Source organism: Actinoplanes aureus (assembly GCF_015704865.1).
Classification (GTDB): domain Bacteria; phylum Actinomycetota; class Actinomycetes; order Mycobacteriales; family Micromonosporaceae; genus Actinoplanes; species Actinoplanes aureus.
In genome coordinates, this window is record NZ_JADQTO010000044.1 from 1 (window position 1) to 53,338 (window position 53,338).

The 53,338-nt window shown below is 71.2% G+C and carries 41 protein-coding genes, 2 rRNA genes and 2 pseudogenes; 13 read left to right on the top strand and 32 right to left on the bottom strand.

Annotated elements, in window-relative coordinates:
• A pseudogene (locus tag I4J89_RS45745) lies at positions 1-132 on the top strand (IS481 family transposase); the annotation flags it as partial.
• Between the two features lie 185 nt (positions 133-317).
• On the opposite strand, the gene I4J89_RS45750 reads toward I4J89_RS45745, so the two are convergent.
• Entirely contained in the window at positions 318-854 is a 537-nt protein-coding gene (locus I4J89_RS45750; protein ID WP_196420513.1) for a DUF4240 domain-containing protein, read from the bottom strand.
• Positions 855-908: 54 nt separating this feature from the next.
• On the opposite strand from I4J89_RS45750, the gene I4J89_RS45755 reads away from it, so the two are divergent.
• Complete coding sequence (locus tag I4J89_RS45755) at positions 909-1,904, top strand: phosphotransferase (protein WP_196420514.1); 996 nt, start codon at positions 909-911, stop codon at positions 1,902-1,904.
• A gap of 173 nt (positions 1,905-2,077) precedes the next feature.
• Positions 2,078-2,344: a 30S ribosomal protein S20 gene (gene rpsT / locus I4J89_RS45760; RefSeq protein WP_196420515.1), complete on the top strand. Its 267-nt coding sequence runs from the start codon at positions 2,078-2,080 to the stop codon at positions 2,342-2,344.
• A 1,233-nt stretch (positions 2,345-3,577) separates the two neighbouring features.
• Here the strand turns inward: rpsT and I4J89_RS45765 are convergent.
• The 4 genes and pseudogenes from I4J89_RS45765 to I4J89_RS45780 form a co-directional block, all read right to left on the bottom strand.
• A pseudogene (locus tag I4J89_RS45765) lies at positions 3,578-3,832 on the bottom strand (hypothetical protein); the annotation flags it as partial.
• On the bottom strand, positions 3,829-4,812 hold the full coding sequence (gene holA, locus I4J89_RS45770; protein ID WP_196420516.1) for a DNA polymerase III subunit delta: 984 nt from the start codon (positions 4,810-4,812) through the stop codon (positions 3,829-3,831). The gene holA and the pseudogene I4J89_RS45765, both read right to left, overlap by 4 nt.
• Positions 4,813-5,073: 261 nt before the next feature.
• Positions 5,074-7,506, bottom strand: a complete 2,433-nt coding sequence (locus tag I4J89_RS45775) for a ComEC/Rec2 family competence protein (protein ID WP_196420517.1) — start codon at positions 7,504-7,506, stop codon at positions 5,074-5,076.
• Positions 7,506-8,189: a ComEA family DNA-binding protein gene (locus I4J89_RS45780; RefSeq protein ID WP_196420551.1), complete on the bottom strand. Its 684-nt coding sequence runs from the start codon at positions 8,187-8,189 to the stop codon at positions 7,506-7,508. Before I4J89_RS45780 ends, I4J89_RS45775 begins: the two co-directional genes overlap by 1 nt.
• Positions 8,190-8,820: 631 nt before the next feature.
• Between I4J89_RS45780 and I4J89_RS45785 the strand changes: the two genes are divergently transcribed.
• Together I4J89_RS45785 and I4J89_RS45790 are read left to right on the top strand one after the other, a co-directional pair.
• On the top strand, positions 8,821-9,606 hold the full coding sequence (locus I4J89_RS45785; RefSeq protein WP_309238776.1) for a putative protein N(5)-glutamine methyltransferase: 786 nt from the start codon (positions 8,821-8,823) through the stop codon (positions 9,604-9,606).
• Positions 9,607-9,653: 47 nt separating this feature from the next.
• Positions 9,654-10,712 (top strand): hypothetical protein, encoded by a 1,059-nt coding sequence (locus I4J89_RS45790; RefSeq protein WP_196420519.1) that lies wholly within the window; start codon positions 9,654-9,656, stop codon positions 10,710-10,712.
• Here the strand turns inward: I4J89_RS45790 and I4J89_RS45795 are convergent.
• Genes I4J89_RS45795 through pepN form a run of 7 tightly spaced genes read right to left on the bottom strand, consistent with a single transcriptional unit; the run spans position 10,709 to position 17,748 of the window.
• Positions 10,709-11,554 carry a DegV family protein gene (locus I4J89_RS45795; protein ID WP_196420520.1) on the bottom strand — a complete coding sequence of 282 codons (846 nt, stop codon included), beginning with the start codon at positions 11,552-11,554 and terminating at the stop codon, positions 10,709-10,711. The genes I4J89_RS45790 and I4J89_RS45795 overlap by 4 nt on opposite strands.
• A 33-nt stretch (positions 11,555-11,587) precedes the next feature.
• Positions 11,588-11,959: a hypothetical protein gene (locus I4J89_RS45800; protein WP_196420521.1), complete on the bottom strand. Its 372-nt coding sequence runs from the start codon at positions 11,957-11,959 to the stop codon at positions 11,588-11,590.
• A gap of 34 nt (positions 11,960-11,993) precedes the next feature.
• Positions 11,994-12,623 (bottom strand): histidine phosphatase family protein, encoded by a 630-nt coding sequence (locus I4J89_RS45805; protein WP_196420522.1) that lies wholly within the window; start codon positions 12,621-12,623, stop codon positions 11,994-11,996.
• A complete protein-coding gene (rsfS, locus tag I4J89_RS45810; RefSeq protein ID WP_196420523.1) occupies positions 12,620-13,024 on the bottom strand; it encodes a ribosome silencing factor in 405 nt (134 codons plus the stop codon). The genes I4J89_RS45805 and rsfS overlap by 4 nt, the downstream gene beginning before the upstream one ends.
• A gap of 39 nt (positions 13,025-13,063) precedes the next feature.
• A complete protein-coding gene (gene nadD, locus I4J89_RS45815) occupies positions 13,064-13,672 on the bottom strand; it encodes a nicotinate-nucleotide adenylyltransferase (RefSeq protein WP_196420524.1) in 609 nt (202 codons plus the stop codon).
• A 21-nt stretch (positions 13,673-13,693) separates the two neighbouring features.
• Complete coding sequence (locus tag I4J89_RS45820) at positions 13,694-15,196, bottom strand: PAS domain-containing hybrid sensor histidine kinase/response regulator (protein WP_196420525.1); 1,503 nt, start codon at positions 15,194-15,196, stop codon at positions 13,694-13,696.
• 59 nt (positions 15,197-15,255) lie between these two features.
• Positions 15,256-17,748: an aminopeptidase N gene (gene pepN, locus I4J89_RS45825; protein WP_196420526.1), complete on the bottom strand. Its 2,493-nt coding sequence runs from the start codon at positions 17,746-17,748 to the stop codon at positions 15,256-15,258.
• 228 nt (positions 17,749-17,976) lie between these two features.
• On the opposite strand from pepN, the gene trpS reads away from it, so the two are divergent.
• The gene (gene trpS / locus I4J89_RS45830) at positions 17,977-18,942 is read left to right on the top strand and encodes a tryptophan--tRNA ligase (RefSeq protein ID WP_196420527.1); all 966 of its coding nucleotides are present in this window, start codon (positions 17,977-17,979) and stop codon (positions 18,940-18,942) included.
• Here the strand turns inward: trpS and I4J89_RS45835 are convergent.
• From I4J89_RS45835 to I4J89_RS45885, 11 genes are all read right to left on the bottom strand, one after another.
• Positions 18,931-19,383: a GNAT family N-acetyltransferase gene (locus I4J89_RS45835; RefSeq protein ID WP_196420528.1), complete on the bottom strand. Its 453-nt coding sequence runs from the start codon at positions 19,381-19,383 to the stop codon at positions 18,931-18,933. The genes trpS and I4J89_RS45835 overlap by 12 nt on opposite strands.
• Before the next feature lie 56 nt (positions 19,384-19,439).
• The gene (obgE, locus tag I4J89_RS45840; protein ID WP_196420529.1) at positions 19,440-20,936 is read right to left on the bottom strand and encodes a GTPase ObgE; all 1,497 of its coding nucleotides are present in this window, start codon (positions 20,934-20,936) and stop codon (positions 19,440-19,442) included.
• 76 nt (positions 20,937-21,012) lie between these two features.
• Positions 21,013-21,270 (bottom strand): 50S ribosomal protein L27, encoded by a 258-nt coding sequence (rpmA, locus tag I4J89_RS45845; RefSeq protein ID WP_196420530.1) that lies wholly within the window; start codon positions 21,268-21,270, stop codon positions 21,013-21,015.
• A gap of 8 nt (positions 21,271-21,278) precedes the next feature.
• Positions 21,279-21,593 (bottom strand): 50S ribosomal protein L21, encoded by a 315-nt coding sequence (gene rplU / locus I4J89_RS45850; RefSeq protein ID WP_196420531.1) that lies wholly within the window; start codon positions 21,591-21,593, stop codon positions 21,279-21,281.
• 169 nt (positions 21,594-21,762) lie between these two features.
• The gene (locus I4J89_RS45855; protein ID WP_196420532.1) at positions 21,763-22,302 is read right to left on the bottom strand and encodes a hypothetical protein; all 540 of its coding nucleotides are present in this window, start codon (positions 22,300-22,302) and stop codon (positions 21,763-21,765) included.
• A 123-nt stretch (positions 22,303-22,425) separates the two neighbouring features.
• Positions 22,426-25,722 (bottom strand): Rne/Rng family ribonuclease, encoded by a 3,297-nt coding sequence (locus tag I4J89_RS45860; protein ID WP_196420533.1) that lies wholly within the window; start codon positions 25,720-25,722, stop codon positions 22,426-22,428.
• Positions 25,723-25,946: 224 nt separating this feature from the next.
• A complete protein-coding gene (locus I4J89_RS45865; RefSeq protein WP_196420534.1) occupies positions 25,947-26,687 on the bottom strand; it encodes a TIGR03936 family radical SAM-associated protein in 741 nt (246 codons plus the stop codon).
• A 52-nt stretch (positions 26,688-26,739) separates the two neighbouring features.
• Positions 26,740-28,677, bottom strand: coding sequence for a TIGR03960 family B12-binding radical SAM protein (locus tag I4J89_RS45870; RefSeq protein ID WP_196420535.1), 1,938 nt, complete (start codon positions 28,675-28,677; stop codon positions 26,740-26,742).
• Positions 28,678-28,697: 20 nt separating this feature from the next.
• Positions 28,698-29,042 carry an STAS domain-containing protein gene (locus tag I4J89_RS45875; protein ID WP_196420536.1) on the bottom strand — a complete coding sequence of 115 codons (345 nt, stop codon included), beginning with the start codon at positions 29,040-29,042 and terminating at the stop codon, positions 28,698-28,700.
• Entirely contained in the window at positions 29,039-31,537 is a 2,499-nt protein-coding gene (locus I4J89_RS45880) for a SpoIIE family protein phosphatase (protein WP_309238777.1), read from the bottom strand. Before I4J89_RS45880 ends, I4J89_RS45875 begins: the two co-directional genes overlap by 4 nt.
• A gap of 29 nt (positions 31,538-31,566) precedes the next feature.
• On the bottom strand, positions 31,567-32,364 hold the full coding sequence (locus tag I4J89_RS45885; protein WP_196420537.1) for an alpha/beta fold hydrolase: 798 nt from the start codon (positions 32,362-32,364) through the stop codon (positions 31,567-31,569).
• A gap of 252 nt (positions 32,365-32,616) precedes the next feature.
• On the opposite strand from I4J89_RS45885, the gene I4J89_RS45890 reads away from it, so the two are divergent.
• Complete coding sequence (locus tag I4J89_RS45890; protein ID WP_196420538.1) at positions 32,617-34,152, top strand: hypothetical protein; 1,536 nt, start codon at positions 32,617-32,619, stop codon at positions 34,150-34,152.
• Positions 34,153-34,282: 130 nt separating this feature from the next.
• Here the strand turns inward: I4J89_RS45890 and I4J89_RS45895 are convergent, their stop codons facing one another.
• From I4J89_RS45895 to I4J89_RS45905, 3 genes are all read right to left on the bottom strand, one after another.
• Complete coding sequence (locus tag I4J89_RS45895) at positions 34,283-34,954, bottom strand: lysophospholipid acyltransferase family protein (protein ID WP_196420539.1); 672 nt, start codon at positions 34,952-34,954, stop codon at positions 34,283-34,285.
• A 144-nt stretch (positions 34,955-35,098) separates the two neighbouring features.
• Positions 35,099-38,248 carry an isoleucine--tRNA ligase gene (gene ileS, locus I4J89_RS45900; RefSeq protein WP_196420540.1) on the bottom strand — a complete coding sequence of 1,050 codons (3,150 nt, stop codon included), beginning with the start codon at positions 38,246-38,248 and terminating at the stop codon, positions 35,099-35,101.
• Positions 38,249-38,598: 350 nt separating this feature from the next.
• The gene (locus I4J89_RS45905) at positions 38,599-40,119 is read right to left on the bottom strand and encodes an alkaline phosphatase D family protein (protein WP_196420541.1); all 1,521 of its coding nucleotides are present in this window, start codon (positions 40,117-40,119) and stop codon (positions 38,599-38,601) included.
• 58 nt (positions 40,120-40,177) lie between these two features.
• Between I4J89_RS45905 and I4J89_RS45910 the strand changes: the two genes are divergently transcribed.
• The 4 genes from I4J89_RS45910 (at position 40,178) to I4J89_RS45925 (ending at position 43,845) form a co-directional block, all read left to right on the top strand.
• A complete protein-coding gene (locus tag I4J89_RS45910; protein WP_196420542.1) occupies positions 40,178-41,197 on the top strand; it encodes an ArsR/SmtB family transcription factor in 1,020 nt (339 codons plus the stop codon).
• 130 nt (positions 41,198-41,327) lie between these two features.
• Positions 41,328-42,305 (top strand): ABC transporter ATP-binding protein, encoded by a 978-nt coding sequence (locus I4J89_RS45915; protein WP_196420543.1) that lies wholly within the window; start codon positions 41,328-41,330, stop codon positions 42,303-42,305.
• Positions 42,302-43,063: an ABC transporter permease gene (locus I4J89_RS45920; RefSeq protein WP_196420544.1), complete on the top strand. Its 762-nt coding sequence runs from the start codon at positions 42,302-42,304 to the stop codon at positions 43,061-43,063. The genes I4J89_RS45915 and I4J89_RS45920 overlap by 4 nt, the downstream gene beginning before the upstream one ends.
• A complete protein-coding gene (locus I4J89_RS45925; RefSeq protein ID WP_196420545.1) occupies positions 43,060-43,845 on the top strand; it encodes an ABC transporter permease in 786 nt (261 codons plus the stop codon). Before I4J89_RS45920 ends, I4J89_RS45925 begins: the two co-directional genes overlap by 4 nt.
• A gap of 2 nt (positions 43,846-43,847) precedes the next feature.
• On the opposite strand, the gene ndk is transcribed toward I4J89_RS45925, so the two are convergent.
• Entirely contained in the window at positions 43,848-44,264 is a 417-nt protein-coding gene (gene ndk, locus I4J89_RS45930) for a nucleoside-diphosphate kinase (RefSeq protein WP_196420546.1), read from the bottom strand.
• 151 nt (positions 44,265-44,415) lie between these two features.
• Here ndk and I4J89_RS52145 point away from each other — a divergent pair, with 151 nt between their 5' ends.
• Complete coding sequence (locus tag I4J89_RS52145) at positions 44,416-47,787, top strand: VOC family protein (RefSeq protein ID WP_373688214.1); 3,372 nt, start codon at positions 44,416-44,418, stop codon at positions 47,785-47,787.
• Positions 47,788-47,814: 27 nt separating this feature from the next.
• Here I4J89_RS52145 and I4J89_RS45940 read toward each other — a convergent pair whose 3' ends face one another.
• From I4J89_RS45940 to I4J89_RS45950, 3 genes are read right to left on the bottom strand one after another with little or no spacing between them, the layout of a single operon-like run.
• Positions 47,815-48,210 carry a DUF4233 domain-containing protein gene (locus I4J89_RS45940; RefSeq protein WP_196420547.1) on the bottom strand — a complete coding sequence of 132 codons (396 nt, stop codon included), beginning with the start codon at positions 48,208-48,210 and terminating at the stop codon, positions 47,815-47,817.
• Positions 48,207-49,532, bottom strand: coding sequence for a bifunctional folylpolyglutamate synthase/dihydrofolate synthase (locus I4J89_RS45945; protein WP_196420548.1), 1,326 nt, complete (start codon positions 49,530-49,532; stop codon positions 48,207-48,209). Before I4J89_RS45945 ends, I4J89_RS45940 begins: the two co-directional genes overlap by 4 nt.
• The gene (locus I4J89_RS45950) at positions 49,529-52,159 is read right to left on the bottom strand and encodes a valine--tRNA ligase (protein ID WP_196420549.1); all 2,631 of its coding nucleotides are present in this window, start codon (positions 52,157-52,159) and stop codon (positions 49,529-49,531) included. The genes I4J89_RS45945 and I4J89_RS45950 overlap by 4 nt, the downstream gene beginning before the upstream one ends.
• A 74-nt stretch (positions 52,160-52,233) precedes the next feature.
• Here I4J89_RS45950 and I4J89_RS45955 point away from each other — a divergent pair, with 74 nt between their 5' ends.
• Complete coding sequence (locus tag I4J89_RS45955) at positions 52,234-52,929, top strand: hypothetical protein (protein WP_196420550.1); 696 nt, start codon at positions 52,234-52,236, stop codon at positions 52,927-52,929.
• A 53-nt stretch (positions 52,930-52,982) separates the two neighbouring features.
• Here I4J89_RS45955 and rrf read toward each other — a convergent pair.
• Together rrf and I4J89_RS45965 are read right to left on the bottom strand one after the other, a co-directional pair.
• Positions 52,983-53,099 (bottom strand): 5S ribosomal RNA (gene rrf, locus I4J89_RS45960).
• 111 nt (positions 53,100-53,210) lie between these two features.
• Positions 53,211-53,338: ribosomal RNA gene (locus I4J89_RS45965) — 23S ribosomal RNA — on the bottom strand; the annotation flags it as partial.

A 53,338-nucleotide genomic window follows, 5' to 3' on the forward strand; every position in this document is an offset into this window, starting at 1 on the left:
ACCAGCAACCAGGACCGCGCCGACGCCCTACCCGGCTGGCTCCACACCTACAACTACCATCGAGCCCACACCGCGCTCGGAGGCCAGCCACCCATCAACCGCGTCAACAACGGTCCTGGTCACTACACCTAGATCCCGCAGCCTCCCAACGACGGCCCCAGATCCCCGCGATGTCGCCCGACGTGCCGGTATCACAGGCAGATGGACCGGCTCGACGACCGCAACCGCGCCCACAGCAAGGGCCCCCGACAAGCCGGATCAACCTCGCCTCGGAGGTCGACCTCGCACGCCCAGGACATGCCGGACCGCATCCGCGATCACTCCGGCGGCTCCAGGAAGAGAGCGGAGAGCCGCGGCAGCCGGCGGCGCATCTCGTCCTCGTTGTCGAAGTCCCAGAGGTCGCCGACCTCCGGACGAGTCCGTGGTCGGTCGCCAGCCGCCGGTAGCGGCTCCCCGGTCGCCTTCTCGTAGGCCCGCGCGGCGATGGAGAGCACCTCCTCGGCCTCGAAGACCGCACCGTTCTCCGACGCGGCCTGCACGGCGGGCAACCCGGCCAGCACATCCGGCGACTGGACCGAGGTCGAGACGGCCTTGCGCCCGTGCGCGACGAGCCAGCCGCGGAAGCTGTCGAAGCCCTCCTCGGTGCAGCCGCCGTTGATCAGGTAGGCCGCCGCCCACAGGTCCTCCGTGCCGGACGCGGCGAGCACCTTGTCGAGGTGGCGGCCCCAGGCGACGATCTCCTCCGGATCGCGCGTGGCCAGGTCGGCGACGGCCCGGTCGGCCACCTCGGCGGGCGAGGCCGGCCGGTCCGCGGTCGCACGGTCGATGACCGCCCAGAAATCGTCGGTTCTCATGGCTGCGATCCTCCCAGTGGGGTACGACAATTCCGCCGGCGACAGGATGAGGACATGCGGCCGATCTCGTTGCCCGACGTACCGTACGACGCCACCGCCGTACGTCCCTCCTGGTCTGATCTTCCGACGCCCGTGCGGGAGGCAATCTCTGCGCGCCTCGGCGCGCCCGTCACCGCCGCGCGCAGCGCAGGCGGCGGCTTCACCCGCGCTTTCGCCGCGGTGCTGAGCACCGCGGCGGGCGAGAGCGCCTTCGTCAAGGCAGCGGCGCTGCGGGATCCGACCTCTGAGTGGTACGCCCGAGAGCACGCGATCACCTCCGCCCTGCCCCCTGAGGTCAGCGCCGCCCGGCCCAGCTGGACGCTCGCCGAGGCGGGATGGTTCGTCCTGTGCCTGGAGACGATCGACGGCCGTATCCCGTCACTGCCCTGGTCCCCATCCGACCTGGACGCGGCCCTGTACGCCTGGTCGGAGGCCGCCTGGGCACTGGCCGACCCCACGCCCGAGCTGCTCGCGGTCGGTCTGCCCAGGCTGCCGGACATCCTGCGCGCCGAGATGTCCTGGTGGTCACTGATCGAGTCGGGCCGCGAACCGATGCCGGCGACCGCACACGGCACCGTCGCGCCGGAACGGCTGCGCGAGCTCGCCGGACTCGAACGCCGGCTGCCGTCGAAGACCGGCGGCTCCGGGATGTGCCACGGTGACCTGCGCGTCGACAACGTGCTCATCGACGGGTCCGGCAAGGCCTGGCTCTGCGACTGGACCTGGCCGTGCCTCGGCGCGCCCTGGTACGACGTCGTGACGCTGCTGATCAGCGCCTACGCCAGCGGCCTCGACGCCGACGCCTACATCAAGAAGTGGCACCCGCCGGTCGACGGGGTGGACGGCGCGCTGGCGGCGCTCGCCGGGTACTGGCTGGTGCGCGCGGCGGACGGCCCCAGCAGTGCTTCGCCACACAGTCGGCAGCATCAGCTGTTCAGCGGCCGGCAGGCGCTGGCCTGGCTGGCACAACGCCGGGGCTGGAGCCACACCGCCACGCCGGGGAGCCGGTGAACGCTCGCCCTTCCCCGGAGCCGTTTTGGCGGCTCGCAGGGGTGCTGGTAGTCTGGCTCATCGCGTGTGGTGACGCGTTTATGTCGGCTGTACTGGCTTCCAGTCAGAGCGGGCGACCGTGGTGACCACCGCTTGAGACCGTTTTCCGAACCTAGTCAGGACAAGGCTGTCGCGTGGCGAACATCAAGTCCCAGATCAAGCGCAACCGGCAGAACGAGAAGGCCCGTCTGCGCAACAAGTCGGTCAAGTCGTCGCTGAAGACCGTGATTCGCAAGCTTCACGAGGCGAGCGACGCCGGCAACACCGAGACGGCCACCGCGCTGCTGCGTGACGCTTCGCGTCAGCTGGACAAGGCTGTCAGCAAGGGCGTCATCCACAAGAACCAGGCGGCCAACCGCAAGTCGGCCATCGCCAAGAAGATCGCCTCGCTGTCTGCCTGATCCGTTGCGGATCAGGTCACGGTCGCACGGACGCGGCCGCTGACATCGTTCGCCATACCCGGCGAACCAGGCTTCCGTGAGACGGGCATCGCCGGACCTTCGGGTCCATGGCGGTGCCCGTTTCCGTGTTTCCCTGATGGCCCCGCCGTTCCCAGGCGGCCGCCACGGCCGGTGCCCGCTTCCCGCTGATGGCCCGCCGTTCCAAGGCGGCCGACCTGGATCGGTGCCTGCATTTCGCTTCCTCGCTGGTGGTCCTGCCGTTCCAAGGCGGCCGACCACGGCCGCTGCCCGCTTCCATTTCCGCGCTGATGGCCCGACGTCCCAGGCGGCGGGCCGCGGCCGGTGCCCGCTTCTTTCTCCGACGACGCCGCCGGTGGAGGCAGCGGCGGCAGGCCGGAAGCGGAACCGCCTAGCCACCGGCAAACCGGCTCAGAGCGGCCGGATCCGACCCGGCTCTCGAGCTGCGGTTTCCTACTCGTAGCGGCGCACGGCCGACTGGCGGGCCATCTGCTGACGCACGTCATGGTCAGCCCAGGCTCGCTGCCCAGGCCCTGTACCTGCGGACGACGCCCGGGTCGCCGCGTCCTCGCCCTGCGCCTGCCCGTAGGACGCCCGCGCTAAATCAGCGACCGGCATGGCACCCGGCCTGTTGGTGAACGGAGGCCCGGCGACCGGCTCGTCGCCGTTACCCACCGACTCTTCCCGGCCCCCGATCATCGGGTGAGCCGGCTGGAACCCCGCATTTTCGTACCCGGCACTGTTCCGATCGGAAACGACGCCGGCGCCCGGCGCGCTGCCCGCAGGGAATGGCTCAGCGAATCCGGGCGTGGCCACGCTATTCGGGCTTCCGAGATGCGGCTGGGGCACCGCAGGCATCGTGTCGGAATACGGCCCCGCCGGAGGCACCGCACCGGGATACGAGCCGGTCAAGGGGGCGTCGGAGTACGAGCCAGCCAGCGACGCCGCACCAGGATGCAAGCCAGCCGGAGGCACCGCATCGGAATAGGAGCCGTTCAGGGGGCTGGCGTCGGAATACGAGCCAGCCGAAGGCGCCGCACCGGAATAAGGGCCGCTCAAAGGGCCGCTCAAAGGGCTGGCGTCGGAATACGAGCCAGCCGAGGGCGCCGCGCCGGGATAGGGGCCGGTCGAGGGCGTCGCGCTGGGGTACAACCCGGTCGCCGGCATCGCGGCCGGCCGCAGCACGGACGCGCGGGCGACCCCTGGCCGGGACGCGGCCGGAGGCTGAACGAAGGTGCCGGCGACCAGGTCGTTGAACTTGACCATCAGAGCCACCGTGACCGGAAGCACCAGGACGCCCCACCAGCTGACCAGCTCCGCCAGGGCCAGCAGGATCCCGAGCACGACCGCGCCCTCGAGAAAGACGAAACAGAGCAGTCCACTCGGCGCGAGGTGCCGTAACCGCAGCACCCGGGCGTAGAGGGGCGGAGCGGCCGTCTCCGCACGGCGGGACCGAATCGTACGGGTCAACGGGCACCGCCGTCTCGCCGCGCCGCCGCCACCGCGAACACGGCCTGCTCGAGCGCGTAGCCACGGTCCTCGGCGCCGCCCTTGACGGCCGCGTTGCAGTCCGCCGCCGCTCGCATCGCGTCGACCAGACCCTCCGGCGTCCAGCCCCGGCTCCGCTCCTGGGCCCGCTGGATCTTCCAGGCCGGCATGCCCAGGGTGCTCGCCAGCTGATACGGGTTACCGCGTCCGGCGGAGGCGACCCGAGCAACCGTCCGCACACCGTCGGCGAGCGCGTCCGCGATCGGCACCGGGTCGACGCCGACGTGGAGCGCCCAGCGCAGGGCCTCCAACGCGCCCGGCAGGTCACCCACCATCGCCGCGTCGGCCACGGTGAAACCGCTGACCTCGGCCCGCCCCCGGTAGTAGCGAGCCACGGTCGCCTCGGTGATCTTGCCGTCAGTGTCGGCGAGCAGCTGCGAGCAGGCCGCGGCGATCTCCCGCAGATCGTTCCCGACCGAGGCCAGCAGGGCGGACGCGGCGGCCTCGTCACACCGGGCGCCATTTCGGCGGAACTCGTCCCGGACGAACGCGATGCGCTCGCGATCGCTCTTCAGTTTCGCGGCGGGCACGACGGTGGCACCGGCAGCACGCAGACCGTCGGCGAACGCCTTGCCCTTCGCGCCGCCCGGATGCGTGACGATCAAGGTCACGTCGGGGTCGGGACTCTTCGCATACGCCAGCAGGGCGGCACTGAGGTCTTTCCGTGCATCCTGACCGCTCCGGACCACCAGCACCCGCCGGCCGCCGAAGAGCGACGGGCTCAGCATCTCGGCCACCTCGCCGGCCACCAGCGCCCCCGCCTCATACTCCCGGACGTCGGCGCCGGGGTCGGTGGCCCGCGCGGCTTCCACGGCCGCGGCGACGGCGCGGGCGACGAGCAACTCCTCATCGCCTTGGACGAGCAGCAACGAGGCGGGTGGCACAGAATTCACGTGCAACATCGTCGCACGGTGCACCGACAAGTCCGCGAGCCTCACTCCTTAGCGCATGGACGCCGATCACCGAATGCGAAACCCGACATATTGTCCGACGAAGATGCCTCCTTGGTCGTAGAGTCGCTTGCTCAGGCCCGACGCCGCCCAGGCAGACCACATCCGTTTCGTCCCATATTGAGGCTAATCGTCCAAAACGGATCGCTCACCGGATCCCTCCGCCGGGCGTGTCGCTACAAGGATCTGCGTAACAAGAACTACCAAGAGCCCTCACTCCGCCGGCGGATCGCCGCGGGCCGCGACCGCAAGCCCATCCCCCGCCAGCACCGCGGCCACATCTCCCGACTCATCGGTACGCAGAATCCGCGCCCCACCCCGCGCCAACCGAGCCAGCACCGGCGCATTCGGATGCCCGTAGTCGTTGCCCAAGCCCACCGACACCAGCGCGACAGCCGGGTCCACCGCGTCCAACAACTCCGGCGCCTGCAACGCGCTGCCGTGGTGGGCCACCTTGAGCACATCCGCGCGCAGCCCACCCGCACCGAGCTTGCCGACGAGGTCCTCCTGCTGCTCGATCTCCGCGTCACCCGGCAGCAGCACACTCCGGCCGCTGATCGTCGCGCGCAGGATCAGCGAGTTGTTGTTCGGGTCGGAGTTGGTGCCGCGCAGTTCGTCGATCGGCCCGAGCACCTCCACCCGGAGTCCGCCGGTGTCGTACGCCCATCCGGGCCCCACCGCCCGCACCGGTATCCCGGCCCGGGCGGCCGCGGCCTCGACGTCAGCCCGGCCGCCCGCCGGTTCCGGCCAGTCAGGCCCGATCACCGCGGCCACCTGGCGGCCGCGGAACACCCCGGTGACGCCGCCGACGTGATCGGCGTGGAAGTGGCTGACCGCCAGCAGCACCACCTGGCTGATGTCGAGCCGGCGAAGGCAATGGTCGACCCCGTTCGGTTCCGGGCCGGCGTCGACCACGATCGCCCGTCCCGCTCCGGCCGGAAGCACGACGGCGTCACCCTGGCCCACCGCGCAGGCGACCACCAGCCAGCCGGGCGGCGGCCAGCCGGAGGCCAGGATCCGCACCGGCAACGCTCCGAGGATCGCGCCGAGAGCGACGACGGCCGCCAACCGGCGTACGAGAGCCCGTCGCGCCGCGACCAGGAACGCGACGGTGAGCGCGGCGAGCAGCAGCCCACCGGCCGCCCCGCCCGGCCAGGGCAGCGCACCGGCCGGCACCCGCGCACCAGCATGGGCGATGAGCACCAGCCACTCGGTCGGCCAGTGCCCGAGCCAAGCGAGGAACCCGGCGCCGGCCGGCCACACCGGCGACAGCACGGCGGCACCGACACCGAGCAGGGTGGCCGGAGCGATCGCCGGCACCGCGACCAGGTTGGCGGGCACCGAGACGAGGCTGACCGTGCCGGAGAGCGCGGCGACCACCGGGCCGCAGGCCACCTGAGCCGCGGCCGGGACCGCCAGCGCCTCGGCGACGCCGGCCGGGCATCCCCGCCGCCGCAGGCCGTCACGCCAGGCCGGTGCGAGCAGCAGCAGGCCGGACGTCGCCAGCACGGACAGGGCGAAGCCGGGATCGGCAGCCAGTTCCGGGTCCGCGACGACGAGGACGGCAGCACCCGCGGCCAGCGCCGGAACCGCGGCCCGGGGACGGCCGGTGGCCAGGCCCAGCAGCCCGATGGCGCCCATCGCGGCCGCCCGCACCACACTGGGCGACGGCCGGGCCAGGATGACGAAGCCGGTCAGCGCGACGACGCACACGCAGGCGGCGAGCACCGGACCGGCCCGGGCCCGGCGCACCACGAACAGCACGACACCCAGGACGATCGCGACGTTGGTGCCGGAGACCGCCGTCAAGTGGGTCATGCCGGTGGTCCGGAAGTCCTCCTCCAACGCCGGGTCCAGCCGGCTGGTGTCACCGACCACGAGGCCGGGCAGGAGGCCGCCGGACTCGTCCGGCAACGGCTCGCAGGCCAGTTGAAGTCCCGCACGCAGCACGCCCGCGCCTCGCTGCGCCCACGATGGCTGACCGATCAGTGCCGGTGGCTTGCGCGCCGAGATCACCGCCGCTCTGAGGTCGCCGGGGCGCGGCGAGGTGAGGCGCCCGGTGGTGGTCAGCCGCTGCCCGGGCAGGAGTCCGCGCCATCCCGGGTCGGCTCCGAGCACCAGCGCCCGCGCCGACAGCCGCACCGGCTGCTGTTCGTCGGCCCGCACCGTACGCAGTTCGACCGCGACCAGATAGGTCGGCGGCCCGGCCGAGCGGGCCAATAGCCGCGGATCGTCCCGGACGATCACCTCCACCTCCACCGGTCCGCCCGCCTTCACGAGGGCGACAAGCGCGTCCGCCTCCCGAACCGACATCCGAGCCGCGGTGGCGATCGCCCCGCATCCGGCACCCAGGACCACCGCCACCGCGATCCAGCGCAGCGCCACCGCGCGAAGCCAGTCCGGCAGACAGGCGCGGCGCCGGTCCGGCAGACCGGCACGAAGCCCGTCCGGCAGACCGGCGGGAAGGCCCCGCCGAGCACCAGCAGCGGAGCGTCGCCGGCAAAGCAGAAGCATCGCCGCGACGGCCAGGGCCACCAGACCCAGGGCGAGCCCGAAAACAGCCGAGAGGTGCAGTGCGACCAGCGCGGAAAGCCAGGTCCCCACGGTGAAACCGGCGAGCCGTAGGTCCGGCACGTCCCCGCTCATCAGACCGTCACCAGGTCCTTGAGCTGCTCAAACCGGGCGTCGCCGATGCCGTCCACCTTGCGCAGGTCACCGACGGCGCGGAAGCCACCCTGGGCATCGCGGGCGTCCAGGATGCGCTGCGCCAGCACCGGTCCGACACCGGGCAGCGCGTCGAGGTCCGCGAGGGTCGCCGTGTTGAGGTTGACCAGCGCACCGGGTGCTCCGGGCGCGGCCCCGGAGACGCCGGAGCCCGGCACGGGAGCGCCTGGAGCGGCGGCGACGCCCACCATGATCAGTTCGCCGTCGGTCACCCGTCGGGCCAGGTTCAGCATCGCCACGTCGACGCCGGGCTCGGCGCCGCCCGCGGCGGTCAGCGCGTCGGCGACCCGGGCGCCCGGTGCCAGGCGGACCAGGCCCGGCTTACGCACCTTGCCACCCACGGCGACCACCACCTCGCCTGGTACGCCGGCGGGCGCGGAGGAGGAGGCGCTCGCGGTTCCCTCGAAGGAGGGTGCGACGTGATCAACCCGCGGCCGGGCCCGCCAGGCCAGGAAGGCCGCGATCAGCACGACGGCCACGGCGACCGCGGCCAGCGCCCGCACTCCCGGCCGGCCGGGATCGAAGGCGTGCAGCCAGGCACGCCGTTCGCCGCCGAAGGCGCCGTCCCCGGTCAGCTGGGCCGGCTCAGCCGGAGAGGAGCCCAGAGCGCCGGAAGCGCCGGACCGACCGGGACCCGAGCCCGAAGAACCGGAAACCCCGGACCGACCGAGAGCCGAGCCGGAAGAACCGGAAAGGCCGGAAGGACCAGAAGAAGCGGAAAGGCCAGAAGAACCAGGACCACCATCCCCGCCCGCAGAACTGGAACCACCCGGCGATCCTGAAGAAAGGCCTGACGAGAGAACGGCCTCTGTAACGCCAGACCACCCCTCAACGCTGTAAGGGCTGGAAGGACCTGGCCCGGCCGCACCCGGACCGGGCCAGAAATCAGCGAACCCGGGAGCCGAAGATGATGCGGAAGCGCCGCCGCCCCGCCCATCCCCCGCACCACCGGCGGACCGCCTCACTAAAGGGTGACCCGTCTCCTCCTCCGACCACGCCGGAATGATCTCCGCCCAGTCGAGCCGGCCACCCTCCTCTGCCAGGTCAGCCCGCTCCTCGGCGGGAAGCCGGTCGAGCACCGCCCGCAGCCGCGCTTCGACGACGTCACCGCTATCCTTCGCCTCTCGCACGCTCCAGAAAGTAGGTAGTTCGCCGCCCCACCGCCCGCGCCCCTGTGGACGGTCCGGCACTGTGGACAGCCCCCACGACCCTCGCCCCCGTGCTAAGGACTGCCTTGTGACAACGACCGAAGCCCTCGCGGCGGCCGCCCGGAGGCTGCGTGCCGCCGGCTGCGTGTTCGCCGAGGAGGAGGCGGCGGTGCTCAGCGAGGCGGCCGAACACGACAGCGGCGCGCTGGCCGTGCTGGTGGAGCGCCGCGCCGCCGGTGAGCCCCTCGAACAGGTCACCGGTTATGCCGATTTCTGCGGCGTACGGGTCCGGTTGCGACCCGGCGTCTTCGTGCCCCGGGTGCGCAGCGGCCTGCTGGTCCGGCTCGGCGCCGAGGCCGCACCGCCGGACGGCCTGGTCGTGGATCTCTGTTGCGGCTCCGGTGCGCTCGGCCTGGCCGTCCGGCACCGGGTGCCCGGAATCGCCCTGCATGCCGCCGACATCGACCCGGTCGCGGTCGCCTGCGCACGGGAGAACCTGGGCGAGAACGTGTACCTCGGTGATCTCTTCGAAGCGCTTCCGGCCGCCCTTCGTGGCCGGGTCGACGTGCTGCTGGCGAACGTCCCCTACGTGGCGACCAGGCACATCGACCTGCTGCCGGCGGAGGCTCGGGAGCACGAGCCGCGCACCGCTCTGGACGGCGGCGACGACGGGCTGGCCGTGTTCCGGGCGGTCGCGGCGGGAGCGGCCGAATGGCTCGCACCTCGGGGTGTGCTGCTCTCGGAGATCACTGAGGCGCAGGCGGAGACCGCGCGAGAGATCGCCGCCGGGAACGGATTGACGGCAACCATCACGACTGACGATGATCTCGACTCCCTAGCGATCATCGTCCGTAAGCCCCTGCAAAGACCATAAGCAAGCCCCTGCAATAGACCATAAGAAGGCGCGAGAGGACAGGCGTCGTGGGCCTCATTCGGAGGATCGCCCGGGCCCGGCTGGCAGCCCGGGTGATCCGGCGGCTGCGTCAGGCGGGTGTGACCGACACGCGCTACCACGCCGCGGCGTTCGAGATCCGGTTCACCGCTCCGGGCGACACCGAGCCGACAATCCTGCAGCTCGAGCCGCTGCTGGCGGAACGGCACCGGCGCAAGGCGGCCGACGACTACGTGGCCGGGCTGATCCGTACCCCCGGCCTGCCGGCCGATTGGTCCGCGGCCGCGCCGATGTTGCGACCGGTGCTGCGCGGCTTCGCGCCGGGCGCGCCGCTGCGCCGCCCGGCCTGGCCATTTCTGTCCGAGTTCGTGGTGGTCGATCAACCAGACACCATGACGTACGTGACCCCGGCTCAATTGACGACCTGGGACGTCACGGCCGACCTGGTCTTCGCGAGAGCCCGCGCCAACCTGCCGGGCGCCGTGCTGAAGGGCGTGGCGACCGGCCCGATCGTGGTGCGGTTCGTCGACGACGGGGACGCGTACTGGACCTCGCACCTGCTGCTCGAGGGCTGGCTGGGCCGGCTCGCCGAGCAGGTCGGCGGCGTCCCGGTGGCGTTCGCCCCGGAGCGCGGCACCCTGCTGGTCACCGCGGACGGCGGCGAGCACCTGCCCGGGCTCTTCGTCCAGGCCGAGGAGCTGTTCCTGAGCTCGGCGCGAGGATTGACCCCGATGGCGTACGTGAGCGACGACGACGGCTGCACCGTCCCCTACTCCGCACCGCCCGGCCACCCGCTGCGTCCCCTGGTCCAGCGGGCCGAACGGGTGCTGGCGGTACGCGAGTACGCCCGGCAGGCCGCCGACTCGGCCGACCCGCTCGCCGCACTCACCCTCGCCGGCTCCGTGACGGACGGCTGGCGTACCCGCGCGGTGTGGGACCGGGACGCTCCCGCCCTGCTTCCGGAGGCGGACGAGGTGCAGGTCGGCGACCGTACGCTGCCGTGGTCCGCACTGGCGCCGCACCTAACCCGGGTGGAGGACTCGCATCCGCCCCGCTGGTCCGCGACCGGATGGCCGGAGGACCTCTAGCGGCGGTGCACGACGACGCCGGCCAGCCCGGGACCGGTGTGGGCGGCCACCACCGCGCCGACCTCGGTGAGGTAGCAGTCGCGCAGCTGGTCACCGAGCCGCACGCTGATCGCGTCGACCAGCGCCGAGGCCCGGTCCGGGGTGCCCAGGTGATGCACGGCCACGTCGGCCTCGCCGTCACCGGCCGCTTCCACCGCCAGGTCGACCAGGCGGGTGAGGGCGCGCCCGGCGGTGCGGACCTTGTCGCGGACCACCACGGCACCGTCCCTCACGTGCAGGATCGGCTTGACCGACAGGGCGGTGCCGACCAGCGCGGAGGCCGCCCCGATCCGGCCACCGCGGCGCAGGAACTCCAGCGTGTCGACGTAGAAGAAGGTGCTCACCCGCTGCGAATGATCGGCCGCGGTACGGCGTACCGTCTCCAGGTCTTGCCCTTGGGCTGCGGCCGTGGCCGCGGCAAGCGCCGGAAAGCCCAGTCCCATCGCGGCCGTTCCGCTGTCTACGACCTGGACTCGCGGGCCGACCTCGGCCGCTGCCAGCTGGGCGGCCTCGTAGGTGCCGGAGAGCTTGGCCGACAGGTGCACGGAGACCACGCCGTCGGCGCCGGCGTCGAGCAGCCGGCGGTATTCCGCGGCGAACTGGGACGGCGCGGGCCGGGACGTGCTCACGGCGGCACGGCGGGTGCCGAGTGCCCGGGCGACCTCGGCCGGCGAGATCTCCAGGCCCTCCAGCCCGTCCCAGCCGTTGATGACGACGGTGAGCGGCACGATTGTCAGGTCATACGTGCCGCTCAGCTCACCCGGCAGGTACGCGGTGGAGTCGGTCACGACCGCGATGGTCATGCACGCAAGGTACTTGATGTAGGCCCGGTTTACTCAGTTGGCGGCCACCGAGGAGACCACGAACGGCTCACCCTGCATGCAGGTGGTCATCATGCCGGTCTCGGCCTTGCCGACGACCGTGACCTCGCTGCCGACCTTGACGGACTTCTCCATCGCGTCGTCCTTGAAGATCAGCAGATGATCGCCGCTGCCGTCCTTGAGCAGCAGGCAGCCGGGTTCCACGCCGGCGGTGACCGTGCCGGTGAGAGTGGTTCCGTCGGCGGGGGCCGAGGACGGAGCCGCGGAGGGGATGGTGGAGGAGGTGGCCGGCGCGGGGGCTCCGGCGTCGATGTTGTTGTTGTTCGCGCAGCCGGCGGCGAAGGCCAGGAACAGCGCGGCGGGGACAACGCTTCGACGGATCAGCATGGTGGTTGGACGTTACCGGACCGGCCCCGGTTCCTCAGACGGCGGGCGGGACCGGCCGGTCGATGAAGACCCCGACGTTGTATCCGGCGAGCTGCCAGCCCCGTTCGCCGTCCGAGGTCAGCTCCACCCAATGGCAGTTCTGCAGCGCCCGCAGCGTGCGGACCTGCTCCAACGGCCAGCCGAGCAGGTGTGCGACGCCCTGCCGTGCGGCCGCGCCGTGAGTGGCGACCACCACGAGACCACCGGGTACGAGGCGAGCCGCGTCCTGCAGCCCGTCAGCGACCCGTTTACCCAGGTCGTCGAGGGTCTCCACGTCGCCACCGACGACGTCGTTGCCGGCTTTCCAGCGGGCGAACTCGGCCGGCCGCTGGGCCGCCACCTCGGCGGTGGTCAAACCCTGCCATGCGCCGAAGTACCGCTCGCGAAGCCGCTCGTCGTAGCTGACGGTGTGCCCGGTGCGGGCCGCCAGCGCGGCGGCGGTGTCCGCGGCCCGGCGCAGGTCACTGGCGACGATCGCGTCCGGCCGCAGCACGGCCAGCAGCGCCGCCGCCTCCACCGCCTGCTTGCGCCCGACGTCGTTGAGCGGCACGTCGGTCTGCCCCTGGACGCGGCCTCCGGCGTTCCAGTCGGTGTTGCCGTGCCGCCAGACGATCAGGCGGGTCACGACGCTTCGGTGCCGGCCGCCCCGGCATCGACCATGTCACGGTCGACGAACGGGATGATCGGGCAGTCCTTCCAGAGCTTGTCCAGAGCGTAGAACTCGCGCTCCTCGGTGTGCTGCACGTGCACCACGATGTCGACGTAGTCCAGCAGCACCCACCGGCCCTGCCGTTCACCCTCGCGACGCACCGGCTTCGCCTTCTCCGGCAGGTTGACGAGAGCTTCCTCGATGGCGTCCACGACCGCGACCACCTGACGCTCGTTCGACGCCGAGGCGATGACGAACGCGTCGGTGATGTAGAGCTGGTCGGCGACGTCGATGACGGAGATGTCCTGCGCCTTCTTGTCGGCAGCGGCCTGGGCGGCCGTCAGCGCGAGTTCCAGAGCGCGTTCGGTGACGGGCAAAAGAGTCCCCTCGAGTCGACTATCAGGACTTCAAGCGTCTCACACCGGCGGCGCAATACCCGAGTCCAGATAGAGGCCCCGCTTGTTGATGTATTGCACGACACCATCGGGTACCAGGTACCAGACCGGCAGACCGGCCGCCACCCGGTTACGGCAGTCACTGGACGAGATCGCCATCGCGGGTACCTCCACCAGTGTGACGCTGTCCGACGGCAGGTGCGCCTTGGAGAGCTCGAAGCCGGGCCGGGTGACGCCGATGAAGTGCGCCAGCCGGAGCATGGTCAGCGCGTCCTTCCACGACAGGATCCGGCCGAGCGCGTCCGCGCCGGTGATGAAGTACAACTCCGCCGACTGCCCGTAGACGGCTCGCATGTCGCGCAGCGTGTCGACGGTGTAGGTGGGCCCGTCCCGGTCGATGTCGGCGCGGCTGACGTGGAAGCGCGGGTTGGAGGCGGTCGCGATGACCGTCATCAGGTAGCGGTCCTCGGCGGGTGAGACCTTGCCCTTCTCGTACGGCTGGCCGGTGGGGACGAACATCACCTCGTCCAGCTCGAAGCGGGCCTGCACCTCGCTCGCCGCGACCAGGTGACCGTGGTGGATGGGGTCGAACGTCCCACCCATGATTCCCACTCGCCGATGTCCGGGCATCCGAGAAGAATAGCTTGGAGATCAACCGTCGAGGCGCTCGCGAACGGCGGCGAGCAGGTCGTTCGCGGTGAACGGCTTTCCCAGCAGCACCACGCCCGGGTCGAGGGTTCCCTCCGAGGCGAGCACCGGCTGGGCGTACCCGGACATGTAGAGCACCCGGGTGCCCGGCCGGGCGACGACGAGCCGTTCGGCCAGTTCCTTGCCGAGCATGCCGGGCATCACCACGTCGCTGACCAGCAGGTCGATCTCCCCGTCGTGCCGGGCGGCCAGTTCCAGCGCCTGCGCCCCGCACTCCGCCGAGAGCACCCGGTAACCGGCGCCGGTGAGGATCCGGCCGGCGACGTCACGCAGCGCGTCCTCGTCCTCGACCACGAGCAGCGTCTCGCCGTGCCCGCCGGTGGGTGCCGGCCGTTCAGCGGTGTCCACCGGTGCCGCCGCGGCGCCGGCCGGCAACAGCACGGTGACCGTGGTGCCGAGCCCGACCTCGCTGTTGATGCCGACCTCGCCACCGGCCTGGGTGACGATGCCGTAGACGGTGGCCAGGCCGAGGCCGGTCCCCTCGCCGCTGGCCTTGGTGGTGAAGAACGGTTCGAAGGCCCGTTCCACCACGTCGGGGGCCATGCCCCGGCCGCAGTCGGTGACCCGCAGCCGGACCCGGTCGTCGAGGCAGCCGGTGTCGATCACCAGGTTGCCGCCGGACGGCATCGCGTCCCGGGCGTTCAGCGCGAGCATCACCAGCAGCTGTTCGATCTGGTTGGGGTCACAGGTCACCATCGGCAGGTCCGGGTCGGGCCGGAAGAGCAGCGGGATGTGTTCGCCGAGCGTACGGCGTAGCAGCTCCTGCACCCCGGCGATGAGCGCGTTGAGGTCGACCGGCCGGGGGCGGACCACCTCGCGCCGGGCGAAGGAGAGCAGCTGGTGGGTGAGGTCGGTGCCGCGCTTGCCGGCCCGAATCACCTGCTCGGCGTCGGCGGCGATGGCCGCGACGTCCGGTTCGGCCGACTCCGCCTCCTCGATGACGAAGCTGGCGTAGTTGAGGATCACCCCGAGCATGTTGTTGAAGTCGTGGGCGATGCCGCCGGCCAGCTGCCCGAGGCTCTCCAGCCGCTGGTTGCGGTGGTCCTGCGCCTCGGCCCGCAGGCGGGCCTTCTCCTCCTCGGCACGCAGCCGCTCGGTCATGTCGCGCACCACCGCGACGGCGAGCCGGCCCTGCGGGGTCTCGATGATCGTGGTGGACGACTCGACCGGGATCTCGGTGCCGTCGCGGCGGCAGGCCGTGGTGACGATCCGGCCGATCAAGCCGGGCGGGCTCTCGTCGAACAGCCGGCGCCGTTCCGCGCGGACCATCCGGGACTCGTCGGTCATCAGCACCTCGACGGACTGGCCGACCAGCTCGGCCCGGGGCCACCCGTACATCTGCTCGGCACGGTCGTTGGCCAGCACGATCTGGTCGCCGTCGACGACCAGGATCGCGTCCGGTGCGGCCTGTAACAGGCCGCCGGCCAACTCCTCGGACCACTCCACGCATCCACCCCCGTAGCCTCAGGCTACGAGGTCACGGAGGTGGGAACGGCCAGATCCGATCAACCCCGGGCGTTGAGGGCCCGGCGCATGTCGTCGTCGGCGTCCTGCACCACCCGGCGCAGGATCGGGTTCAGTTCGGGACGGGCCAGCAGTGCGGCGGCGAGCTGCCGGGTGCGGTCGCAGACCGCGACGTCGGGGTACGCCGCAAGCGCGGTCCGCTCGGCGCTCATCCCGCTGCGGACCCCCATCATCGCCGGCATCTCGGCGAAGTAGCGCTCGGCGTACGCGTCCAGCAGCTCCAGCTGCTCGGGCTGCCAGAAGCCGGCCGCGGTGAGCTCGGCCAGCCGATTCGACAGCGACGCGTCGCCGACCACGGCCGCCCAGGCCGTCTCCTTGGCCGCCGGGTCGGGCAGCGCGGCCCGGCACCGGGCCGCCCACTGCTCACCGCTGGCGCTGCGGTCGGAGTCCAGTTCGGCGTCGATGGTGTCGTGGTCGGCCGCGCCGAGGACCGAGAGCCGGTACACGATCAGCCAGCGCAGGTCGGCGTCGACGGCCAGCCCGCGCGGCACGTCCTCACCGGCCAGCCAGCCGCGCAGGCGGGCGACGTCGATGGTGGCGCCGATCAGCCCGCGCGCCGCGGCCAGTTGACGCGACTCGCCGGGCGGTGACGCGGCGAGCAGCCGGTCGGCGGCCTGGGCGACCAGTTCCAGGGCGGCCGGGCGGGTCTCCGGAGTGGCGTACCGGTCGACCAGGCCGCGGGTGGCCCGCAGCACGTCCTCGACGAGCACCACCTCGGTCTCCATCGGCAGCGCGGCGAGCACCAGGGTGACCAGCTCGGCGACCGGGCGCTCGCCGTCCACCACGGCGTCCAGAGTGGCGGCCCAGATGACCGCCCGGGCCAGCGAGTCGTCGATCAGCGGCAGCAGCATCGGTACGGCGGCGGCCGAGTCGGCGTCCAGCCGGATCTTCGCGTACGTCAGATCGCCGTCGTTGAGCAGGAGCAAATCGGCCACGGGCTCGCCGGCCAGCTCGGCGATCACGGTCCGTCCGGACGCGTCCAGCTCCACGTCGAGCCTTCGCCGGCGTACCACGGCGCCACCCACCCGGTCGAACAGGCCGATGCCGACCCGGTGCGGACGGAGGGTTGGGTAGTCGGAGGGCGCGGTCTGCACCACCGCCACCTCGGCGTAGTTCGCGCCGTCCCGGGACACCTCGGCGCGGAGTGTGTTGACCTGGGCGCGGCGCAGCCACACCTCGGCCCAGCCGGAGAGGTCCCGGCCGCTCGCCTTGGACAGGGCGCCGAGCAGGTCGGCGAGGGTGGCGTTGCCGTACGCGTGCGCCTCGAAGTGCGCGTTCAGCCCGGCCAGGAAGGCCTCGTCGCCGAGCCAGGCGACCAGTTGCTTGAGCACCGCGGCGCCCTTGGCGTACGAGATGCCGTCGAAGTTGAGCAGCGCCTCATCGGTGTCCGCCACCCGCTCCGGCGCCACCGGGTGGGTGGACGGCCGCTGGTCGGCGCGCAGCCCCCACGCCTTGCGGTGCATCGCGAAGGTGGTCCAGGTGCCCCGGTAGCGGGTGGCCTCGGCGGCGACCCGGGTGCCCAGGTATTCGGCGAACGACTCGTTGAGCCACAGGTCGTCCCACCACTTCATGGTCACCAGGTCGCCGAACCACATGTGCGCCATCTCGTGCGCGATCACGGTGGCCCGGTGCTCCCGCTCGCTCTCGGTGACCGCGGACCGGGGAATCATCTCGTCCCGGAAGACCACCAGCCCGGGGTACTCCATCGCGCCGAAGTTGAACTCGGGCGCGAAGGCCTGCTGGTAGTGCTCGAACGGGTAGCGGATGTCGAAGATCTCGTGGAACCGGTCCAGGCACTGCTTGGTGAGCTCGAACAGCTCCGGCGCCTCGGCTTCCAGGTGCTCGGCCAGCGCGGCCCGGGCGTAGAGCGCGAGCGGGATGCCGTCGTGCTCGTCGGTCAGCACGTGGTACGGCCCGGCGATCAGGCTGGCCAGGTAGGTGGAGATCCGCTTGGTCGGCGCGAACTCCCAGCGGCCGCCGTCGCGGGACACCAGCCTGCCGTTGGTGGCGACCGTCCAGTCCGGCGGGGCGGTGACGCTCACCCGGAACGACGCCTTGAGGTCGGACTGGTCGAAGCTGGGCAGCACCCGCCCGGCGTTGTTGATGAACAGGTGCTGGTAGAGGTAGACGCTGCGGTCGGCCGGATCCACGTACCGGTGCAGGCCCTCGCCGTTGTTCGAGTACCGCATCACGGCGTCGACGACCAGCTCGTTCCGCTCGGCCAGGCCGGTCAGCTCCAGGCGGGTGCCGGTCGACGCGGAAGCCGGTACGGGCTGGCCGTTCAGCGTCATAGAGACGACCTCGACCGGCTCGAACTCCAGGAACGTCGCGGCACCGGCCCGGGCCCGGAACCGGACCACCGTGCACGAGCGGAAGGTGTCACCGTCCGCGGTGAGGTCAAGATCGACGTGGTACTCCTCCACGTCGACGACGGACGCGCGCTCCGCGGCCTCGGCACGGGTCAGGGTCGGCATGACGACCATCATGCCCGGCGCGACGGGCGGCCTGTGCAGGCACGCGCGATGCACTGTTAATCTCGCTACATGCGCGTGTCTCACTACACCTGGTGGCTGCCCTGACGGGGCGGCATACCGACACGCGCGACAACACTTCCGCGGCCGCCCGGACCGGGCGGCCGCGTCACGTTTCACCGCGATCTCCCGGGGACCGGCGGTCACCCGTACCCGCAAAGGGAGATCACCATGGCACCCACCCGCCGCCTCACCGGCTTCCAGGCCACCGGCCGGCTTCATCTCGGCAATCTTCTGGGCGCTATGCGCCCATTGATCGCGGCGCAGGACGCCGCGCCTTCCATCGCGCTCATCGCGGACCTGCACGCGATGACCGTGGAGCACAACCCCACTGAGGTACGCGCCTCAGCACTCGAACTGGCCACCGTGCTGCTCGCCGCCGGAGTCGATCCGCGGCGCACCCCGATCGTGCTCCAGTCCCAGATGCGTGAGCACACCGAACTGCACTACCTGCTGGAGTGCGTGACCGGCTTCGGCGAGGCGGCCCGGATGATCCAGTTCAAGGAGAAGTCCGCGGCCGGTGGCCAGGTGCGCCTGAGCCTGCTCACCTATCCGATCCTGATGGCCGCTGACATCCTGCTCTACGACGTCACGCAGGTGCCGGTCGGCGAGGACCAGAACCAGCACCTCGAGCTGACCCGAACCCTGGCCGACCGGTTCAACACCCGCTATGGCGAGACGTTCACGGTGCCCGAGGGGGTCAAGCCAGAGGCCGCCGCCCGGATCATGGACCTGGCCGATCCCACCACCAAGATGAGCAAGACCACCGGCGCCGGCCGGATCGGGCTGCTGGACCCGCCGGAGGTGGTGCGGCGCACGGTCGCGCGCGCCGTCACCGACGAGTTCGCGACGGTGCGCCGCGATCCGGAACGGCAGCCGGGCGTGACCAACCTGATCGACATCCTGGCCGCCTGCGCCGGCCGGCCGCCGGCCGACACCGATTCCTACGGCGCGCTGAAGAGCGAGGTCACGGACGCGATCGAGGCGTTGCTCACGCCGATCCGGGCGCGGCACGCGGAGCTCTCCGACGATCCGGGGTACGTACGCGAGGTGCTCGCCCGAAGCGCGGACCGGGTACGCCCGACCGCCGAAGCGACGGTACGCCGTGCGCGTCAAGCCATCGGGCTACTGGACTAACGCGCCCATCCGCTTCTCGAAGCAGAGGCTGTGCGGGTTGCCGGCGTACTCGCCGAACGGCGGGATCTGCCGGTAGCCGGCGGACTGGTAGAGGGCGATCGCCGCGGGCAGACCGGTGCCGGTCTCCAGCCGGATGACCGGACGGTCCGCGGCGAGTGCCTCCTCCTCGATCGCCACGATCATCTGCCGGGCCAGGCCACGGCCGCGGAACGCCGGGCGCACGTACATGCGCTTCAGCTCGGCGACCCCCTCGGCCAGCGGCTGCCAGGCGCCACAGGCCACGGCCCGGCCGTTCACCACACCGACCAGATACGCCACGTCATCGTGCGGTTCGAATATCCGGTTCCCCGCCCGGGTGCCGGCCTCGGCCAGTTCGCGCTGCTGAGCAGTGACGAGAGCGGCCAGTTCGGGGTCCAGGGCGGGACGGGATTCGATAAGCACGAGATCACTCTAGGTGATCACCGTGGACAACGGGTTGCGCCGAACTGGCCGCAGCCCTATTCGTCGGTGTCCTCGTCATCGGTGACCAGCACCGGCCGCTGCGCGTTCGCCATGCTGGACACCGTGCCGTCGGCCGACATGTGCAGCAGTTCGTCGTCGTTGCGGATCCGGCGGGCCTTGCGGGCGGCGAGCCGCTGCGCCGCGGACGGCCGGGTGTCGAGCTCCTCCAGGCGGGAGTCGGTGCCGCGCGGGCCGGAGACGTACTCGCCGGCGTTCGGCTGCCAGTCGAACTCCCGCTCGCCGATGCGGACCGGGTCGCCGGCCTGGGCGCCCTTCTTGGCGAGTGCCGCCTCGACCCCGAGCCGGTCCAGCCGGTCGGCCAGGAAGCCGATGGCCTCGTCGTTGTCGAAGTTGGTCTGCCGGATCCAGCGCTCCACCTGGGTGCCGCGGATCACGAACACGCCGTCCTCGTCCTGCTCAACGGTGAAGCCCGCGTCGTCGACCGCCCGCGGACGGATCACGATCCGGGTCGCCTCCTCGACCGGCTTGGCCGCGCGGTTCTCGGCGACCAGCTTGGCGAGGGCGAAGCCGAACTCCCGGAGACCCTCCCGGGTCACCGCGCTGAGTTCGAACACCTGGTAACCGCGCGCCTCGAGGTCGGGGCGGACCATCTCGGCCAGATCCCGGCCGTCCGGGATGTCGATCTTGTTGAGCACCACGATCCGGGGCCGGTCCTCCAGCCCGCCGTACGCCGCCAGCTCCGCCTCGATCGCGTCCAGGTCGGCGAGCGGGTCCCGCTCGATCTCCGGCGCCGCCGCGTCCAGCACGTGCACCAGCACCGAGGTGCGCTCGATGTGCCGCAGGAACTGCATGCCCAGGCCCTTGCCGGTGGCCGCCCCCGGGATCAGGCCGGGCACGTCGGCGATGGTGAAGGTCTCGTCGCCGGCCTGGACCACGCCCAGGTTCGGCACCAGCGTGGTGAACGGGTAGTCGGCGATCTTCGGCTTGGCCGCCGACATCACCGAGATCAACGACGACTTGCCGGCCGAGGGAAAGCCCACCAGCCCGACGTCGGCGACGCTCTTCAGCTCCAGCACCACGTCCAGCTGCTCGCCCGGCTCGCCCAGCTCGGCGAAGCCCGGAACCTTGCGGCGGGTGTTCGCCAGCGACTTGTTGCCCCGGCCGCCGCGACCACCCCGGGCCACCTCGAACTCGGTGCCGATGCCGACCAGGTCGGCCAGCACCTCGCCGTCGACGGTCTGCACGACCGTGCCGTCCGGCACCTTGAGCACGAGGTTCTTGCCGCTCGCCCCGTCCCGGTTCGAGCCGGCGCCACCGCCGCCGTTGCTCGCCTTGACGTGCGGGTGGAAGTGGAAGTCCAGCAGGGTGTGCTGCTGCGGGTCGACGACCAGCGTGATGCTGCCGCCGTGCCCGCCGTCTCCGCCGTCCGGGCCGCCGAGCGGCTTGAACTTCTCCCGGTGCACGGAGACACAACCGTGTCCGCCGTCACCCGCTTGCAGGTGCAGCACTACCCGGTCGACGAACGTGGTCACTTCAGCACTCCCCTAGCCAAGGAAAAACAACAGCGGGCCGCGGACCCGAGGGTCCACGGCCCGCTGTAGAGAAAAACTACTCCGCGACCGGCACGATGCTGACGGTCTTGCGGCCGCGCGAGGTGCCGAACAGGACGTTGCCCGTGGCAAGCGCGAACAGCGTGTCGTCGCCGCCGCGGCCGACCAGGTCGCCCGGGTGGAACTTCGTGCCGCGCTGACGGATCAGGATCTCGCCGGCGCTGACCAGCTGGCCACCGAACCGCTTCACACCGAGTCGCGGTGCGGCGGACTCACGGCCGTTACGCGAGCTAGATGCACCCTTTTTGTGAGCCATATCCGCGCCTACTTCCCGCTCTTGATGCCGGTCACCTTGACGCGGGTCAGCGGCTGACGGTGCCCCTGGCGCTTGTGGTAACCGGTCTTGTTCTTGAACTTGTGGATCCGGATCTTCGGACCCTTGGTGTGCTCGGCAATCTCGCCGGACACCGTAACGTTGGCAAGCTTGGCCGCGTCGGTCACCAGGTTGTCACCGTCGACGAGGAGCACCGCGGCGAGGGTCAGAGCATCGCCGGGGGCACCGACGAGCTTCTCGACCTCGATCACGTCGCCCTCGGCAACCTTGTACTGCTTGCCGCCGGTCTTGACGATCGCGTACATCGACGCGGACTCCCTGAGACTTACGCAGCCGGAAGACTGCTGGCGGATACTGCTGGGGTGCTGCACTGCTGGGGGTTCCGGTGCGGCGCTGTGGGCGCGCACGGAACAGGCGCCGAAAAAGCGCCGTCGGCAAGCCTACTTCATCGCGGGCCGCAGACCCAAACCGGGCCTAGCCTCGACCGCAGGCCTTGTCCAGCGTGGCATGCAGGCCGGCGAGTTTCTTGTCGTCAATCTTGGCGAGGTCACCCTTGAGTGCGGTGACCTCGGCACCCATGGCGCCCAGCGCCTTCTTCACCTGCGGGTCGGAGGCCAGCCTCGACAGGTCGAGCAGCGCGTGCGAGAAGTTCTCCACGTCCCGGGCGGCCTTCTGCTTCGCCTCGGTCTCGGCCTGCCCACCCTGGGCCGCCGCCTCGGTCAGCAGGCGGTAGTCCTCGCTGAAGGTCTTGCCGAACGCGGTGCTGGTACGTGACGCCTGCTCACAGATCGCGTCGGTGTCCTCGGACAGGGCGGCGTCACCAGCCGCCGCGTCGGGTCCGTCCGGGGCGGCGGTGGCAGCGGACGGGGCGGTACCACCCTCAGCGGCGGCGGAGGTGCCGGCGGCGGCCGAGGGGGCGGTGGCCGGTGCGGACGCGGTCTCCGGCTGGTCGGCGGAGCACCCGGTCAGGAGCAGGGCGGAGAGCCCCGCCACGGCGAAGAGGATGGGACGCATGGGATTCGGTCTCCTCGGGGGCAGAGATCGATACGGACTGGATCGACCCGCCGAGGGTAACGGATGACACAGCCCGGTAGTTAACTTTCTTTCCAGTCAGCTACCGGGCCGCATCACTACAGCTCAGGGACGGGTACGCCGGCGCGCGCCGCCCCGCCGGGACCGGCGACGGGCACCCGTGCCCGCACCGACCGGCTCGTCCTCATCGTCCTCTTCCTCGTCCTCGTCGGCCGCGTCCGGGTCGTCCGAGCCGGCCAGCCGCATCGGCTCGGTCGGTTCGTACTCCGTGCCGTTCGCGTCCGGCGCCTCGTACCGGGAGAGGTCGTACCCGCTGATGTCGTAGCCGTCGTCTTCGTCGGACGTGGTCAGCGCCGGCTTGGCCGCCCGGCGCACGATCCCCGAGCCGGCCACCGGCTCACTCACCGGCTCAGCGACCGCTTCGCTCACCGGCTCGGCGAGCTGCTCGGCGACCTGCTCGGCCACCACGGTGACCGGCGGCGCCTCGGCGACCTCGGCCACCGGCCCGGCCTCCTCGACCACCGGGGTCTCCTCGATGACGGCCGGAGCCACCTCGGCCGCAGCCGCGCTCTCACCGCCACCCCGGCGACGGCGCTGCTTGCCGCTCGGCTGCTGCTGCTGTGGCTGCTGCGGCGGCGCCTCGGTACGCGCAGCCGCCGCCACCGCCTTCACCTGGCTCCCGGCGCCGTTCCCGCGCTTCTCCGGTACCGGCTCCGGGTGGACGACCACGCCACGGCCCTTGCAGTGGTCACAGGTCTCGCTGAACGCCTCCAGCAGGCCCGCGCCGATCCGCTTCCGGGTCATCTGCACCAGGCCCAACGAGGTGATCTCGGTCACCTGATGCTTCGTCCGGTCCCGGCCGAGGCACTCGGTCAGCCGTCGCAGCACCAGCTCACGGTTGCTCTCCAGCACCATGTCGATGAAGTCGATCACCACGATGCCGCCGAGGTCGCGCAGCCGCAGCTGGCGCACGATCTCCTCGGCCGCCTCCAGGTTGTTCCGGGTGACCGTCTCCTCGAGGTTGCCGCCCGCTCCGGTGTACTTACCGGTGTTGACGTCGACCACGGTCATCGCCTCGGTCCGGTCGATCACCAGGTGGCCACCGGACGGGAGGAAGACCTTGCGGTCCAGGCCCTTCATGATCTGCTCGTCGATGCGGTGCTCGGCGAAGACGTCGTTGACGCCGGTGTGCCGGCGCAGCCGCTCGACCAGGTCCGGCGAGACCGACTCGAGGTAGCTCTCCACCTCGGCGTACGCCTGCTCGCCCTGCACGATGAGGTCGCGGAAGTCCTCGTTGAACAGGTCCCGGACCACCCGGATGACCAGGTCCGGCTCCTCCGAGAGCGCACGCGGCGCGTTGCCCTCGGCGGCCTTGACCTGGATGTCCTCCCACTGCGCCTGCAGCCGCTTGACGTCACGCGCCAGCTCGTCCTCGCTGGCACCCTCGGCCGCGGTCCGGACGATCACGCCGGCGCCGTCCGGCACCAGCTTCTTCAGGACGTCCCGGAGCCGCTTGCGCTCGGTGTCCGGCAGCTTGCGGCTGATCCCGGAGGCGTTGCCGTTCGGCACGTAGACCAGGTGCCGCCCAGAAAGCGCGATGTGGCTGGTCAGCCGAGCGCCCTTGTGACCGATCGGGTCCTTGGTGACCTGCACCAGCACCGAGTCGCCGGAACGCAGCGCCTGCTCGATCGAGCGGGCCCGGCCCTCCAGCCCGGTGGCGTCCCAGTTGACCTCACCGGCGTAGAGCACGGCGTTGCGGCCGCGGCCCACGTCGACGAAGGCGGCCTCCATGCTCGGCAGCACGTTCTGCACCTTGCCGAGGTAGACGTTGCCGACCATGGTGCCGGAGGTGGCCCGGGCGACGTAGTGCTCGACCAGGATGCCGTCCTCGAGGACCGCGATCTGGGTCCGGTCCGACTTCTGCCGCACGACCATGACCCGGTCCACCGCCTCGCGGCGGGCCAGGAACTCGGACTCGCTCAGGATCGGCGGGCGGGTCCGGCGCTGCTCACGGCCGTCCCGGCGGCGCTGGCGCTTGGCCTCGAGCCGGGTCGAGCCGGAGACACCCTGCACCTCGTCGGTGCGACGGGGCTCGCGCACCCGTACCACCGTGTGCACGCCGTCCTCGATGCCGCCGGTCTCGGCGTCCCCACCGGATCCCTTGCGGCGCCGGCGACGCCGACGGCGGGTGACGCCGTCGCCCTCGCCCTCGCCCTCCTCGGACTCCTCGTCCTCTTCCTCGGCGTCGGCGGACGCCTCGGCGCCCTCCTCCGACTCCTCGTCGTTCTCGTCGGCGTCGTCGGACGGGCCCTTGCCGCGGCCACGGCCCCGGCGACCCCGGCGGCGACGGCGGCGGGCACCGGCCTCGTCGTCCTCGTCCGACTCGTCAGCACCGTCCTCGACGTCGTCGGCGCCCTCGTCGACCTCGTCCACCACCGGCTGCTCGGTCTCGACGACCTCGGCCTCGACGGGTTCCTCGGCCGCGCCCCGGCGACGGCGACGGCTGCGGCGCGGTCCCTCGGTCTCCTCGGCGGCGGGCTGCTCGGTCTCGACCGCCTCGGTCTCGACGGGCGCCGCGGCGACCGGGCGGCGGCGCCGGCCGGTCGGTGCGGTCTCGGGCTCCGCCTCGGCGACCGGTTCCGCGGCCGTGCGGCGGCGCCGGCTCACCGGTGCGGGCTCGGCCTCGGCGGGATCCGGCGGCATGAAGAGCACCGCGGGCGGCAGCGCGGCGCGGCGGGCCCGGCTGGGCCGGGCCGGCTGCTCCTCCACGAAGTCGTCGTCGAGCGGCAGGATGCCGACGACCGGGACACCGGCGGCGCGGGCCGCGGAGGCGGCCTCCACTGCGGCTTCCTCGATTAGGGCGGCCTCGTCCTCTTCCTCGTCCGTCTCGTCCACGGCCGGCACGGTCGCCGCGGGGGCGGCCTCTTGCGCTGGGGCGTCGACCGCGGCGGCCACCGTCGTGGTCGATTCGACGACCGGCACCTCGACCAGGGCCGGCTGCTCCGAGCTCGGCTCCGGCTCGACCTTCTTACGGCGGGACCGGGTGGCCTTCTTCACCGGCGCGACCGGGGTCTCGGCTGCTTCCACCGGCGCCTCGGCTACCTCCGCCGGGACTTCGGCGGCCGGTGCCGCCGCTTTGCGGCGGGTCCGGGCGGCCTTCTTCACCGGCGCGGCGGGTGCCGCGGCGGCCTCGATTCCGGCGCCCGGCTCGGCGGAGCCGGCCGCGGCGCTGGCGTCCAGCCCGTCAGCCTCCGGCGGAGGCGCTACCGCCTTGCGGCGCGGTGCCCGCGTCCGGCGGGCCGGGGTCGTGCTTTCGGCGGCGGCGTCTGCGGGCGGCGTGACTGCTCCGTCCCGTTCACCGCCCTGATCTCCCAGGTTGACTGGGGGCTCGTTATCGAGCATGGGGCGCTCTCCAGTTCTCGCGACCCCGGGCGCGTTTGAGCGCTGCCACGCAGGATCGCTGCAAGTGTTCCGGGCCCGACCGGCGCGGCCGGGCTTCCGAAGTCTGCCAAATGAACCTTTTTCAACCTGGCATCGGGCCGAAGGCGACCGGGCCGTTGGCCGGCGCCGGGTGTTACCGCCCTCGCCACGTTGAAGAAGGTTCAACGAACGCCGACCGTTTCCGGCTAGCGTCCTCCGATGCCGACGTCCCCGCGATCCGCGTCCAACGGATCGACGATCTCCCCCTGCGCGGTGAGTGTGCCCTGGGCCAGCCGGGTCACCCTAGGGGGCACCGGCGGCTCCAGGCCGGCCACCACGCGCAGACCGGAAAGGACGTCATCGGGCCGTACGGCGGGCGTAACCTGCCGTACGACAAGGTCGATTATCGCACACGGTACGCCAACGGCCCCGGAAGGTAGGTCTGCCTCCCCGGTCACCGCGCAGTTGTTCACCGCCGCGCGCGCGTCAAAAGTGCGCCGGCCCTGTTTGGTCATGCGCTCGACCAGCACTTCCGGCGCGTCGAGGAAGGCCGCGACCGCTTCCTTGGCTGTGACCGGTTCCACCTCAGGAAGTTCCAGCCGCCAGCGCGAGGCGTCGATCCGGTCGGCGAGACTCCCACCGCCCTCGGGGGCGATCACCGCCTCCAGGATGTCGAGGCCCGGGGAGAGGGCGGCGTCCAGCGCGACCCGCAACTGCTCCGGGTCGGCCGCGGCCTGCAGGCCGATCTCCAGGTACTCCGCCTCGCTGCCGACCCCGGTGGGTGCGGCGCTGGCGTACGAGATCTTCGGGTGTGGCGTGAAGCCCTGGGAGTAGGCGATCGGCACGGCCGCGCGGCGCAGCGCCCGCTCGAAAGCACGGGCGAAGTCGCGATGCGAGGTGAACCGCAGCGGGCCGCGTTTGGCGTACCGCAGGCGGATCCGCTGCACGACCGGGGCCTGACCGCCCGGGGGCTGGTTCTTCGGGGGAATGGTCCTTCTCCTAAGCGGGAACCCGGGTCACGGGCGTCAAGGGGAGCAGCTTCTTGCCGGTCGGGCCGATCTGGATCTCGGTGTCCATGGCCGGGCAGACGCCGCAGTCGAAGCATGGGGTCCAGCGGCAGTCGTCCTGCTCGAACTCGCTCATCGAGTCCTGCCAGTCCTGCCAGAGCCAGTCCTTGTCGAGGCCGGAGTCCAGGTGGTCCCAGGGCAGGACCTCGAGCTCCTCGCGCTCCCGGGTGGTGAACCAGTCCAGGTCCACGCCGAAACCGGGCAGGACCTCGTCGCAGGCCTCCACCCAGCGCGAGTAGGAGAAGTGCTCGGACCAGCCGTCGAACCGGCCGCCCTTCTCCCAGACCCGGCGGATGACCTGGCCGACCCGGCGGTCACCGCGGGACAGCAGGCCCTCGATCAGCGACGGCTCGCCGTCGTGGTAGCGGAAACCGATCGCCCGGCCCAGCGAGCGGTCACTGTTGATCTCCTGCTTGAGCAGCTTGAGGCGGGCGTCGATGACCTCGGGACGCTCCATCGAAGCCCACTGGAACGGGGTGTGCGGCTTGGGCACGAACCCGCCGATCGACACGGTGCAGCGGATGTCCTTGGTGCCGGCCGCCTCACGACCGGCGCGGATCACCTCGTGCGCCATGTGCGCGATCTCGAGGACGTCCTCGTCGGTCTCGGTGGGCAGGCCGCACATGAAGTACAGCTTCACCTGCCGCCAGCCGTTGGAGTACGCCGTCACGACGGTCCGGATCAGGTCTTCCTTGGTCACCATCTTGTTGATGACCTTGCGGATCCGCTCCGAGCCGCCCTCCGGCGCGAAGGTGAGACCGGTACGCCGTCCGTTGCGGGACAGCTCCTGGGCCAGGTCGATGTTGAACGCGTCGACCCGGGTCGACGGCAGCGACAGCGAGACGTTGGTGTCCGCGTACTGCTCGGCGAGGCCGGAGCACATGTCGCCGATCTCCGAGTGGTCGGCGCTGGAGAGCGAGAGCAGGCCGACCTCGGAGAAGCCGGAGAACTCCAGGCCCTGTTGGACCATCTGGCCGACCGTGGTGATCGACCGCTCCCGTACCGGGCGGGTGATCATGCCGGCCTGGCAGAACCGGCAACCGCGGGTGCAGCCGCGGAAGATCTCCACGGCGTACCGCTCGTGGACCGTCTCGGCGAGCGGGACCAGGGGCTTCTTCGGGTACGGCCAGGCGTCCAGATCCATCGTCGTGCGCTTGGCGACCCGGAACGGCACGTCCGGCCGGTTCGGCACGACCCGCTGGATGCGACCGTCCGGCAGGTAGTCCACGTCGTAGAAACGCGGCACGTAGATACTCTCGGTACGCGCCAGGCGCAGCAGCAGCTCGTCCCGGCCGCCCGGGCAGCCCTCCGCCTTCCAGTCCCGGATGATCCCGGTGATCTCCAGGACCGCCTCCTCGCCGTCACCGAGCACGGCGGCGTCGATGAAGTCGGCGATCGGCTCCGGGTTGAAGCTGGCGTGCCCACCGGCCAGGACGATCGGGTGGCTCTCGTCGCGATCGGCGCTGTTCAGCGGAATGCCGGCGAGATCGAGCGCGGAGAGCATGTTGGTGTAGCCGAGCTCGGTGGCGAACGACAGCCCGAAGACGTCGAACGCCTTCACCGGCCGGTGCGCATCGACGGTGAACTGCGGGACGCCGTTCTCCTTCATCAGCGCCTCGAGGTCCGGCCAGACCGAGTAGGTCCGCTCGGCGAGCACGTCCTCCTGCTCGTTCAGAACCTCGTACAGGATCTGCACACCCTGGTTGGGCAGGCCGACCTCGTACGCGTCCGGGTACATCAGCGCCCACCGGACGGTGGTGGCGTCCCAGTCCTTGACGACGGCGCCGAGCTCGCCGCCCACGTACTGGATCGGTTTGCTGACCCGGGGCAGCAGCTGCTCGAGCTGCGGGAAGACGGAACTCACGCTCATGGGTGTCCAGGGTACGCGGACTATCCGGCCAGTTCCTCCGCGGCCCGGTCCAGGTCGGTGGCGAGAAGATCGGTACGGAACGCGCAGAGCTGGAGCGTCATCCGGGCGGCCCCACGCTCTCCGACCACCAGCTTGACGGGCCTCCCCCGATCGTCCAGATCTCCCACGATCAGGTCCAGCAGGCGCACCCCGGCGCTGTCCAGGAACGAAACCGCGGTCAGGTCGATCAGCACCGCGTCCGCGTCGGTGACCCGCGCGACGATCGCCCGGCCGATGTCGTTGGCGTTGGCCAGATCGATCTCGCCCCTGAGGTGGACCAGTGCGGCCACACCGCGCTGGGAGAAACTCACCCACTCGTCGGTCATGGTGTTTCCCGGTGCCGTCGCATGGTGACGGTCGTACCCTCGCCGCGGTCGAAGAAGACCTCGTCCATCGAGTCCTCGATCAGCTGTAGCCCCCGGCCACGAACGAAGTCGGTGCCCGGCCCGCGCCAGCTGCCCCGGTCGGCGACGCGGACCTCGACCGCGTCCGCGCTCACCGTGGCCGCCACGTCGACCACCCCGAACGGGTCGTCACGGTAGCCGTGCTCGATCGCGTTCGCCACCGCCTCCGAGCAGGCGAGCAGAACCGCGTTCACGCACTCGGTGTCCACCGCGTGCCCGATCAGCCAGCCACGCAGGTCGGCCCGGAGCAGGGCGATCTGGAGCGGGTCGGCACCGATCGAGCGTTCCAGCCGCTCCTCGGTGCCGAGCGTCAGGCAGAGCAGGCAGACGTCGTCGCCGTGGTCCCGGCCGACCATGGTGTCGGCGAGCCCGGCGGTCAGGCCCTTGAGCGGTGCGTCCCGGCGCCGGGCGTACTCGCGGGCCAGCACCTCGAAGCCGCGGTCGATCGGCCGGCCGCGGCGCTCCACCAGGCCGTCGGTGTACAGCAGCAGGCGGCTACCGGAGGCCAGCCGGACCCGGTGCTCGGTACGCCGCCGGTCCCCGGCCCGTGAGCCGAGCGGCGCCGAGCGGGCCTGCAACAGGTACTGCGGTGAGCCGGCCGGCTCGTGCAGCAGCGGTGGCAGGTGACCGGCGCAGCCGTACGACAGCTCGCCGCTGATCAGGTCCACCTCGGCGTAGACGACGGTGGCCATCCGCGCCGAGTCGACCCGCTCGCAGAACCGGTCCAGCCCTTCGAGAAGCCGGGCCGGCCCGTTCTCCGCCGACGCCAGCGCCCGGATCGCGCTGCGCAGCTGCCCCATCGTGGTGGCCGCGTCGATGCCCCGGCCCACCACGTCGCCGACCACCACGGCCAGCTTGTTCGGGGTGATCATGAACGCGTCGAACCAGTCGCCGCCGACCTCCAGGTCCTGCGCCGCCGCCTGGTAGTAGGTCTCCACGGCGAACCGTGTGTCGCCGCCGGGCACGTCACCGGCGAGCAGGCTGCGCTGCAGGGTCCGGGCGATGGCCCGCTCCTGCTCGTAGAGGCGGGCGTTCTCCAGTGCGAGCCCGGCCCGGTCGGCCAGGTCGACGAGGAACAGCCGCTCCGCGTCGGCGCCCCGCCGGTCCGGTGCCATCCGCAGGGCGAGGGTGCCGATCACCCGGCCACGGACGGTCAGCGGAAGCACCGTGCACCCCACCCCGTCACCGTCGGTGGCGTAGGCCGGTGCCGCCGACTCGATCACCTCGGCGACCCGTACGGCGAGCGCCTCCGGATCGGGCGCCGGTCCGCCGGCGTACTCGACCAGGCCCGCCGGACCGACCTGCAGCCGCACCGTGGCCCAGTCGGCGATCTCCGGAACCACGCGCTCGACCAGCCGACGCGCCCGTTGCAGCAGGCGGTGTTCCTCGTCGAGGGCGCGGGTCGTCCCGGCCAGGAACAGCGAACGCTCCTCCCGGCGGCGGGCGTCGTCGTAGAGCCGGGCCCGGTCCAGCGCCTGCCCGGCCTGCTGCCCGAGCAGGCGGATGACCCGCAGCTCACCGTCACTGAGCGCACGCTCCTCGCGGAAGCTGAACGCCAGCACGCCGAGCACGGTGGCCCCGTTCTGATCGTCCGCGGGGCCGGTGGTGAGCGGCAGCAGCACCACGGTGCCGCGGCCCGAGTCGCGCATCGACTGGGCCAGGTCGGGGAAGTGCTCGTCCGCATCGGCCAGCGAGCCGATCACGTGCAGGTCGCCGCGCCGGGCCACCTCGGCGACCGCCCGGTCCGAGGAACACGGCATGTCCTCCCAATTGCCGGTCATCGGATCGGTGGACGCCACCGCGATCAGCTGGTCGCGGTCCGGGTCGATCAGATAGATGCTGCTGCTTGCCGCCTGGAAAGCGGGCTCCGGGGCACCCAGCACCGCCTCGGCCACCTCGGCCTCGGTCGGCGCGGCGGCCAGGTCGGCCACTATCTGCTGAAGGACACGGACCCGGCGCTCGGAGTCCTCCGCGGCGCGGCGGGCGGCGAGCAGCTCCTGCTCGTAGCCGCGGCGCTCGGTCGCGTTGAAGACCATCGTCCGGATGATCCGCGGCGCACCGCCGGGACCGCGCTCGAGCACCGAGTTCACCAGCGTGGGGACCCTGCGCCCGTCCCGGCACACCACGTCGAGCGCGATCTCGTGCACCTCGCCCTGCATGCTGAGCAGCGGCGCGTAGTGCGTCTCGTGGTAGAGCTGGCAGCCGGGAGTCAGCAGGTCACGGAACCGCCGGTGCCCGATCAGGTCGGCACGCGTATACCCGGTCCAGGCCAGGAACGTCTCGTTGACCCGGACGATCGTGCCGTCCGGGAGCGTCGTCAGGTAGCCGCAGGGCGCGTGTTCGTACAGGTCCTCGGGATCGTCGTCCCAGGGCAGTCGCAACTCCTGTGTCACGTCCGGCCCACCAGTTTCACTCACGCCACTGCTCCGCCGATCATGCCCGCTGTCTACAACCAGGACTTGATGGCGTCAACCGTCTCCTCCGGCGCGCTCAGGTTCGGGCAATGCCCCGTCGCGTTCATGGTCACGAAGGTGCTCTCCGGGGTGTGCTTGTGCACATACTCACCCACCACGGTGGGCGCGATCACATCGTCCGAGCACTGCAAAATCAGCGAGGGTACGCGTGACCGCGGCAGATCGGCCCGGTTGTCCGAGAGGAACGTGACCCGGGCGAACTTCTTGGCGATCTCCGGATCGGTACGGCAGAAGCTGTTCGTCAGCTCGTCCCCCAGCTCCGGCCGGCCGGGATTTCCCATGATCACCGGAGCCATCGCGCTGGACCAGCCCAGATAGTTGCTGTCCAGCGACTCCAGCATCTCCTCGATGTCGGAGCGCCGGAACCCGCCGACGTAACCGTCCGCCTCGTCGTTGATGTAGCGCGGCGACGGACCCACCATCACCAGACCGGCGAAGCGCTCCGGCTCGCGGTTGGCGGCCAGCAGGCCGATCATCGCGCTCACCGAGTGACCGACGAAGATCACATCACGCAGGTCGTTCTCCCGCACGATCTCCAGGACGTCCTCGGCGTAGCCGTCGAGGGTGGAGTAACGGGCGTCGTCGTACGCCGACAGGTCCGACTTACCGTTGCCGACGTGGTCGAACAGGACGATCCGATGGGTGTCCGCGAAGGCCGGCGTGACGAAACGCCACATGTTCTGGTCACAGCCGTATCCGTGTGCGAACAGCATCGGCCGGCCAGATTCGGCCCCAGCCATGGTGACGGCGTTTCTCTGCGTGGTTCTCATGCTCAACAAAACCCTCCGGGTCGGGCGGTGGCGAACGTATCACCGGTGGTGACTCCGGGCACTTCCCGGCCGCACGGCGCGCACCGACGGCGGGTCCGGGTAACCATACGACTCCGGAGCGTTCCGCACATCGCCCTCGTTGTCCGGCATTCGCGCCGACCGTCCGGTTCTGGACCCCCCGTCCCCCTGGCATGGAGCTCCTAACCTGGGGCAAGACGTTCGTCCTCAGGCGTGCGGGAGGAGATCGAAACAATGGCCGACCAGCCGCCGGTCGACCCGACCCCGGCCGCCGGAGTGTCCGAGCCGTCCCGGATCGCGGAGTCCGCCGATCCGGCCACCCTGGACCTGCCGTCCCGGTGGAGCGGTGCCGCGGCGGTGCCCGAGACCGGGCCGCGGCGGTCGAGGTGGGCACGCCTGTGGGAGCGGGTGAGCGGAGCCGAGCCGGAGCCCGCGGAGCCCGACGACTGGGCGACCATGCCCGCCGTCGATCCCTGGGCGGACCAGGACACCCCGGTCTGGCCGGAGACCTTCGCCGCGGAGACCGCGCTCCCGGCCGCCCGCTTCGACGCACCGGCCGGCACGGGGGCCGCGTCCCAGGCATCGACCGGCACGGCGGCCGCATCCCCGCCCACCAGGCAGGATGCCGTCCCGCCACCCACCCGGCTGGACGCCGCACCTCCGCCCACCAGGTTGGACCCCGCAGCGCCGTATGGCCACGCCGCATCACCGGCCGCCGCCAAGGCGGCCGATGCCGCCGAGAAGGCGATGGCCGACGCCCTGGCCGCCGGCTCCAAGGTCCTCGATGCCGCGAAGGCGGCCGCGGTCGTGGCCGCGGCGAAAGCCGCCGAGCAGGCCGCGAAAGCCGGCCAGGTGGCAAAGGCCGGCCAGGCCGCGATCGCAAACCAGGCCGCGAAGGTCAGCCAGACCAACAGCCCAGGTCAGACCGGCAGCCCAGGTCAGAATGGCAACGCAGGGCAGGCCGGCAGCGCAGGTCAGACCCGCGGGACCGCCCGGCCCGCCATCCCCGCGCCCGGCACCTACCCGCCACCGGCGGGCGGCACCGGCCTGCCTCCCATGCGCCCGAAGCTGCGGCCCTGGCGACGGGCGAAAGCCCCCGCGCAGCCGCCGCAGACCCGGATTCCGGTCCAGCCGCGCCCCGCACCGGTGCGTCCGGCGCCGCCGCCCTGGGCAGCCCGCCCGGTCCCGCCCCGGCGTCGCGGCCGGGTCCGCCGCTGGCTGCGCCGGATGACGCTGCTGACCGTGCTGGGCCTGGTGCTCTGCTGCGGTGGCCCGCTCGCCTACTGGCAGTTCCCGGTCGCCCGGCAGCACCCGGTCTCCGCGGTACTGCCGGACTCCTTCGCCGACCTCGACCTGCGCGACACCGCGGCCGGGCAACGCGCCGCCGAGCGGCTCGCCGAGCAGTTGCAGGAGGCCGGTTCGGCGGGTGACGCGTTCGCCGGGACCTACGCCGACGGGCGTGGCAAGCGGGTCACCGTGTTCGGTGTCACCGGCTGGCGGCTGACTCCGGGCTCCGACGTGGACACCCAGCTGGACCGGCTCACCAGCGAGCTCAAGCTCAAGGATGTCCAGTCCTACGACGTCGGTGAGTTCGGTGTGCACGAACGCTGCGGCGTCGGGCGGCTGAACAACAGCTCGGTGGTGGCGTGCGCCTGGGCGGATCACGGCAGCCTGGCCACCGTCCTGCTCACCCGCCGCTCGATCGAGGAGAGCGCCGAGCTGGTCGCCGGTCTGCGGTCCGTGGTGCTCACTCCGAAGTACTGGAGCTGAGCACCCACCCGGGCCCGGCGGTCGCGCTGGGGCCCGGAGCGGGCGGGAAGCTCGCGCGGTGGAGCGGGGACGGCCGGACTCCGGCGGGACGGTGGCTGCGCGTACCGAAAAGGAAGCGGAACCGGAATGCCTAGGCCTCGCGCTTGGCCGGCGCGTAGCGCGGCACGTATTCCTGGCCGGTGAGTTTCTGGATCTCGGCCATCACCTGGTCGGTGAGTTCGCGCAGCGCGGTCCGGTCGTCGGACCGGCCGACCGTCTCGATCGGGCGGCCGAACTTGACCGTGACGGTGTTGCGCATCAGTTTCGGGTAGAGGCGGCCGATCGGCTGGACCTTCTCGGTGCCGAGCATGCCGACCGGGATGATCGGCACGCCGGCGGCGACGGCCAGGCGCGCCACGCCGGTACGGCCGCGGTAGAGCTTGCCGTCCGGCGAGCGGGTGCCCTCGGGGTAGACGGCGACCAGGTCACCGCCCTCGAGCGCGGGGATGGCCGCGTCGAACGCGGTGAGCGCCGCCCGCCCGCCGGCCCGCTCGACCCGGATCGCGCCGAGCCCCTCCATCAGCTTGCGGTTGAGGAAGCCCTTGACGCCGGTGCCGGTGAAGTAGTCGGACTTGGCCCAGAACGCGAGGTGCCGCGGGACCACCGCGCCGAGGAAGAGCTCGTCGGCGACGGAGAGGTGATTGCCGGCGAAGATCGCGCCGCCGGTGCGCGGGATGTTCTCGATGCCTTCGACGTGCGGCCGCCAGCCAGTCATCAACGCCTTGCCGACGGTGACCTTGCCGATCGAGTAGAGCAGCGGCAACTCGTCCTCCGGGAAACACCTGGGTGCCTAGTAGTAAATGGGTGCTGTGAGGTTATCGGACGACAAGGCCGAAGTACCTAATGATCTTGCGCGACGGCCCGGACATTCGCCCACACCAGGCGAACATCCGGGCCATTCGGCTATTTAGTTCGCTGTGACAGTGACCACGACCTGCTCACCGTCGCCGACCTCGCCGGCGAAGCCGCCGCCCAGAGCGCCGAGCACCGCGGTCTGCTCCGGCTCGGCCGGAGTCAGCGTCAGCGAGGTCGCCAGAGTCTCGCCCTTGACGAACTCCGCGTGGGCTTCGACCGCGGTGAGCACCTCTGCCGACGCCAGGACCTCAAGCCGCACCCGGTCACTGACGTCCAGGTCGGCGTCCCGGCGGGCCTGCTGCACGACGCGGATCACGTCGCGGGCCAGGCCTTCGGCCGCCAGTTCCGGGGTGACCACGGTGTCCAGGACCACGACGCCCCCGCCGGCCGGCAGCGGTGCCGAGTTCTCCACGTCCGCGGCGACCAGCTTCAGCTCGTACTCCCCCTCGGCGAGGGTGACGCCGGCCGCGACCGGGGCACCGTCGACGAGCTGCCACTCGCCAGACTTGACCGCCTTGATCACCTGCTGGACCTGCTTGCCGACCCGGGGGCCGAGCGCCCGCGGTACCACGGTCAGCACCTGCTGGCAGTACGCGGCGACGTCGTCGGTGAAGACCACGTTCTTCACGTTGAGCTCGTCCTTGAGCAGGTCACCGAGCCCGGCGAGCGCCGCACCCGACGGGGTGGCGACGGTCGCCGTGGCCAGCGGCAGCCGGACCCGCAGGCCCTTGGCCTTGCGCAGGGACAGGCCGGCGGACGCCACGTCGCGGATCGCGTCCATCGACGCGACCAGCTCGTGGTCGGCCGGGAACGTGTCGGCCGAGGGCCAGTCGGTGAGGTGCACCGAACGGCCGCCGGTGAGGCCGCGCCAGATCTCCTCGGCGGTCAGCGGCGCGAGCGGCGCCACCACCCGGGTGACCGTTTCCAGCACGGTGGCCAGGGTGTCGAACGCGTCCGCGTCACCGGCCCAGAAGCGGTCCCGGGAGCGGCGGACGTACCAGTTGGTCAGCGCGTCCAGATAGGCTCGGACACTTCCGGCAGCACCGGAGATGTCGTACTCGTCCATCTGCCGCTGCACGTCGCTGACCAGCTCACCCGTCTTGGCCAGGATGTACCGGTCGAGCAGGTGCGTGGAGTCCGCCCGGAACGAAGCCTCATGACCGGAAGCGTTGGCATAAAGGCTGAAGAAGTACCAGACGTTCCAGAGCGGCAGCAGCACCTGGCGAACCGAATCCCGGATCGCCACCTCGGTGACCGGCATGTCGCCACCCCGGAGCACCGGCGACGACATCAGCATCCAGCGCATCGCGTCCGAGCCGTACGTGTCGAACACCCGGTAGACGTCCGGATAGTTCCGCAGCGACTTGGACATCTTGCGGCCGTCCTCGCCCAGCAGGATGCCGTGGCTCAGGCAGTTGCGGAACGCCGGCCGGTCGAAGAGCGCGGTGGCCAGCACGTGCATGGTGTAGAACCAGCCGCGGGTCTGCCCGATGTACTCGACGATGAAGTCACCCGGGTAGTGGTGCTCGAACCAGTCCTTGTTCTCGAACGGGTAGTGCACCTGGGCGAACGGCATCGACCCGGACTCGAACCAGCAGTCCAGCACCTCCGGCACGCGCCGCATGGTGGACTTACCGGTCGGGTCGTCCGGGTTCGGCCGGGTCAGCTCGTCGACGTACGGCCGGTGCAGGTCGGTGACCTTGACCCCGAAGTCGCGCTCCAGGTCCTCGAACGAGCCGTAGACGTCCACCCGCGGATACTGCGGGTCGTCCGACTTCCAGACCGGGATCGGCGAGCCCCAGAACCGGTTCCGGGAGATCGACCAGTCGCGGGCGTTCGACAGCCACTTGCCGAACGAGCCGTCCTTGATGTGCGACGGCGTCCAGCTGATCTCCTGGTTCAGCTCGACCATCCGGTCCCGGAACTGGGTGACCGCGACGAACCACGAGGACACGGCCTTGTAGACCAGCGGGGTGTCGCAGCGCCAGCAGTGCGGGTACGAGTGCGTGTACCCGTCGTGGCGCAGCACCACGCCGCGCTCCTTCAGAACCGCGATCACCGGCTTGTTGGCGTCGAAGACCTGCAGGCCCTGGAAGTCCGGGACCAGCGAGGTGAACCGGGTGTGGTCGTCGACGGTCACCACGGTCGGGATGCCGGCCGCGTTGCAGGCGTTCTGGTCGTCCTCACCGAAGGCGGGCGCCATGTGCACGACACCCGTACCGTCCTCGGTGGTCACGAAGTCGGCACCGAGGACCTGGAAGGCGTTCTCGCCACCCGGCTCGACCAGGAAGTCGAACAGCGGCGTGTAGCGGCGCCCCACGAGGTCACGACCGAAGACCGAGCCGGTTTGTTCGTACCCCTCAAGCTCTTTGGCGTAGGCACCCACTCGGCCGGCGCCGATAAGGAGCTTTCGCCCGGACGTATCAGACATGACCGCATATTCGATGTCCGGACCGACGGCCAACGCCAGGTTCGACGGCAGCGTCCACGGGGTCGTCGTCCAGACCGCGATGTCTTCGCCGGTGGAGAGACGGAATTTAACCGTCAAAGCGGGATCCGTCCGGTCCCGGTAGACGTCGTCCATCCGGGTCTCGGTGTTGGACAGCGGCGTCTCGCACCGGAAGCAGTAGGCGAGGACCCGGAAACCCTCGTAGACCAGGCCCTTGTCATGCAGCGTCTTGAACGCCCACATGACCGACTCCATGTATGCCGGATCGAGGGTCTTGTAGTCGTCGGCGAAGTCCACCCAGCGGGCCTGGCGCGTGACGTACCGCTCCCAGTCCTTGGTGTAGGCGAGCACGGAGGTCCGGCAGGCCTCGTTGAACTTGTCGATGCCCAGATCGACGATCTGCGCCTTGGTGGTGATGCCGAGCTGCTTCTCGGCCTCCACCTCGGCGGGCAGGCCGTGCGTGTCCCAGCCGAACCGCCGCTCCACCCGCTTGCCGCGCATCGTCTGGTAACGCGGAACCAGGTCCTTCACGTACCCGGTGAACAGGTGCCCGTAGTGCGGCAGCCCGTTCGCGAACGGCGGGCCGTCGTAGAAGACGTACTCATTCGCGCCGTCATCGCCGGCCCGGCGCTGGTCGACGGACGCCTCGAAGGTCTTGTCGGCCGCCCAGTGATCGAGGACCGCGCGCTCGACCGCCGGCAGATCCGGCGAAGCCGGAACGCCCGTGGCGTCAGTGTGCTTCGGATAGGCCATGGTTCTCCTCAAGCAGTTCACATCTCGTGACTGCGAGGACGAGCCTCTCGGGCCCGCGGTACCACCTCGCTTGACGGGTTGCCCCGCCCGCTCATTCGCCGGATGCTGCGCGGTCCGGTGTCCGCCCGGTTCTACTAGGGCAAAGCCCGTTCTTCCGGAGGCTCCCCGGTGATGGCCGGTTCGTCGCCTGCGTTCGCACAACGATACCGGGCACGCTTCGCTTCCCTCATCCGCATTAACCCCAACCCCATTCGGGGTACGCGCCACGAAGAGTCCCGCCACGGCCGGGGCGACCAGCGTCGCTGGTCACGCCCCTGCCGCCGGCGCCGGGCGGAGAGCCCGGGTCGAGCTCAAGGCCGAAGCGTCGTCGACCAGAGACTCACCCCGTCCCGATCGCGCAGGTGCACGGTGAACGCGCCCGACCGACCGTCGATCTCCACCTCGCCGAAGTGCTGGAACCCGTCGGCCGGCGACGTATTCGCGACCGGCGGCGCGTTGACGAATACCGCTTCCGGCCCGAACGTGCCGTCCAGGGCGTTCGGCCCGAAAGCTCCGGCGTGCGCGGGCCCGGAGACGAATTCCCAGAACGGGGTGAAGTCCTGGACCGCCGCCCGCGCCGGGTCGTAGTGGTGGGCGGCCGTGTAGTGCACGTCCGCGGTGAGGAACACGATCCCGGTCACCCGGTGCCGGTGCGCAGACCGCAGCACCTCGGCGAACTCCAGCTCGCGGCCCTTCGGCGTACCGGGGTCGCCCTGGGCCACCCCCTCCTGCGCCGCGGGGCCGTCCGGCACGATGATGCCCAGCGGCAGGTCGGCGGCGATCACCTTCCAGGTCGCGCGACTGCGGCGCAGCCCGTCGATCAGCCACTCCCGCTGTTCCCGGCCGAGCAGGCCACGCTTCGGGTCGGCGTACGTGTTCCCGTCGTTCACGTCCTTGACCGTCCGCATGTCCAGCACGAACACGTCGAGCAACGGCCCGTACGGGATCCGGCGGTAGATCGGCGCGGTCGTCCCCGGGATCGGCAGCCACTCGTGGAACGCCTGCTGCGCCCGCCCGGCAAGCACGTCGACCCGCTTCTCGGTGTACCGGGCGTCGGTCAGGATCTCCCCCGGGTACCAGTTGTTCGTCACCTCGTGGTCGTCCCACTGGTTGATCTGCGGCACCTCGGCCGCGAACCGCCGGTAGTGCTCGTCCAGCAGGTTGTACGCGTACTGGCCGCGGAACTCGTCCAGGGTCTCGGCGACCTTGGACTTCGGCTCGGTGATCAGGTTCCGCCAGATCCGGCCGTCGGGGAGGGTCACGGTCGGTGCGAGCGGGCCGTCCGCGTACACGGTGTCGCCGCTGTGCAGCAGGAAGTCCGGCCGCCGGCGGCGCATCGATTCGAAGAGCCGCATTCCGCCGAAGGCGGGATCGATGCCCCAGCCCTGCCCGGCCACGTCAGCGGTCCACACGAATCGCACGTCACCGCGGCGCACCGGCGCCGTGGTGAGCTCACCGCTCACCGGCGCGCTGAACAGCCCCGGCCGGTCCAGGCTCTCCACCTTGACCCGGTAGTACACCCGCTCGCCGGCGGGCAGGCCACGCAGCCGCACCTTGCCGGTGAAGTCGGTCTCCGGGGTGACCACCGGCCCGCGCAGCACGCGGGAACCGCGGAAGTCCGGCCGCCGGCTGGTCTGCACCCACAGCCGGCCCGGACGATCCGCCCGGCTCCACACGACTGCCGTGTCCGCGGTGGCGTCGCCGCTCTGCACGCCGTGGGTGAGGATCGGGCGGGCCGGGCCCGCCGAGAACGCCGGCGCTTCGAGGACGGCACCGGCGACGCCGCCCGCCACACCGGCCCGCAACAGATTCCGTCGGGAGATCAAGCTCATGATGTGATGCCTATCGATCGAATCTGACCGCCAGGTGGCCTCAGCCTAAACTCCACCTGTGATCCGGATCGAGCTCGATGAACCGACTTTGGCCCGCACGCGGATCGCGATCAGCCCGCTCGGCGAGGCCGTCTGCAGCCTCTACCTGCTGCATCGCAATCCCGGTGGCGCGCCGTGGCCGTACGACGCGTGGGCCCGCACCGCCCGCCGGATCCTGGAGACCGATCCGGCGACCGAGCCGCTGTCCCTCTACGCCCAACTGCCCGGTGCCTCACCGGACTTCATCGACCCGATCCCGGAAACCGCCCTGCCGACCATCGGCGAGCAGCTCGAACGGCTCCGCGAGACCCCGGCCGACGTGATCGGGGAGCAGTTGGACAAGCACTACCCGGACGGTGACGTGCCGGAGGTCCTGCGGCCGTTCCGGGACGACCGGCGGGCGGCGCTGGACCGGCTCGCGGGCGGGCTGGCGGCGTACTGGGACGCGGCGATCGCACCGCACTGGCCGGCGATGCGGGCCGCGCTGGACGAGGAGGTGCTGCTGCGGGCCCGGGCGCTGGCGGCCGACGGACCGGACGCCCTGCTCGCCCGGCTGCACGACCGGATCCGCTGGGAGCGGCCGGTGCTCACCCTGGTCAAGCCGCTGGAGCACAGTTTCGACGCGGTGGATCAGCGGCTTCTGCTGGTCCCGCTGATCTTCTCCCGGGGTGCGCTGATGTGCTCCACCGACCACCCCGAGGTGGTCATGGTCACCTACCAGTCGCGTGGGGCCGCCGTACTGGCCGAGACCCCGGCGCCATCGGTCCCGGAGGACCAGGACCGCCTGGCTGTCCTGCTCGGGCGGGGCCGGGCGTCCGTACTCCGCGCCCTCACCGTCCCCGCCACCACCACCGCGCTGGCGGTGGCCCTGGGCCTGGCCCCCAGCACGGTCTCCGAACACCTGACCGGCTTGCAGGCGGCCGGCGTCGTGCATCGCCGCCGGGCGGGCAGGCGGGTCCTCTACGGCCTGGAACCCGCAGGCACAGCCCTGGTCACCCTGCTGACCGGCGACCCAACCCCGATCGAGACGGCCTCCTGACCAGCCGCCAGCCACTCCCTCCTCCCGCCTGTCTCCCCCTCTCCGCTCGCCCGCCCTTTCCTCGGCGCGGAGATTCGGCGGCGGCCGAATCCGTTTCCCGGCGGCCCGGGTCGCTCTAGCGTCGGCGACCATGGGAAGTGAGTACGCGATCGAGGCAGAGGGGCTGCGCCGCACCTACCGCACCCGGACCGGCTGGCTGAAGCCCCGGCGCAGCGAGGTGGAGGCGGTCCGCGGCATCGACCTGACGGTCCGCCGCGGCGAGCTGTTCGGCCTGCTCGGGCCGAACGGCGCCGGCAAGACGACCACCATCAAGATGCTCAACACGCTGCTGATCCCGACCGCGGGCACGGCCCGGATCTGCGGTTTCGACGTGGTCACCCGGACCAGGGAGGTGCGTCGCCGGATCGGGTACGTCTTCGGCGGCGACCGGGGCCTCTACGACCGGCTCTCCGGCCTGGACAACCTGCGCTACTTCGCCGAGCTCTACGGTGTCCCGCCCCACCAGCAGAAGTCCGCCATCGCCGAACTGCTGGACCTGGTCGGGCTGACCGGCCGCGAGCACGAGCGGGTGGAGGGCTACTCCCGCGGCATGCGCCAGCGGCTGCACATCGCCCGTGGCCTGCTGCACGACCCGGACGTGCTGTTCCTGGACGAGCCGTCGATCGGTGTCGACCCGGTGGCCGCCCGGGAACTGCGCCGCACCGTCGGAAACCTCGCCGCGAACGGCACCACGGTCCTGCTGACCACCCACTACATGGCCGAGGCCGACGAGCTCTGCGACCGGATCGCGGTGATCGCGGACGGCCGGCTCCAGGCGCTCGGCACCCCGGCCGAGCTGCGTAGTCACGCGGACGGGCGGCGGGTGGTCGAGGTGGAGGCGTACGGCGTACCGGACTCCGCGATCGCCGCCCTCCGGGGACTCCCCGGCGTACGCGAGACCGCCGTCGAGGAACGCGGCACGCTGCAACTGCTGACCGTGCAGTCCGACGCGCACCTGGACGTGCAGGGTGACGTGCTCCGGGAGCTCGCGGGTGTCCGGCTCGGCCGGGTCGCCAGCCGGGAACCCACCCTGGAGGACGCGTACGTGGCGATCGTGAACGCCGCATGAGGACACTCCTGATCGGCACGCTGATGCACGCCAAACACATGAGCCGCTCCCCGTTCGAGGTGTCGCTGGCCCTGGTCATCCCGGTGGTCCAGGCCACCATGGCGGTCCACCTGTTCCGGGCCGGGCAGGAACCGCACCGGCTGCTCGAGGCCGCGGTCGGCGCCGGCCTGATGGGCGTCTGGTCCTCGGTGCTCTTCGGCTCCGGCGGTGCCATCCAGAACCAGCGCTGGCAGGGCACCCTGGAGATGATCATCATGGCGCCCCGGCGGCCGGTGACCGTACTCCTGCCGATCACCGCGGCCACCGCGATCACCGGCACCTACGCCATGCTCGCCACCCTGCTCTGGGGCCGCCTGCTGTACGGGATCCCGCTCGACCTGGCCCGCCCGTACGCCTTCCTCGCCGCCACCCTCGCCTGCGTGGCCGGGCTGGGCATGTTCGGCCTGCTGCTCGCCTCGACGTTCGTCCTGCTCCGCAACGCCAACGCCCTGGCGAACCCGCTCGAATACCCGATCTGGCTGCTCTCCGGGATGCTGGTGCCGATCAGCGTGCTGCCGTCCTGGACCGTCCCGATCGCGGCGGTCCTCCCCACCACGTGGGGCGCCCGGGCGGTACGGGAGGCCACGGTCGGCGGCCCGGTCTGGCCCTCGATCGGGATCTGCCTGGCGATCGGAACGGGCTGCCTGCTGCTCGGCGCGTACTGCCTCACCTCGTTCGAACGCCGTGCCCGCGCGGCCGCGACCCTGGCGCTCTCATGAGCACACTGCGACTGATCACGACCGGGGGCGCGCTCGCGTACCGGGCCCTGTTCAACTGGACCTCGCCCACCATGTACGCCGGAACGCTGCTCGCCGGGCCCACGTTCCAGCTGCTGTTCTTCGCCTACCTGGGCCGGCAGCTCCGGGTCGCTGACGACGGGTTCTTCATCGTCGGCAACGCCGTGCTGGCCGCCTCGTCGGCGTGCGTCTTCGGCGGGACGATGGCCGTCGCCAACGAGCGCCGCTACGGCACCCTGGGCCACGTGCTGCTGTCGCCGCGCAGCCGGACCGCGATCTTCTGGGGACGCGTTCTCCCGTACGCCGGGAACGGCCTGCTGATCGCGGCCTTCACGCTGACCGCCGGATCGCTGCTGCTCGGCCTCCGGATTCCGCTCGCCGCGCTGCCCGGTCTCGGGCTGGCGCTGGCGGCCGGATCGCTGGCCTGTGGCTTCTTCGGGCTCACCCTGGGCGCGCTGGGTCTGCGCTTCCGCGACGTCTGGGTGGTCTCGAACGTCGCGGTGGCCGTCCTCCTGCTGCTCACCGGGGTGAACGTGCCGCGCGGGGAACTACCGCAGTGGATGATCGGTGTCGGACACGTCCTGCCGATCACCCACGCGGCGGAAGCGGCCCGGCTGCTCGCTGCCGGGCGCGGCCTCGGTGCGGCCGCACCCGCCCTGCTGGCCGAACTGCTGGTCGGAGCCGGGTACGCGATCGTCGCTGCCGCCCTGCTCAAGACCTTCGAGGCGGAGTCAAGGCGGCGGGCCAGCCTGGAGACGCTCTAGATCTAGAGCTTGGGGAACCAGAGGGCCAGCTCGCGCTCGGCGCTCTCCGGCGAGTCCGAGGCGTGCACCAGGTTCTCCCGGTTGGAGAGGGCCAGGTCGCCCCGGATCGTGCCGGCCGCCGCCTTCCGGCCGTCGGTCGCGCCGATCATGGCCCGGACCACCTCGATCACCGAGTCGCCGGAGAGCACCAGGGCGGCCAGCGGCCCGCTCGTCATGAACGTCTTCAGCGGCGGGTAGAAGTCCCGCTCGACGTGCTCGGCGTAGTGCGCGTCCGCCAGCGACGCGTCCATCGTGCGCAACTCCAGCGCCTCGACGACCAGGCCCTTACGCTCGAAACGGGAGAGAATCTCACCCAGCAGGCCGCGGCGGACCGCGTCGGGCTTGATGAGCACGAGCGAACGCTCGGTGGTGCTGGACACGCGGTTCCTCCGTAAAAGACGACAGCCCGACACGCGGGAGGTTCAGCCTATCGGTACCACGATCGCCGGCGGGCGGTGATGCCCGGGCCGGCGTACTTTCGCGGATCCGCCGGCGGGCCATAACCTGACGGGAACAACCGGGAGGTCCACAGTGGCGAACCAGGCCGGCCGGCCCATCGCGCCCGCACGCAAATTGGTGGCGGCGGTCATGGGTACGCTCGCGGTCTTCGTGATCGTTTTCGGGCTCGGCATGTCGAGCATGGCCGTCGCGTTCTTCGGCGTCGCCGTCCTGGCGCTGGCCATCGTCCTAGCCATGGTCAACCTGTCCGGCCGCCGCGGCGGCCGGGCCACCGTGGCCGGAAACGCCGAGATCAAGTCGATCCCGCCGCCGCCGCTCTCGTCGGCCTACGGGCGCGCCGAGATCGAGGCGATCGTGGTCGCTCCCGGACTGGGGACCTTCGAGACCACGATCCGGGAGTCCCGGGTCCCGGTGGCGAAGTGGCCGGTCGTCGGGGGCACCGTGCCGATCACCGTGGACGTCGACGACACCCGGCGGGTCCGCGTCAACTGGAACGAGGCACCCGCCCACGACGAGGGCGCCGACCCGCCACCCCCGCCCCCACCGGGCGCCGACTACGCCGCACCCGAGGAGATCGACGACGACGTACTCGGTGTCGACGATCCCGCACCCTGGGAGGGGCGTGACCGGGATCGGGACTGGGCCTTCGACTCCGAGCCGCCGCCTCCGCCGCCGCCCGCGTACGCCGACGCCCGCTCGACCAACCCGGTCGTGGTCCGCGACACTCCCACCGGCACGATCGTCGAGGGACAGCTCGTCGACCCCGACGAGGAGCCCCCACCACTGCCGCGCCGCGCCCCGGGGGCCGCCCGCTTCGACCGCGCACCGGCCCAGGGCACCGCCCCCGACGAGGGCGATCCGGATCAGCCGTCGGCCGACCCGCCCCCGCCTGGCGCGGGCATGCCCGCCGGCGAGGACTCCGCCTATCGCCCAGCTCCCGACCACAACGAGGCTGGCACTCCCGGTTCGGACCCTGACCCCGGCGGCACATCGGGCTCCAGCGCCGAACCCGCTCCCGGCTACCAGACCACCGGCTACCACTCGGCCGACACGCCGCGCACGGCTGCCACCCCCGCCTCCAGCTACAGCGCGGCCGGCACACCCGACCCCGGTTCCAGCTCCGGCGGCATGTCCGGTTTCGCTTCCAGTGGTACGCCGGGCGGCGCCGCTCAGTCCACGGAGTCCGGCCCCTCCCGGTCCAGGGAGTCCGGCTTCACTGCCGGCCCCACCCAGTCCAGGGAATCCGGCTTCACGGCCGGCCCCGCGCAATCCAGGGAGTCCGGCTTCACGGCCGGCGCCGCCCAGGCCAGCGCTTACATGGCCGGCGGGACGCCTGGCTCGGGCGGCACCACCGGCTCGGGCGGCACCACCGTGCCCTCCGCACGCACCTCCTCCAGCCGCCCACCCGGTAGCCGCCCGAGCCCGAAACCCCGAGGCAGCACGGCCACCGCGACCGTCGAGCGGGACGATGCGTCCGAGGAGTCACCGACCACGGCATCGGCCGCCGCACCGCGAGCGGCTACCGGCCGCACTCCCACCCAGCGCACGCCAGCCGACTCCGACCCGGTGATCGACGTGCCGCTCGACGAACCCACCCGGCCCGTCCCGTCGGCTGACGCCACCACCGCCTGGCCACCCGCCGCCCCCGGCTCCCGCCACACCGCCGGCCCCGCAACCGCCTCACAGCCGACCGCCGGCCCGGCAACCAGCACAGGATCCACCGCCACTGCCGCCTTTGAGCCCACCGCCGGCACCGCCACCGCCTCGGAACCCACCGCCGACCCCGCCACCGCTACCGCCGCTGAGCCCACCGCCGGCCCCGGCACCGCCTCTGAGCCCACCGCCGACCCCGGCACCGCCTCTGAGCCCACCGCCGACCCCGGCACCGCCTCTGAGCCCACCGCCGACCCCGGCACCGCCTCGAAACCCACCGCCGGCCCCGGCACCGGCTCGGAACCCACCGCGGGTGCCGCGTCCACCGGCACCGGTCCCGCCGACGATGCCGACACCATCGCCTGGTCCGCCACCGTCCCGACCGAAACTCACGCCACGCCCCCGGCAGCCGGTGCTCCGGCCGGCACCGCCGGCTCCGATGCGGACGCCGACCCGGTCATCCCGTCCACCTCGTCCGGCCGGACCCGCTTCTTCGCGCAGCCGAACGACCCCACCGATCGGATTCCCACGCAGACCGGTCCGACCGCTTTCCGAGGAGCACCCCGCCCCGAGCCCACTCCGACATCCACCCCGTCCGTGCCGTCCCCGGTCTCGGCGCCGCCCACGGCACCCGCTCCGGACCGGCCGTTCCCCAGTGCGCCGCCGCCGTCCACACCACACCACACCGGCCCGGCCACGCCGACCGACGACACCACGGACATCGACATCCCGCTCGAGAGCGAGCCGGCGGACCGCTCCACCACGGACGATCCGGTCGACATTCCGTTGGACAGCAGCCCGGAACCGGCCCCCGAGACCACCCCCGCCGCCTCCAGCGCCATGGCCGACGGCATCATCGCGCCGCCGGCAGACTCCATCCCGGCCACCCAGCCACCACCCGCTCCCACAGCCGACGGTCCGGGCAGCCCGGCGTCAACCGCCCCACCAACGCCTGCCCCCACAGCCGACATCCCGGACAGCACCCCACCGCCTCCGCCGGCGGCCCATATCCCGGACAGCACCCCACCGCCTCCGCCGGCGGCGCACATCGCGGACAGCACTCCACCGCCTCCGCCCCCGGCTCACATCCCGGACAGCACGACGTCCGCAGCCTCAACGCGAGTCTCGGAGCCGGCCCCCGGAGAAAGCACCGATAGCCCCAGCCGCACACCCCCGGCACACTCCGGCGCCGGTATGGGCGTTGCCGCAGCAGCAGGTGCCGCCCTCGGCGCGGTCGCCGGAGCCGTAATCGGCCGAGCCAGCACCAACACCGACTCCAGCACCCCGGCGGACGCCGAATCCGACAAACCGACCCCCCGACCCACCGGCAGCCCCTGGGGCGACTTCGGCGGCACCGAGCCCGACGAACACGTCGCCGAGGTGATCACCGCCTACCCGAGCGCCCGCCCAGGCCCGGCCGGCGCGATCCACGGCGTCGGGATCACCGTCCTGGTCACCGATCTGAACCGGTCGATCGCCTTCTACCGGGACATCCTCGGCTTCTTCGAGATCGACAGCGGCGACGGAAGCGCCGTGCTCGCCTCCGGGGACACCCGCCTGGTGTTGCGCACCGTGCACAACCTCTCCGCGGATGCCGGTCGCCTGATCTACCTCAACCTCGAGGTCGGTGACGTCGACGCCGTTTACGAAGAGCTGCGGGAGAAGGGTGTGAAGTTCGTGCACTCGCCCCGCAAGGTGAACCGGGGCGACAAGCTGGAGCTCTGGTCCGCGACCTTCCGCGACCCGGACAACCACAACATCGCCATCACGCAATGGCGGGCCATCCGCTGAGCGCTGCGCCCCGGCAGGGGCGCGGCCTCAACCCAGGATCGACCGGCGTACGTGGTAGTTGTACGCCCACGCCAACCCGAAGATCACCCCGATCGCCGCAAGTGCCCAGTGCAACAGGCCGCCCGCGAGCAGCAGCACCTGCAGAACCGCTCCGGCGGGCCACGCCCAGCTGCGCTTCATGCTGCCGGCCAGGACGATCGCCACGACCACCGCGACGGCAACCGCGATGATCGCGGCGCCCTTGCGCTCCTCCGCGATGACGCTGAGCGGCGCGATCGCCAGGAGCAGCACGACCGCCTCCATCGCCATGGTTCCGGCGCCGAGTCCGCGTACCGCTGCTTCGGGGTTGCGGAGCCCGGAAGACCGCGCCGCGGCTGCCGGCTCGCCCTCCGCCGGCGCCGCGGCCTTGTCCGGCTCGGTCATCGTTTCAGCAGCTTCCGTGCGTCGGCGACGGTGACGACCGAGCCGGTGATCAGCACACCGACGCCGCTCAGCTCGCCCGACGAGTCCTCTTCGGCCAGCACCACGGCTTCTTCGATGGCGTCCGGCATGGTGTGCGCGATCGTCACCCGGTCCTCGCCGAAGACGGTGATCGCCAGTTGGGCGAGCTCTTCGACCGGCATCGAGCGTGGTGAGCTGTTCTGGGTCACGACGATCCGGGCGACCACCGGTTCGAGCAGGTCGAGCAGGCCGGTGGCGTCCTTGTCGCCGAGGACCGCGAGCACCGCGACCAGGTGCCGGAAGGTGAACTCCTCCTCGAGCGCGGTGACCGTCGCGGCCATGCCGTGCGGGTTGTGCGCTCCGTCCAGCAGGATGGTCGGCGCGCTGCGTACCCGTTCGAGCCGACCCGGCGAGTCCACCTGGGCGAACCCTTCGCGGACCAGTTCCACGTCGAGCTGCTTGCCCGCGCCGGCGCCGAGGAACGCCTCGACCGCGGCGAGCGCCGTGGCCGCGTTCTGCGCCTGGTGGGCACCGAAGAGCGGCAGGAAGATCTCGTCGTAGACGCCGCCGAGTCCTTGCAGGGTGAGCACCTGGCCGCCGACGGCCTGGGCGCGTTCGATCACGCCGAACTCGCCGCCCTCGCGGGCGAGGGTGGCGCCCATGTCCGCGCAGCGTTCCAGGATCGGCCGCATGGCCTCCTCGCTTTGCAACGCGGTGATCACGGTGGCGTCCTTGTGGATGATGCCGACCTTGTGCCAGGCGATGTCCTCGATGGTGTCGCCCAGCCATTCGGTGTGATCCAGCCCGATCGGCGTGAGTACGCACACCCCGGCCTCGATGACGTTCGTGGCGTCCTCCTCGCCGCCGAGGCCCACCTCGACCACCGCGATGTCGACCGGCGCGTCCGCGAACGCCGCGTACGCCATCGCCGTCGTCATGTCGAAGTAGGTCAGCGGCTCCGGGTTCCGCGCGTCGATCAGGTCGGCGAGCGGCGCCACCTCGTTGTACGTGGTGACGAGCCGCTCCTCGGTGATCGCATCCCCGTCGAGGCTGATCCGCTCCCGGACGGTCTCCAGGTGCGGACTCGTGTATCGGCCGGTGTGCAGCCCGTGCGCCCGCAGCAGCGCGTCGATCATCCGGGCCGTACTGGTCTTACCGTTGGTCCCGGTCAGATGGATCGCCGGGTACGCCCGCTGCGGGCTGCCCAGCACGTCCATCAGGTCCCGGATCTTCTGCATGTCGAAGACCATGCGGGTGAAGCCGCGCTCGTTGAGCGCGGCCTCGACCTCGGTGTACTCGCTCATGCTGCCGGCAACGTCTCGAGCGCGGCGGCGATCCGGACCAGGTCTGCCTCGGCGGCCGTCAGCCGCTCCTTGATCTTCGCGACCACGTGATCGGGAGCCTTGCCCACGAACGCCTCGTTGCCGAGCTTGGCCCGGCACTGGGTGGCCTCCTTCTCGGCGGCCGCGCGGTCCTTCTCCAGCCGGGCCCGTTCGGCCTTGACGTCGATCGCCCCGCGGGTGTCCAGGTCGACGGCGATCCCGCCGGTCACCGCGAGCGACGCGGTGGCCGCGAAGTCACCGCCGGGCGTGTCGAGCCGGGCCAGCGAACGGATCAGCGGCTCGTGCGCGTCGATGCCGACGTTGCCCAGGCCGGTGAGCGCCGCGGTGACCCGCTGGCTCGGCTTGAGGCCCTGGTCGGAACGGAACCGGCGGACCTCGGTGACCACCTTCTGCAGCGCGGCGATCTCGTCCTCCGCGGCGTCGTCGATCAGCGCCTTGTCGACGGCCGGCCACGCGGCCCGCGTCAGGGTCTCGCCACCGGTGAGCGCGATCCACAGCTCCTCGGTGACGAACGGGATGACCGGGTGCAGCAACCGGAGCAGCTGGTCGAGAACGTGCCCCAGCACCCGGCGGCTGGCTTCCCCGCCCTCGGCCAGCACCGGCTTGCTCAGCTCCAGATACCAGTCGCAGACGTCGTCCCAGGCGAAGTGGTAGAGCGCGTCGCAGACCTTCGCGTACTCGTAGCTCGCGAAGTAGCCGTCCACCTCCGCGGTCACGTGCTGCAGGCGGGACAGGATCCACTTGTCGACGGCGGAGAGCTCCGACGGCGACGGCAGATCACCGGCGACGGTCGCGCCGTTCATCAGCGCGAACCGGGTGGCGTTCCAGAGCTTGTTGCAGAAGTTGCGGGAGCCCTGGCACCACTCCTCGCTGATCGGCACGTCGGAGCCGGGGTTGGCGCCGCGGGCCAGGGTGAAGCGGGTGGCGTCCGCGCCGTACCGGTCGATCCAGTCCAGCGGGTCGACGACGTTGCCGAACGACTTCGACATCTTCTTGCCGAACTGGTCGCGGACCATGCCGTGCAGGTTGACCACGTCGAACGGTTGCTTGCCGTCCATCGCGTACAAACCGAACATCATCATCCGGGCGACCCAGAAGAACAGGATGTCGTAACCGGTGACCAGCACGCTCGTCGGGTAGAACTTCTCCAGCTCAGCGGTCTGGTCCGGCCAGCCGAGCGTGGAGAACGGCCACAGGCCCGAGGAGAACCAGGTGTCCAGCACGTCCTCGTCCTGGCGCCAGCCGGCACCCGACGGCGGCTGCTCGTCCGGTCCGACGCAGACGACCTCACCGTCCGGCCCGTACCACACCGGGATGCGGTGACCCCACCAGAGCTGCCGGGAGATGCACCAGTCGTGCATGTTGTCGACCCAGGCGAAGTAGCGCTTGGACAACTCGACCGGCTCGATCTTGACCCGGCCGTCGCGCACCGCGTCACCCGCCGCCTTGGCGAGCGGCCCGGTCTTCACGAACCACTGCAGCGACAGCCGCGGCTCCACGGTGGTCTTGCACCGCGAGCAGTGGCCCACCGAGTGCACGTAGGGTCGCTTCTCAGCGACGATACGACCCTGCTCACGCAGGGCCGCGACGATGGTCGGTCGCGCTTCATAGCGGTCCAGGCCTTCAAACGGTCCCGGTACGGTGATGACGGCGCGTTCGTCCATGACGGTCAGGCTCGGCAGCCCGTGCCGCTGGCCGATCTCGAAGTCGTTCGGGTCGTGTGCCGGGGTCACCTTCACCGCACCGGTTCCGAAGGCCGGGTCGACGTGCTCGTCCGCCACGATCGGGATCCGGCGGCCGGTCAGGGGCAGCTCCACCTCGGTGCCGATGAGGTGCTTGTACCGCTCGTCGTCCGGGTGCACCGCCACGGCCGTGTCGCCGAGCATCGTCTCGGCACGCGTGGTGGCGACGACGATCGCGTTGTCGCCCTCGCCGTACCGGATGGAGACGAGCTCGCCCTCGTCCTCGGTGTGCTCCACCTCGATGTCGCTGAGCGCGGTGAGGCAGCGCGGGCACCAGTTGATGATCCGGTTGGCGCGGTAGATCAGATCGTCGTCGAACATCCGCTTGAAGATCGTCTGGACCGCCCGGGACAGGCCCTCGTCCATGGTGAAGCGCTCACGGGACCAGTCGACGGAGTCGCCGAGCCGCTTCATCTGGCCGAGGATCGCGCCGCCGGACTCGGCCTTCCACTCCCAGACCCGCTCCACGAACTTCTCGCGGCCCAGGTCGTGCCGGGACAGCCGCTGGTCGGCCAGCTTGCGCTCGACGACGTTCTGCGTCGCGATGCCGGCGTGGTCCATGCCCGGCAGCCAGAGCACCTCGTAGCCCTGCATCCGCTTCAACCGGACCAGGGTGTCCTGGATCGTGTGGTCGAGGGCGTGGCCGACGTGCAGCGAACCGGTCACGTTCGGCGGCGGGATGACGATGGTGAACGGCGGCTTGTCGCTCTTCGGGTCCGCGGTGAAGTAGCCCTCCGATACCCACCGCTCGTACCGCCGCTGCTCTACCTCGCCCGGCTGGTACTGGGCGGAGAGGCCACCGGTGGGCCGGCTGTCGGGGGTACGGGGTTCGGTCGCATCGGTCACCCGACAAGTCTACGGAGCCCCGCCGCGAGCCCGTATTCGCACCTCCTCAGTCGCCAGGACGATACGCTCGCCAGATGTCCGACCGCGGCCAGCACATCCCCCCGTCCGCCGACACGCCCGCCCCCGCCCCCGCGGACGATGAGCCGATCCAGATCAACGACACTCCGTTCGCGTTGACCGGCGAGGACGAGCCCGACCCCCGTGACGCGGAGTCCAGCCGCAAGATGCGCAGGGTCGTCCTCGGCGCGCTGCTCACTGTCTCCCTCGCCGGCGCCGCCACGCTGGGCTACTTCGGCTGGAACGTCAACTCCCAGCGGAACACGACGCTCTCCGCCCCGCCCACGATCGGCGCGCTCACCCTGAACAGCACCGAGGACGCCAGCGCCACCGCGGAATATCTGCAGGGCGCGCTCTCCGCGGAGATCTCCATGGACAAGACGGTGGGCGGCGTCTACAGCGGCGCCGGCGGCAAGAACGTGCTGTTCTTCGGTGGCACGACGCTGCTCTGGTCACCGGAGAAGGACCTGGAGAACTCGTTCGATCTGATCGCCGACGAGGAGGGTGCCGTGACCGGCCTCCACGACGTCGACGCCGGCGAACTCGGCGGCGTCATGAAGTGCGGGATCACCAATTCCGAAGGCGCCGAACTCACCGTCTGCGGCTGGGCCGATCACGGAAGCCTGGCCCTGGCGATGTTCCCGGACCAGCCGGAAAGCGAAGCCGCGCCCCTCATGCTCGAGATCCGCAAGGCCACGCAGACCCGCGACTGATAGACAAAAAGAAAGGCCCACCCGTTTCCGGGTGGGCCTTTCTGTCACGTTGAGTCCGGCGGCGTCCTACTCTCCCACACCCTCCCGAGTGCAGTACCATCGGCGCTGGCGGGCTTAGCTACCGGGTTCGGAATGTAACCGGGCGTTTCCCCACCGCTATGACCACCGAAACAACTGTCAGCACCACAAACAGCCAGCAACCCTTTTCCTGGTTACCCAGGATCGGGGGTGGTTGTTCGTTTGCTGTGAATCACACAGTGGACGCAAGCATAAAGTTTAAGATGGTTAAGCCCTCGGCCTATTAGTACCGGTCAACTCAACACGTTACCGTGCTTACATTTCCGGCCTATCAACCCAGTCGTCTAGCTGGGGGCCTTACCCACTCAAGGTGGTGGGATACCTCATCTCG

Bases quoted from the DNA above. Each gene is read 5' to 3' on its own strand.
- I4J89_RS45750 (WP_196420513.1), bottom strand. From the start codon at position 854: ATGAGAACCGACGATTTCTGGGCGGTCATCGACCGTGCGACCGCGGAC.
- I4J89_RS45755 (WP_196420514.1), top strand. From the start codon at position 909: ATGCGGCCGATCTCGTTGCCCGACGTACCGTACGACGCCACCGCCGTA.
- holA (WP_196420516.1), bottom strand. From the start codon at position 4,812: ATGTTGCACGTGAATTCTGTGCCACCCGCCTCGTTGCTGCTCGTCCAA.
- I4J89_RS45775 (WP_196420517.1), bottom strand. From the start codon at position 7,506: ATGAGCGGGGACGTGCCGGACCTACGGCTCGCCGGTTTCACCGTGGGG.
- I4J89_RS45795 (WP_196420520.1), bottom strand. From the start codon at position 11,554: ATGACCATCGCGGTCGTGACCGACTCCACCGCGTACCTGCCGGGTGAG.
- I4J89_RS45800 (WP_196420521.1), bottom strand. From the start codon at position 11,959: ATGCTGATCCGTCGAAGCGTTGTCCCCGCCGCGCTGTTCCTGGCCTTC.
- nadD (WP_196420524.1), bottom strand. From the start codon at position 13,672: ATGCCCGGACATCGGCGAGTGGGAATCATGGGTGGGACGTTCGACCCC.
- pepN (WP_196420526.1), bottom strand. From the start codon at position 17,748: ATGCCGACCCTGACCCGTGCCGAGGCCGCGGAGCGCGCGTCCGTCGTC.
- trpS (WP_196420527.1), top strand. From the start codon at position 17,977: ATGGCACCCACCCGCCGCCTCACCGGCTTCCAGGCCACCGGCCGGCTT.
- rpmA (WP_196420530.1), bottom strand. From the start codon at position 21,270: ATGGCTCACAAAAAGGGTGCATCTAGCTCGCGTAACGGCCGTGAGTCC.
- rplU (WP_196420531.1), bottom strand. From the start codon at position 21,593: ATGTACGCGATCGTCAAGACCGGCGGCAAGCAGTACAAGGTTGCCGAG.
- I4J89_RS45855 (WP_196420532.1), bottom strand. From the start codon at position 22,302: ATGCGTCCCATCCTCTTCGCCGTGGCGGGGCTCTCCGCCCTGCTCCTG.
- I4J89_RS45860 (WP_196420533.1), bottom strand. From the start codon at position 25,722: ATGCTCGATAACGAGCCCCCAGTCAACCTGGGAGATCAGGGCGGTGAA.
- I4J89_RS45870 (WP_196420535.1), bottom strand. From the start codon at position 28,677: ATGAGCGTGAGTTCCGTCTTCCCGCAGCTCGAGCAGCTGCTGCCCCGG.
- I4J89_RS45875 (WP_196420536.1), bottom strand. From the start codon at position 29,042: ATGACCGACGAGTGGGTGAGTTTCTCCCAGCGCGGTGTGGCCGCACTG.
- I4J89_RS45885 (WP_196420537.1), bottom strand. From the start codon at position 32,364: ATGAGAACCACGCAGAGAAACGCCGTCACCATGGCTGGGGCCGAATCT.
- I4J89_RS45890 (WP_196420538.1), top strand. From the start codon at position 32,617: ATGGCCGACCAGCCGCCGGTCGACCCGACCCCGGCCGCCGGAGTGTCC.
- ileS (WP_196420540.1), bottom strand. From the start codon at position 38,248: ATGGCCTATCCGAAGCACACTGACGCCACGGGCGTTCCGGCTTCGCCG.
- I4J89_RS45905 (WP_196420541.1), bottom strand. From the start codon at position 40,119: ATGAGCTTGATCTCCCGACGGAATCTGTTGCGGGCCGGTGTGGCGGGC.
- I4J89_RS45915 (WP_196420543.1), top strand. From the start codon at position 41,328: ATGGGAAGTGAGTACGCGATCGAGGCAGAGGGGCTGCGCCGCACCTAC.
- I4J89_RS45920 (WP_196420544.1), top strand. From the start codon at position 42,302: ATGAGGACACTCCTGATCGGCACGCTGATGCACGCCAAACACATGAGC.
- I4J89_RS45925 (WP_196420545.1), top strand. From the start codon at position 43,060: ATGAGCACACTGCGACTGATCACGACCGGGGGCGCGCTCGCGTACCGG.
- I4J89_RS45940 (WP_196420547.1), bottom strand. From the start codon at position 48,210: ATGACCGAGCCGGACAAGGCCGCGGCGCCGGCGGAGGGCGAGCCGGCA.
- I4J89_RS45945 (WP_196420548.1), bottom strand. From the start codon at position 49,532: ATGAGCGAGTACACCGAGGTCGAGGCCGCGCTCAACGAGCGCGGCTTC.
- I4J89_RS45955 (WP_196420550.1), top strand. From the start codon at position 52,234: ATGTCCGACCGCGGCCAGCACATCCCCCCGTCCGCCGACACGCCCGCC.